The following is a 56,548-nucleotide window of genomic DNA, read 5'->3' as shown; positions in this document are numbered from 1 at the left end:
TGACCCCCGAGGACCATCGGGTGGCGCTGGCGGCCGACGACCCGGCGGTGAGACGCCGGCTGGCCTCGGTCGGCCGGCCGGTTCCCGGCATCGAGCTACAGATCCGCGGTGCCGACGGAGACGTCCTCGGCGCAGGTGAGGCCGGTGAACTACACGTGCGGGGCGAACAGGTCTCGGGGCGCTACACCGGGATCGGTTCGGTCCTCGACGCGCAGGGTTGGTTCCCCACCAAGGATGTGGCCACCCTCGACGAGGACGGATACCTGTTCATCGGTGGCCGCTCGGACGACACCATCATCCGCGGTGGCGAGAACATCGCCCCGGCCGAGATCGAGGATGTGCTGGTCGAACATCCCGCGGTGCGCGATTGCGCGGTGGTCGGCGCCGAGGATCCGCAATGGGGACAGATCATCGTGGCGGTCGTCGTGCCCACACCCGGCAGCGACGGTGGACCAGAGGAGCTACGCGAGTTCGTCCGAGCCCGGCTGCGCGGTTCACGCACCCCGGACCGTGTGGTGTTCCGCGCCGAACTGCCCACCAACGCCACCGGCAAAGTGCTGCGCCGGGAACTCGTCAGCGAACTCAACGATAAGGAGCCCGCATGATCAAGAACGGCACCCGCCTGCAGAGCCAGGTCTGCGACACCCAGGTCATCGTGGTCCGCAGCTCCGATGCGCTCGATGATCTGCGGGTCGGCGGCGCGCCGGTGATCCCGGTGGGCGGGGAAACCACCGCGGGCCTGTCACTGGACCCCGCGTTGTCGGACGGCAACCTGATGGGCAAGCGTTATGTCCATGACAGTGGCGCCGAGATTCTGGTGACGAAGGCCGGCACGGGCACGCTCAGCATCGGCGACGCGCCGCTGGCGATAAAAGAGGCAAAACCGCTGCCCGCCAGCGACTGACGGCGTCACTGTCGTCGTAGGCTCCGAGGATGACGACGATGATCGGCAAGACACGTTCGCTCGGACTGGTCAGCGCCGCCTATCTGGCCGCCATCGCGGTGGGTGCCCTGTGGCTCTGGTGGGGACCGACTACCGGACGGCTCTGGCTTGACACCCTGATCGCCGACATCCTGGCGACCCTGGTGATCTTCGTGTTCAGCCGTGTCTACCGGAATTCCAGCTTCTACGACGCCTTCTGGAGCGTCATACCGCCGTTGCTGCTCTTCTATTGGTGGTATCAGGCAGCTCCCGACGTGGATATGCTGCGCGCCTGGATGATCACCATTGTGGTCGTGCTGTGGGCGATCCGCCTGACGGCGAACTGGGTGTACGCGTTCCCGGGTCTGCACCACGAGGACTGGCGATACCCGATCTTCAAGGAGCGCGCCGGCCGCTTCGAACTCCTGGCCGATCTGGTGGCCATCCACCTCATCCCGACGCTGCAGGTGTTTCTGGCGATGGTGCCGGTGTACATCGCGATCACCCGGCCGGAGCCGGGTCTTGTGTGGTTGAGCTGGCTTGCGCTGGTTGTCGGACTTGCGGCAATCGCATTGGAACTCGTCGCCGATGTGCAGATGCACCGTTTCGTCGCCGAGCAACAGAGGGGTCAGGCGATGGACCGCGGCGTGTGGAGTTGGTCGAGGCACCCGAACTATTTCGGGGAGTTCAGCTTCTGGGTTGCGCTGGCATTGTTCGGCATCGCCGCGGCCCCGTCGTACTGGTGGTTGTCCAGTCTGGGTGCGGTGGCGATCCTGGCCATGTTCCTCGGCGCGAGCATCCCGATGATGGAGGAGCGCAGCCTGACCCGGCGGCCGGCGTATCAGGACGTCATCGACCGGGTCTCCCGCTTCGTGCCGAGGCCGCCACGGCGCGCAAACGCCTGATGGCTGCCCCCGACGTGTCAGGGGCAGCCATCAGACGGTCGGCAGGGATCAGTAGGTCGGCACGAAGACGCCGTTGATCCAGACGCCCCAATGGTTCCATCCGCTGTCCCACACCTGCGGGTTGCCCTGCGCCCAGGCCGGGTCGACCGGCTTCGGCGGTGCCCATGCCGGGGCCGTGCCGACGGACGGGCCGGCCGGCGGCGCGGGCGGCATCGGATGGGGCTCGGCGCTTGCCGTACCGGCGGCGGCCAGCGGACCGGCGATGAGGCCACCGGCAACGGCGGCACCTGCAATCAGTTTCTTGACATTCATGGTGCGTGATCCTGTTCTGTGAGCACTTGACCTGAACTCGATTCGATTACCGCGAGGGCGCGGACGGTAAACCCGCCGCTGTGTTGTGTGAGCTGTTTCATAGTCGAACGTTCACAGCGGTAATTGCGGCGCGGGTGTGCGGGCGTCGCGGTCCAGCCGTACACGGGCGTCCTATGCCGACGCCCTCTTCCTAGCCGGGCGGCTAGGCTGGCGGCGTGAGCACCGCAGGCAGACTGGCCCACACCCACTACAGCGCAGCGCAGAAGCGCATCATCGCGGCCTCATTGGACTTGTTCAACGCGCACGGTGTCAGCGACACGTCGCTACAGATGATCGCCGATGCCATCGGTGTCACCAAAGCTGCCGTCTACCACCAGTTCAAGAGCAAGGGCGAGGTTGTCATCGCGGTGGCCCAGACCGAACTCCTGGCGTTGCAGGACGCGGTGGACGCCGCCGAGGCCGAGATCGACCAGGTGACCGCGCGCGAGGTACTGCTCAGACGTGTGGTCGAGATGGCGGTCGCCCGTCGCCACCTCGCCGGCGCTCTGCAGTTCGACCCCGTGGTGGTGCGTCTGCTCGCCGAGCACCCACCGTTCGCCGAGTTCATCGAGCGGCTCTATGGGGTGTTGCTGGGCGGAACACTCAGTGTCGAGGCACGGGTGCACGCCGCCGTCATGTCCGGAGCCCTCGGCGCGGCCGGGACAAGCCCACTGGTCAGCGACGTGGATGACGATACGTTGCGCAGTCAGATACTCACGGTGGCCCGACGCATCCTGGACCTGCCGGCGGCATGAACGTGATCAGCAACTCCGCCTGAGGTTCGGCTTCGCGTGGCGCTTCGCCCGGACCACATCGTCATTGAAGCGATCCAGTAACACCGCCTGAGTCGCAGCGAGGTGTTGACGCGCGATGCGTTCGGCCGCCGCGGCGTCGCCTGCCGCGATCACCTCGACCATCCGGCGGTGGGTGCGCACTGCTTCCCGGGCCTGCGCCGGCGACGGGTACTCGCCTCGCTTGACGACCGCGTCGGCCCACTTCTCCTCCTGCACCGACCACAGCGCCACCAGGCTGCCGACCACATGGCGAACGGTGGCGTTCGGGGTGAATTCGACCATCAGATCGTGGAATTCGCGCGCGATGCGGGTGAATGCCGCGCCATCGGCGACCACTTCGGCGCACGCGTCGACATTACGGCTCAGCGCGGGGACCGCGGTGCGCAGTCGGTCGGGCCGGCGCGCCACCTCGGCCGCACACATCGGCTCGAGTAGCTGGAGGCCCTCGGCCAGGTCTCCGAGCGACACCGCGGAACCCTGCAGAGCCAATCCGAGGTGATATGCCGCCGACGACTCGTCGGGGCGGTGCACCTCGGCACCACCGACACTGCCCCGACGCACGGTCACCAGGCCCTCGGTCTCGAGGATGCGAAGGGCTTCGCGTACAGAGGGATAGCTGACCCCGAACTCGGCGACCAGTTGATCCTGTGTCGGCAGTCGATCGGCACCAGCCAGGATGCGGTCACGTAGCTCACCGGCCACCGTCTCGGCGATGCGCTGCTGCGGTATTCGCATGATTAATACTAGCAATCCTTATAAGGATTGCCCTACGATCCCGATGTGGACTTCGACATGGGGCCGGACGCCGTGACGTTGCGCGCCCAGTTGCGCGACCTGGTGGCAACCCACACTCCGGCGGATTATCTGGGCGCCTTCACCCATGACCCGCGCGACCTCGAGGTGGCACAGTCCTTTTGTCGCCTGCTCGCCGACCGAGGGCTGCTCTGCATGTCGTGGCCGCTGGAATTCGGTGGTCGCGCGTCATCGCCCTGGGAACAGACGGTGGTACGTGAGGAGATGTGGGCGCACCACGAGCCCCGCGGCGCACAGTACATGGGCGTCAACTGGGTCGGGCCGATCATCATGCGACACGGCACACCCGAACAGCAGGCCACCCACCTACCGCCCATCGCCGCTGGTGAAGTCATCTGGTGTCAAGGGTTTTCCGAGCCCGAGGCGGGTTCCGATCTGGCATCCCTACGCACCACCGCGGTGCGCGATGCTGACGGCTGGGTGATCAACGGGCAGAAGATCTGGACCTCCTACGCCACGATGGCACAGTGGTGCTTCCTGCTGGCGCGGACATCCAAGACCGGTGTGGGCCACATCCGCAAGAAGCAGCAAGGTCTGACGATCTTCCTCGTGCCCATGTCGGACCCGGCGATCACGGTGCGCCCGATTCAGACGATGATGGGTCCACACCACCTCAATGAGGTGTTCTTCGACGACCTGCGGGTCACCGACGCCGATGTATTGGGCACGGTCGACGACGGGTGGACCGTGGTGCAGAGCGTGCTGGCGTTCGAACGGGTCGGCATCGCCCGGTACGCGCGCTGCGAGCGGTTGCTGCACCTGGCCCCGAAAGCGTTGGGCCAGAGATGGTCCGATTTACCCGAGGAGTTGCGCGGCCGCTGGGCTCGGATGCTCACGCACTGCAGGCGGGCCCGACTGATGGCCTACCGCCTCGTCGCCCTGCAGGCCGAGGGGCAGGTCCGGCCAACCGATTCGGCCGCTTACCGGATCGCGGTGACCAGGCTGGATCAGGACAGTGCCGAGGTACTGATGGAGATTGCCGCGGCGCTGCCAGACGGTACGTCGCGGGTGTTCGCCGCGGAGGTCGAAGACCATTGGCGCTATTCGCAGCCGTCCACGGTGTCCTCCGGCAGCATCGAGATGCAGCGCATCCTGCTGGCCCGCACCCTGTTGGCGGCGTCGTGAACATCGACCTCAGCCCAGAAGCACGCGAGTACGGCGAACACGCCAGGCGGGCCTTCGCATCCGCGGGCGGCGACGCGCTGTTGCAGCGCGCCGAGGCAGATCCCGCCCGGCGTGAGTCCCTGGTTGCCGCCGTCCTGGAGGGACTGGGAGCCTGGGATCTGGAGCCGCGCGGTGATGCCGATTCCGCCGAGGCCGCGGCCGCACTGTGCCGGAGCGCCGGCTACTGGGGGTTGCCCTACCCGGTGGCCGAACGGCTGGCCCGCCCCACCGATACCGACGCCGACGGCCTGTTCGTGATCGCCGGGCCTGCCCCGGCCGCAACGATCGCAGGGATCGGCGGGAACTGGGTGACAACGACATTGGGCGGTCACCGCGACCGGGTGATCGGGACCCGGGATCCGCGTACCGCATTCGTCGCGTCCCTCGAGCTGGCTGCCCTCGACGATGCCGGCCTCGGCGATATCGCGCTCGCGCTCGTCCTACCCTGCTGGACATTGCTCGGAATGCTGGATCGTGCACTGGAATTGACCGTGGCCCACGTAAAACTGCGTCGACAATTCGGTCAACCGCTTTCGGACTTTCAAGGGGTGCAATTCCAGCTCACAGATGCCGAGGTCGAGCGCAGCGGCCTGGAGATGCTGGCACGCCATGCGCTGACGACCGCAACCGGCCCCGACGGACCGGCCGACGCTCTGGCCCTCCGGATGGCCGCCATCGAAGCGGCCGAGGTGGTCTTCCGGGTGTCCCACCAATTGCACGGCGCGGTCGGTTTCTGCGATGAGACAGTGCTGTCCTGGCTGTCCCGCCACAGCCAGCCGCTGCGCCGTCTGCCACTGGGCCTGTCCGCCACCCGCTCGCGACTCACCGTGCAGTTGGGTACCCGCGGACTGACCGGACTGTACAGCGACGCATCATGACCGGAGATCTGGACGGCTTTCGACGGCAGGTACGCGACTGGTGTGCCGCGCATGTGCCTGCCGACTGGCGGGCCGCACAGACCGGCGTCGGTGACGACGAGTACGTGCGGTTTCAAAAGGCATGGTTCAGCGAATTGCATTCGGCAGGTTTCGCGGTTCCGCACTGGCCTGCGGAGTGGGGCGGCGGCATGTCCGTGGCCGAACAGATCGTGCTGTACTCGGAATTGGCCGCGGCAGACGCACCGCGACTGGTGTTGGCGTTCGTCGGCATACACCATGCCGCATCGACGCTGTTGGCCGTCGGCACCGACGAACAGCGTCGTCGCCACCTTCCCGCCATCCTGGACGGTGAGATCTGGGTGCAGGGCTTCTCCGAACCCGAAGCCGGTTCCGACCTCGCCGCGTTGCGCACCTCGGCGCGCCGCGACGGCGACCATTTCGTGGTCAACGGCCAGAAGGTCTGGGCAAGCGGGGGGTTGCACGCCGACTGGTGCCTGCTTCTGGCGCGCACCGATCCAAATGCCCCTAAACGGCATGGCATCTCGTATTTCCTGATGGATATGGACAGCCCCGGCGTTGAAGTCCGGCCGATAAAACAGGCCACCGGTGAATCGCACTTCTGCGAGGTGTTCCTCAACGACGTGCGAGTTCCGGCGGCGAACCTGGTGGGCGCGGAGAACAAGGGTTGGCAGGTGGCGCAGGAGACGCTGGGCGCCGAGCGTGGAATGACCATGCTGGAACTGGCGGAGCGGCTGGGTAACGCGGGCTTCGGATGGCTTGTCGGCGAATGCCGCAGCGCGGGTGTAATCGATGACGATCTGGTGTCAGATCATCTGGCACAGTTCGAGATCGAGATCACCGGACTGCGGGGGCTGTGCCGTGACCTGGTCGAGGGCAGGACGAGCGGACCCGCCGACGCATCGGTGGTGAAATTGTTCTACAGCGAACTGCTGCAACGATTGACCGATTTCGGGACCCAGATCAGCGGATTGGCCGGGCACACCGTCCTGGCCAAACCGATCTCCAGCGGTTGGGAGTCGGGCGCCTGGGTGCTGGATTTCATCGGCTCCTGGGAGTGGACCATTCCCGGCGGCGCCAGCGAGATCCAACGCACCATCATCGGGGAGCGCGGCCTCGGCCTACCCCGAGAACCGGCGGGGGCCTGATGCCTCGAGAATTCGTCGAGCTGCACGCCCAGATGCGGTCGGTGGCACGGGACGTGTTGTCGACCGGCCGTCCGGACTGGACGCTGCTCACCCGGGCGGGTTGGCCAGGACTGGAGATCGCCGAGACGCTCGGCGGGTCGGGGGTTTCCTTCGCCGAAACCGCCTTGGTCGCCGAGGAACTGGGGCGTGCCGCGGCACTAGGCCCGCACCTGGGTGTGATGTTGGCTGTCGGTGCGCTGCTGACCATCGGCGATGACGCGGATCGCGATCGGTTGCTGGCCCGGACCGCCGAGGGCGGCGAGCGACCCGTGGCGGTGCTACCGACGGGTGAGAATCCTGGGTCAGCGTTCCGCCTTCACGATGACCAGAGTGTGGACGGAACGGCGGAGTTCGTGCCAGACGCCGGTCAGGCGACCCGGCTGTTGATTCCGGCCCGTGCGCCGAACGGCACAATGGTGCTCGCCGACTGCGCACCTTCCCAGCTCATCGTGACACCGCAACCCGTGCTCGACGAGACGCGCGCGCTGGCCACCGTGACCGCTGACAGGGCGCCTGCCGACCGGATCTGGCCGCTGCCCGCCTTGGCCTGCCTGATCGACCGCGGTGCCGTTGCCGTCGCCGCCGACAGCCTGGGGCTGGCCGAAGCAATGCTGAAAGGCACGGTCGACTACGTCGGGATGCGGCATCAGTTCGGCCGGCCGATCGGCTCATTCCAGGCCGTGAAACACGCCTGCGCCGACATGCTCGTGAAGATCCGGGTTGCCCGACAGCTCGTCGACGTCGCGGTGGACGCAATCGTCGACGGCGGTGACACGAGCGCGTCGGCTGCCATGGCCAAGGCATACGCGACCGAGACCGCCGTTTTCGTCGCAGGAACGGCAATGCAGTTGCACGGCGGGATCGGCTATACCTGGGAAAGCGGAATCCACGTCTACTTGAAACGGGCAGGCCTGAACAGGTCCCTGTTCGGTTCGCCGAGAGCCCACCGCCGCACACTGGCCGCGCGATACACCCGATGATCTCGATCGGCGGTCAGACACCTCGGCTTGTTAGCCTTCGACCATGGATCAACGGGTCGCAGGGCGTCGTGCCTGGCTGGGCGGGGTGCTCGTCCTCGTTCTGATCCTGTCCGGCTGCGCCTCGGCGGTGCTCGACGGCCGCCCGGTGTCCATGCTCTACGACCCGCAGCGCGCCGGCGGGCTGCCCGCCCGCGACGGACCGAGCGGGCCGCGGCCGGACGCTCCCCCGCCGGTGAGCGTCGCCGAGAACAGCGACGGTGGCCCGGTCGACGAGTTGGTGCTACGAGCCGTCGACGACCTTGAGGATTTCTGGTCACAGAACTGGGAGGGCGCCCTCACCGGCACCTACAGCCCGGTGTCTCGACTCGTGTCCTATGACGCGTCCGATCCCGCATCACCCACCGTCTGCGGCAACGATCTCTACGACCTGTCGAACGCCTTCTACTGCTTCGGCGAGGACGTGATGGCCTGGGACAGAGGCCAGTTCATTCCCGGCGCGGCACAGTACTTCGGCGATATGGGCGTGGTCGGGGTGATCGCCCATGAGTTCGGCCATGCCGTTCAGGCCAAGGCCCACCTGGTAGAGAAGTCGACCCCCGTGCTGGTCAAGGAGCAACAGGCCGATTGTTTTGCCGGCGTCTACCTGCACTGGGTGGCCGCGGGAAAGTCGCCACGATTCGACCTGAGCACCGGCGACGGGCTCAATCACGTTCTGGCCGGCGCGATCTACATCCGGGACCCGCTGATGACCCAGGAGGAAGCCATCCTGACCGGCGACGCACACGGGTCCGCCCTGGACCGGATCAGCGCCTTCCAGATCGGGTTTGCCGGCAATGCCGACCAATGTGCGGCAATCGACATGGCCGAGATCACCGAACGTCAGGGCGATCTGCCGAAGTTCCTGTCCTATGACTCCTACGGCGATCCATCGGCCAGCGACAGCCCGATCGACGAACAGTTGCTGTCCGGCCTGATGGATACCCTGACCCAGATCTACCAGCCGGCCAGCCCGCCGTCGCTGAACCTGGACATGGCGCCCTGTCCTGACGCGCAGACGGTTTCCCCGGCGTCCTACTGCCCCTCGACCAACACCGTGAACGTCAATCTCCCGACCCTGCAGGCGTTGGGAACTCCCAAGGCCGAGGACCAGGGCGTGCTGCTACAGGGCGACAACACCGCGCTGTCGATCGTGACATCCAGATACGCGCTGGCCCTGCAGAAGGAGCGTGGCGACCCACTGGATACGGCGATCACGGCGCTGCGCACCGCGTGTCTGACCGGCGTCGCGCAGGGCCGGATGGCCGAACCCGGCGGCACACTGACGTTGTCGGCCGGTGACACCGATGAGGCGATCTCGGGGCTGCTGACCAATGGCCTGGCCGCCAGCGATGTCAACGGTGTGACCGCGCCGGCCGGGTTCACCAGGATCCTGGCGTACCGGTCCGGTCTGGGCGGCGATGCCGAAACGTGCTACCAGCGGTTCGGTGCCTCGTGACGTACCCACCGAACCCGAATCAGCCGCCGGGACAAGCCCAACCGTGGTGGGCCAGGCCCGGCGGAGCGGCGCCGCCGGGGTCCCCGCCGCAGACACCCTCGCGGATACCCCGTCCGCACGACCAGGGCCCACCGCCGCAGCGACCCCAGCCCCGATATCAGCCGCCGCCCGCACCTGGGCAGCCACCATGGCCCAACCAGCCAGCGCAGCCACCGCCGAGAAAGCCGACACCTCCACCGGCGCAACGCCCGCCGGTCGACCCGAACCGCTACAAGCTTCGGCCGGAGCAGCAGGCCGTTGGACATCGACGGCAACAGCGCAGACCGGACCACCGGCGCACCGCCATCATTGCCGGCCTGGCGGGTGTCGCGCTCGTCGGGGTGGGTATCGGTATCTGGCAGTTCGGATTCGACGGCACTCCGGTTATCAGGGTCGAGACGGCCGAGACCGGCGTACGTGACATCCTGTCGGATCCGATCAACGGATACGGCGCCAACTCCATCAGCGCACTGCGCTGCAACAAAGGCAAGGATCCGTCGGCCGCCAAGGGCGACAGCTTCACCTGTGACGTCGAGATCGACGGGGCCATCCGCCAGGTGTACGCCGAGTTCACCGATGACGCCGGCACGTTCGCCGTGGACGGGCCGCGGTGATCAGGTACCGGGACGCTTGTGCTGCTGGCCGTGCACACCTTCGGCATACGCCGTTTCGGCGTGCTGGGTGAAGTCGATACCGGATAGTTCGTCTTCGCGAGTTACCCGGAATCCCATGGTCGCGTCGATCACCTTTCCCAGCACGAACGACACGGTGAACGCGAACGCGGCGACCACGACGATGCCCAGAGTCTGCTTGCCCACCTGGGTGATCCCGCCGCCGTAGAAAAGGCCCTCGGGACCGCCCGACACGGCCTCGGCAGCGAGCAGACCGATGAGGAAGGTTCCGACCACCCCGCCGACGAAGTGCACTCCCACCACGTCGAGCGAATCATCGTATCCAGCGGTGAATTTCCACCCGATCGCATACGAGCACACCACGCCCGCAACCAGACCGACCACTACGGCGCCCAGCGGCGAGACGAACCCGCATGACGGCGTGATGGCGACCAGGCCCGCTACGACGCCGGAGGCGGCGCCAAAGGTGGTCGGGTGTCCATCGCGGAAGCGTTCGACTGCGAGCCAGCCCAGCATCCCGAGGCATCCGGCGATCAGCGTGTTGAGAAAAATGACCGCGGCCTTGCCGTCCACCGCAAATGCCGAGCCTGCGTTGAAACCGAACCAGCCGAACCACAACAGGCCGACACCGAGCAGGACGAACGGGAGATTGTGCGGGCGCATGGCCTCGGATTTGAACCCGATACGCGGGCCGAGCACCAGCGCGAGCGCCAAAGCCGAGGCCCCCGAGACGATCTCGACAACCAATCCACCCGCGAAGTCGAGCGCGCCGAAGACGGAGAGCCACCCGCCAGGTCCCCAGACCCAGTGCGCGACGGGCGAATACACGGCCAACGTCCACAGCGCGACGAACAGCGTCCACGCCGAGAATTTCGCCCGGTCGGCGATCGCGCCGCTGACCAGCGCCGCGGTGAGAATGGCGAACGCCAACTGGAACGTCACGAACAGCAGCTCGGGCACATTGGAGCGCACCGCGGACACATCGATACCGGACAGTCCGAGGTGGCCGAGCCCGCCGATGATTCCGCCCCCGGCGTCCGTGCCGAACGCCAGGCTGTAGCCGGCCACGATCCAGGTGACCGTGACGACCGGGATGGCGATGAAGCTCATCATGATCATGTTCAGCACGCCGGTGGAGCGGACCATGCCGCCGTAGAAGATGGCCAGACCCGGGGTCATCAACAACACCATCGCGGTGCTGACGAGCAACCAGGCGGTGGCGGCGGGGTCGATCTGCACGCGGGCTCCTTCGTCAGGGCAAAACGCCCGGACGACTATGACACAGTGGGTGCGCCCGCGATCTCCGGATCGGCCTATTTCAGCTATTTGACAGCGGCGACGGCAGCCGGGCGTCACCGAGGCCGCCCGCAGGTGCCCTCCTCGCAACCGCAACACCCGTGCCCCGGTCGGTGGACTTAGCCATCGACGCACCCCGGGGTGGCAAATCTAGGTCATTCACTCGTCGAAGAACTTCCTGAGGTTTGCCACACTTGCACGACCACGTAAAAACCGTGATTGAACAGCGGATATAGCCCCGCGATGCGTATTGTTCGGTTCGCTCAGCAATTTTTACGTAGGCGTCAAACCAGGAGTGGGGGAGCAATCGATGACGGTGGACGGGACACAGGAAGCGCATCCGGACTGCGTGGGTGAACGCCGAGCCCAGCAAGCACGGCTGTGGCTCGGCGCGGGCGCGATGACCCTGGGTATGGGAGCCGCGATGCTCGGCGGCGCGGCCATCGCGGCCGCCGACTCGCCAGATGCACCCTCGGGTACCACCCGCACCGGTTCCTCCGACAGCTCCGATTCCTCGTCGTCCTCCGATGCGGGATCGACCACCGCGGGACCGGGGAAAGGCAGCGGCGGATCGTCGCGCGAGACTGTCGGCTCTTCACCGGACGATTCCGAAGACAGCTCCGGAACGCGCACCAAGGACGACGCGGAGCAGTCCGACGACTCCGACGACAGCTGGGGCGAAGGGTTACCCACCCGTGGTTCGGGTCTCGACGAGGACGATGCAACCGCCGAGGAGACCATCGGCGGCTCCGAGGAGACCGGCTCCGAAGAAGTCATCCCCGAGGAGACCGTGGCCGAGGCGGTCACCATCGTCGAGGAGAACAACCCGACCGGCACCTCGAACGAATCCACCGCCACACCGCAACCAGCCGCTGCCAATTCCCCGGTGATCTCGGACGGCTCATCGGCGTCCGCGCCACCCGAACCCGAAAGCACTCCCCTCCTCACGCCGGCGGTCAACGACAGTGGGCTGAGCACCATCACCGGATCCGCGGGCGCCAGTTTCTACACGCTGGCCTCCACCTCGAGCGCCGTGGGGCGCGCGGCGGCGCTGTCTCCGGCCGCTGTGCCTGCCGCTGCGGTAGCGCAGGCGAGCAACCCGTTCGGCCTGCCCACTCCCGAAGAATTGCTGCGCGGGCTGCAGGAACTCGGCACCAATCTGTACTTCGCCGTGATGAACCAGCTCTACGGGTTCCAACGCAGTCTGACGGCACTGCGCGACGATGTGATCGGCATCCTCGGGTTCACCCAGGAGGTGATCACCAGGTCGCTGCCGTTCGGTAATCCGACAGGCAATGCGCAGTACTTCGTGCAGGCCGACGACTACCTCTCCGCCGCGCTGGCCACGGTGGCCATGGCTTACGCGCAGTTGACTCAGGGCACGGTAGATCTGCAGGGCTTCCTGACCGCCGCGTCGAACACCGCAAGCCTGGTCAAACCCGGCACGATGGTCTACCTCGGTCCCGGCATGCGGATCGTCTACTGGACTGATAGCTATGAGGTGTTGCAGGACAAGGATGTTCGCATCATCATCCGAAACTACGGCACCGACCAGGCGAGCAAGGCGTACAACGACCTCACCAACGGCCTGACAGACCCGACCAAGGCCATGATCGTCGCGATCAACGGTCCGATATCGGTCGGCACGGGCGTCCGCCAGAAGACGGTCGTCGTCATCGGTGTCGACAATGTCAACGGAACGGTCACCATCAACGATCCCACCCGGGATGACGGGCAGGGCCTGGTCCTGAGTTACGACGAGTTCATGGACGCCTGGGGGCCGAACAATTATCAGCTGGTCACCACCCAGCTCACCAGTTCGCCGAACGTGGCACCGGACGCGTCCGAGACCAGGTGGGTCTGGTCGCTGCCCTCGATTCAGCAGATCGGCTCGCGAGTCGCCGCGGCGTTCGTGCACCAGGTTCAGGTTTTCCAGGAGAGCATCACCGACCTCAGCAACGATCTGTCGCTCACCTTCGGCATCACTCAGCCGGAGCCCATCGGCCCGCCATCGGCCGGTGATACCGAGTACGGGAATTACCTTGGCAACTATCAGTACTGGAAGTACCAGGGCAACTTCGGCACATGCGCGCTGATGGCCACCTCCGCCGTCATCGCCCAGTTGACCGCAAATGGCATGCCGGTCGACATGGATGCGATCGCGGCCGAGGTGCAGCAGCTGGCGGAGACGCTGCCCAGCGGTATAAGGGTCGGTATGCCGATCTACACCGAGGGAAAGGGTGGAACCTTCTCCGCAGACGTCATCACCCTGCTCAACAAATTCGGCATCAACGCCGACTACACCACGTATCTCAAGACCGAAGGATCGCTGGCACTGGATAATATGACCGCCGCCCTGGACCAGGGCCAGTCGGTGATCGTCAGCGTCAACAACAAAGTGATCTACGACGCGTGGAACAAACAGTTCTTGGGTGAGAACTGGGCGCGGTTCCGCGACGGTCTGGACGTATCCAATCACGCCGTAACCGTGCTCAGCGTCAACATGACCAAGGGCGTCGTCTATCTCAATGACAGCGCATTGCGTAACGGGCAAGGCCTGGCCGTGCCACTCGATCAGTTCATGAAGGCCTGGGAGACAGGAAACTTCTCGCTGACCACCGCCGAACGGGACAGCAGCGCCGCGGGCTGAGGTCGAGTATTTCGCTGGCGGGTGATGGGGCAATTCATGCCGCGTCACCCGCCTGATCTCGCAGCCAGCCGCACCGCATCCCGGTCACTCCACTCCAGTCAAGGATCCTCATGTCTTCCCGCACAGTCCGGCTCACCGCAGCCGCCGCGATCACCGCAACCGCAACCCTTTTCGCTGTCCCCGGTGTGGCGGTGGCAGACCCGTTCGACGATGACGACGGCACCGTGCAGGTCGACTCGCCGCCCGCGGAGGAGCCTGCAGAAGAACCACAGCCAGAGCCGGAACAGCAACCCGAGCCGGAGCCTGCCCCGGAGCCACAACCCGCACCGGAACCCGAGCGTGAGCCGCAACCGGAGCCTGCGCTGGGCTCGGCGCCGGATCCCGAGCCAGACCAGGCCGGTGAGACCGGCGCTCAGCAGGACGATCCGAGCACCCCCTCCGACGCCACCGGTGCAGACCCCGAAACATCGCCAGGTGCCGATGATCCGGCGCCCTCCGAGCAGGCGCCCGACGCTGACAACACCCCCGACACCAACCCCGACACCGCCTCCCCCGATATCGCCGATATCGATGCCGACGATCTGGAGACGGCAACACGTGCAGAACCCGAATTCAGCGAGGCCACCGAAGCATCGGTGACGCAGATCGAGCAGCTGCAAAGCCTCGTCGAGTCGGAATACCTTTCGGAATCCAGTTCGGTCGTCACTCAATGGGACTCGTCCTGGGTTCAGTACACCCAGTGGTATCAGCCGATGCTGATCAGTCCGTATCGCACCCCGGTGACGATCGCCTACGTCGCGGACGGGCGGCCGTACATCACTGAGCTCGCGCCGCTGCGGCCGACGGTTCTCACCGTGCCGCAGGCGGGCGTGCACAGCTTCACCGCGGTGGTCAACGATCCGGCCGGCCGGGTGACAAACGTGTCGGTGGGTAGCTTCTCCGGTGGCGGCTACGTACCCGCACCCGGTCAACCGCCTCCCCCCAAGCCCGCCGTGCCGACAACCTACGAAAACGTGCTGGTGTCCTTCAAACTCGGCGACGCGTCGTACAAGCCTGTGGTCGTCAAGAAGGTGGTCGACCTCGGTGACGATCCGGCTCGGTCGCTGACCAAGGTGCTGCTCGATGAGGAGACACCGGCCTGGGGCACCTGGGGACCCACCGACTCCGGGCGACGCAGTTTCACCGTCTCGCTGACCGACCGCCTCCCCGGATTGAGCACACCGGGAACCGACCTGCCGCCCGGCTACCGCCTGCAGCCCGCGGAACGCAGCACCGCGGAGAAGGCGGACTCGTCGACGCCGGTGCTCGCCTGGGTCGCTGCTGGACTCGGTGGCATCGCAGTGCTGGCCGTGATCGGCGCCGTGGTGAGCGCTCGGCGACGACGCCAGGGTTGATCGGAGGGCGTGCGAATTCGATTCACCAGCACCGAAAGGTAGTCCGTGTGGGGTGGAGCGATTCAGGGCGTTGACATGCAAGTGGCCGCTTGCATAACATTCGGTGGGTGGGTGATGTCTTCAAGGCACTGGCAGATCCCACACGCCGCACAATCCTCGACGAACTGACCGAACGCGACGGGCAGACCCTCTTCGAGATCTGCGCACGGCTGGCGTCCAAGCATGGACTCGGCTCGTCACGACAGGCGATTTCGCAGCATCTGGATGTCCTGGAAGAGGCCGGTCTGGTGAAGACCAGACGTGAAGGTCGTTACAAACTTCATGACCTCGACACAACTCCGCTCATAACGATCGTCGAGCGATGGCTCGACAAGCCCGATACCCGTTCGACAGCACGGAAAGGATCACCGTGAGAATCACATTGGCCAGCGTTTTCGTAGACGATCAGGACAAGGCGCTGCGGTTCTACACCGAAGTCCTCGGATTCCGACCGAAACATGATGTGCCGATGGGTGACCACCGGTGGATCACCGTGGTGTCGCCGGAGGATCAGGGCGGCACCGAACTCGTCCTCGAACCCGACGAACACCCTGCGGTTCGGCCGTTCAAGGAGGCGCTGGCCGCCGACGGCATCCCGTTCACGGCATTCGCCGTCGACGACGTCCATGCCGAGCACCACCGACTGAGCGAGATGGGCGTGTCGTTCACCCAAGAACCGGTGAGCATGGGGCCGGTCACCACGGCCGTGCTCGACGACACCTGCGGCAACCTCATCCAGATCCAGCAGACCGCCTGAACCCGTCACGGGCATACCCCTCAGTCGGGGAAATCGGCGCTACGAGAAAGCGTTTCGTTTCTGCGCAGCTCTGCCAAGGTCTGCTCCAGCGCATCGATCACAGCCTCATATCCACCGTTGCCCAGCACCAGACGCCGAGGCGGCGGGTCCTGAGCCATTGCGGCGATCACCACACGGGCACCGCGATGTGGATCACCTGGCTGAACACCGTCCATCTCGACGAAGGTCGCACGAACCTGCTGGAGCATGTCGTGATACTCCGAAATCGGTTCGGCGACCGGCTCGTTGGCGAATCCGGCGTAGGCGTTCGTGCGAAAGGCGCCCGGTTCCACCGCCAACACCGAGATGCCCTGCCCGGCGACCTCGGCACGCAGCGCGTCGGTGACCGCCTCGATGGCGAACTTCGTCGCGCTGTAGTAGCCGAACCCGACTGCCGACACCAGGCCTGCCACCGAGGAGACGTTGATGATCCATCCGTTTCCGCGGGCACGCATCCCCGGCAACACCGCACGCGTCACGGAAAGCACTGCGAAGAAGTTCAATTCGAACATCGCCCGCAATGCGGACTCGTCCATGCCCTCGATCGATCCGTACCAACCGCGGCCGGCATTGTTGACCAACACGTCGATACCGCCGAACCGCTCCTCGGCGGCTTGCACCGCGCGCTGCACCTGCGCGGCATCGGTGAGTTCCAGCGGGACCACGAGAACCCGATCCCCATACTGATCGGCCCAGTCCGACAATTCCTGCGGGCGCCGGGACGTGATCGTCACGCGGTCCCCCGCCTCCAGCGCCGCCTCGGCGAAGGCCATTCCGAAGTTGCCGGGCGTCCCGCCGGTGATGAACCACCGCCTGCTCATGGCTCACACACCAACCGGCTGATCGACTCGCCGTCGACGGTGAAGCGGAAGTGCAGGTCGACGACGCCACCGGGGAAGTCGCCCTCCAGATGCTGAGTCACGTCAACACCGGTGTCGGTCGTCCTCGCTCCGACGAACTCTGAGGTGTAGGTGAACTCACCGGCCGATGCGGTCAACCAGGCACCGATCTCATCGCGGCCCGTGTAATCGCGGCCCTCGTCGGTCACCACGGCGTCGGCGGTGAAGGTGTCGACCGCTCGGCCGTCCTCCGGGGTGGCGTGGGTGGTCATGAACGTCTTTACGGGGTCTGGGAGTGCATCCCATTCGGTTGTGGTCATGACACCACCGTCGGGCTTCCCGTTAGGGGAAAGTCAAGCCGTTGTCGATATCGCGCCGCGGCCTTGACCTTGCCCCACGGGCAACCATCAAGATGGCCTTGTCCGCCATGTGGGCGGCCGACGATAGAGGAGGACGCTGTGGGCGCACAGGTCTCGATCGGTGACTTCGCGGTGATGACGAGTCTGAGCAGGAAGGCACTGCGCCACTATCACGACATCGGCATCCTCGAACCCGCCCACATCGACCCCTACACCGGCTACCGCTTCTATGACACCAGCCAGGTCGATCACGCGCACATCATCCGCCGATTCCGATCCCTGGGCATGTCCATTCCCGATATCAAGGCACTGTTGAGCACCGAGGATGCCATCGCCCGCACCGAGATCATCACCACCCATCTCGAACAGATGGAAGCGCAACTGCAGCAGACCCGAGACACCGTCGGTGCGCTGCGTGAATTGCTCTCCCCCGTCAAGCCTCCGGCAGAGGTTGCCGTGCGTCAGGAATCACCGCTGACCGTGTGGTCGGTCGGCGGCACCATCGATGTCTCCGATATCGACGATTGGTTCTCGGCATCGCTGCAGCAACTGCGAACTGCCGTCGCGGCGGCCATGGGTACGCCGACCGCGGTGAGCCCGGGCGGCCTCTATGAACGAGCACTGTTCCTCGAACAGCGGGGCAGCGCAACGATGTTCGTGCCCGCACCGGCATCGGCGGAACCTCCCGAGGGAATCGATGCCACCACCCTGCCGAAGTCCGAATTCGCGGTACTCACCCATAAGGGGGGTCACGACGGCATCGACCGCAGTTACGCCGCGTTGGGGATCTATGTCAACGAGCACCTGATCAGTGGCCAGGGACCGATCCGCGAGCACTACATCGGCAGCACTCTGGCAGAACCGACAGCGTTCACGGCCACCGAGATATGTTGGCCGATCTTCAGCACCACTGCGGCGGTGGACTGACGGCGTCGTCTGTCGACACTCACGACCACGGGCTTTGGTGATGGGGAGCCCGAACGTTTCAGCCAGATTCTGACCGATATAAACGCAGGCACGGCTCCACGTAATCGACACTCCGACCAAGCGCGGCAAGTTCGGTACCGGTGCGCACCGCGGCCAGCTGGTCGAACTCGGGCTCGTCGCAGTTTGTGACGAAGTCGCGCACATCGGCCAACTCACGAACGTCCATATCGGCGGCCCGGAAGCACATGCCCACATTGTGATGGTCGCCGCGGCATACGGCCCACAACTTCAGGGTTCGGGGCTCCCGCCACAGCCCGGTTTCTTCCAGCAGTTCGCGCGAAGCCTCGGTCGCGAGATGGTCGATATCCAGTGGCGCGCCGGTCGGCGGCGGTGTCACGGAACCTCCGGGAAACTGCCAGAGCCCTGCCTTCGCCGTGAGCGGACCGGCTCGCCCGACAAGCACCTTTCCCCCGAATGTGGGCACGAGGACAGTCACGAACAGTGTGGAGATGCGATGCCCAAACCGTCTCAGCGCCAGCGTTCGGTAGGTGCTCGGCGACCACCACACGACCATCCGACTCGATATGGCTTCCAACGAGCAGCGCTCGACCAGCACCAGCGGACCGTCGAAGAGTCCTGGATTCCGGCGGGTGGCGGCATCGAATAATCGATCGGCTGCCTGCGCCTCTTCATGCGCTACGCGTGGCCCGTCACCCCTTTCGAACTGCAATTCAGAGGGCTGTCCGACCCAGACGCGATCATCGCCGATCAATCCAAACTCCTCCATCACACGCGTTCTCAGAAGCGGCGGGTACATACGACGACCTGAACGTCATCGTCGTACAGGATGAGCCCTGGATCGTCCGGCTGCCGCGCTCTCCACGCGACGTCGTAACGGTCGAGGAGTGCCAAGTATCCGTGGACTCGCTCAAGCACATCTCTTGCATCGGCCTTGAACCAGCAGGTGGTCAAGGGGGTTGAGGGTGCGGTCGAACAGCGTTGGATCGACTGTCGCCGGGTCTGGGTAGGCGGCATTGAGCCAGTCGTTGCTTTCCCGCCACCATGCTCGATCGCGCGGGCTGAGACGATGCGATTTCGCCAGTCCGAAAACCCCGGTGTGGTTGCCGCAACTGTTCGCCACCGCCGATTCATAGCGAAGGTAGAGCGACATCGCTTGGCTTCTCCTGCCGGTCGGTGCAGCCTGGCAAAGGTCCGAAAAGCTTTCGCATCGGCATCATTCGCTGAATCTTGTACAGCCATGCTAAGCCGAGATGACACCGATCACTATCGGTGATCCATACTGACCAAGCGATGCACCTAAGACCGAGCATTCCGAACGGCAACTACATCACCCCGCCGCGTCCCGTCGACGTCGCCCGATTCGTTCCTGAGCTCGCGCGGTTCGCTCGCTCCACCACCCGACTGCACCCCCGCCCGGCAGTGCCGGCGGCACAACAGAGTTCGATCGGCGGACCGATGCTGTGGCCACGCGCGGAACCATGGCCGACGTGTACCGCTCCCTACTTCCATTGGAATCTCGACACTCTCGGGTCCGAGCCCGAATATCAGCACTTGCACGCCGCTCCCAACTCACTGATTCCGGTACTGCAGTTGTTCGCGTCCGACGCACCGACCATTCGCTTTCCCGATGACGCCGATCTGTTGCAGCTGCTCTGGTGCCCGGTGATCCACGCACACGTACCCGGCCAGCCCGACGCCTATGCGCCCGCGATCACGCTCCTGTGGCGCAACTCGGCGGCGCTGTCCGCTGTCGCAGCCACCCCGGCACCACCCGTCGATTTCGAGCCAGAATGCATCCCTCGCCCGTGTGCACTCCATCCTGAGGTGGTGCCCGAGTATCCGCTGGACCTCCCAGACGCGCTGTGGGATCGAATAGGGACGATAGAGGACGCAGGATGGGGACTCGATCTGAACTATGCAGACGACTTGTCGGTGGCACCGGGTTGCAAGGTAGGGGGCTGGCCGAAGTGGCACGCCATGGATCCATATGCCATCCCGTGCCCGGACTGCGGCACCCCTCGTGAACTCCTCATCTGCCTCGACACCTACGAACGAGGACACGGCGCAAGGACATGGAGCGTTCAAGATGGTCTCGGATCGGACATCGACTCGGACCAACCGACGGGGCTGGTGGTCGGCCGTGGCGGGGATGTTCAGATCTTCAGCTGCCCCGAAGATCCCCGCCATCCGATTCACGTTCTCGTGCAGGGATGAGCGTGTCAACCGCTCTGGTTTGCGAGAACGCCCAGGGCCAACGACTTCAGTTCTGTGGTGCGCGAGGGGGGACTCGAACCCCCACGTCCGAAGACAATGGCACCTAAAGCCATCGCGTATGCCATTTCGCCACTCGCGCTCTACCGGTCAGACTACCGCCTCGCACCAGGGGAGTTTTGTCGGACGTCTGCCCTAGCGTCGTCATCAACGAGGGGGGCTTCGTTATGCGCACGCAGGACGACTTCATACAAGTCCGACGACTCGTCGATGCGGGGATGAACGACTGTGCGATATCGCGCGCAACCGGGGTGCCCCGGACCACTGTGCTGCAGTGGCGAAATCGGCCGCCGCGACGCTTTGTCGAGCCGTCCGACTGCACGGCACACGATTACTCAACTCTTCCCTCCGTCCATTACGCATACCTGCTCGGCCTCTACCTCGGGGATGGCTGCATCTCACGCATGGGCCGCGTGTGGCGCCTGCGCATTGCGCTGGATACGAGGTATCCCGACATCATCGAAAGCTGTCGGCTTGCCATTGACGCCCTTATGCCCGGTCAGCACGCGCACGTGGCGAAACAGAAGAGCAACTACGTGGTGGTCGGTCTGTACTCCAAGCACTGGCCGTGTGTGTTTCCGCAGCATGCTCCCGGCCGCAAGCACCTTCGTCCGATCGTCCTGGAGCCGTGGCAACAGGCCCATGTCGACGCCGCCACCGAGGAGTTCGTCCGTGGCCTCATCCACAGCGACGGGTGTCGGGTGGTCGCCAACGATCGCGGGGTCGCCAGCATCCGCTATCACTTCACCAACCACTCGACCGATATCCGCAATCTCTTCTGCGCGGCCCTCGATCGGCTCGGCATCCCGTGGACCCAGAACAGTCGCTACGTCATCGCCGTATATCGCAAGGCGGCGACCGCACGACTCGACCAGTTCATCGGGCCCAAGACCTGAGACCGGCGGGCGGTAAAGTTGACCCATGTCCACTACACGACGTAGGAGACCGGCGCTCATCGCGCTGGCCACCGTCGGTGCCACCGGCTGCATGCTGCTGGCCTGGTGGCAGTGGACCCGCTACGAATCGAACTCGGGCACGTTCCTGAACCTGGGATACGCCCTGCAATGGCCGATGTTCGCCGCCTTCTGCGTCTACGCCTACTACAAGTTCGTCAGGCTGGAGGACGCGCCACCGACCTACGAGGAGCCCGCGGACACCAGCCGCGCCACCGAGATCCCCGCCGGCCTGCTCCCCGAGCGTCCGGCCGCCGCGTCGACCGTCGATGACGACCCCACCCTGCGCGAATACAACGCCTACCTGGCCGAGTTGGCCAAAGCGGACACCCCCGAGGACAGGAACACCAGATGAGCACCCCCGAAAGCCAGGAAACCCGAACCCCCGCTGTTCCGCTGCCCTCCATCCAGAAGGCGCTGGCGAGCTACCGGGTACTCGCGTGGACGACCGGCCTGTGGCTGATCGCGTTGTGCTACGAGATGGTCATGAAGTACGGCTTCAACGACGACTCGCTGAGCTGGATCGCGGTCGTACACGGCTGGGTGTACTTCGCCTACCTGATCGCCACGGCGAACCTGGCCGTCAAGGTGCGCTGGCCGTTGGGCCGCACGCTGGGCACCCTGATCTCCGGCACCGTGCCCGTGTTGGGCCTCATCGTCGAGCACTTCCAGACCCAAGACGTGAAGAAGCGGTTCGCTCTGTAGCCACCGTCGGGCGCACCGCGGGTATCAGCAGCGCGCCCACCGCAGACACGGCCGAGACCGCGGCGGCGACGATCAGGGCAGCCCGGAAACCGTCGAGGGTCGGCACCTCGTGACCGCCGGCCGTCATCGTCATCCCCGCCAGGATCGCCCCGATCACCGCGCTGGAGATCGAGGTGCCCAGCGACCGCGCCAGTGCGTTGAGACCGTTCGCAGCGGCGGTCTCCGACAGCGGTACCGCGGCGTTGATCAAGGCAGGCATCGACGCGTAGGCGAAGCCGACCCCGATGCTGACCAGGACGTTGAGCACCAGCACTTGCGGACCACCGCCCAGGAGCCACAACCCGGCAAGGTACGAACCGGCGATCACCACGCACCCGACGCACAGCGTGAACCTCGGACCGCGGGCTCCGGCCACCCGCGCCGCGAACGGGGCCACGAGCATCATGGCGATCCCACCCGGGGCCATCCACAGCCCGGCTTCCAGCATCGACATGCCCAACCCATAGCCGGTCTCGGCAGGCAGTTCGAGCACCTGTGGTGCGATCAGCGAGAGCGCGAACATCGCGAACCCGACCCCGACCGAGGCGATGTTGGTGATCAGCACCGGCGGGCGCACCGAGGTGCGTAGGTCCACGACCGGCGAATCGAACCGCAGCTGCCAGGCGACGAAGATCGCACTGACCACGATCGAGGATCCGAACATCCCGATCGTCACACCGGACGTCCAGCCCCAATCACGCCCCTTGGTGATACCCAGCAGCAGAGTCACCAGTCCGGCCGCCAGCAGGAGCGCGCCTAGCGGGTCGAGGCGGTCCGTCGAACTGGCAGGCACCGCAGGCACCAGCGTGGCGAAGAGCACGAGCAGCACGACTCCGATGGCCGCGGCGAACCAGAACAGCGCATGCCAGGAGAGGTGTTGGGCAATGGCCGCCGATAGTGGAAGCCCGAGTGCGCCGCCCACCCCGAGCGACGAACTCATCAACCCCATGGCGCTGCCGACCCGCTCGGCGGGTACGGAAGCTCGCAGCACGCTGATGCCCAGCGGGATGATGGGGATGCCGAGGCCCTGCATGCCGCGACCGATCACGAACGGGATGAGGGTGGTGCTCGACGCGGCGATCACCGAGCCCGCGATCAACACAATCGCGCAGGCGATCAGGATCCGTTTCGGGCCGTACAGATCACCGAGCCTGCCGAACACCGGCGTGGCCACGGCCGCAGTGAGCAGGGTCGATGTGATCGCCCATGATGCGTCAGAAGCGCTGGTGTCGAGCAGCTTTGGCAATTCGGGTATCAGCGGGATGAGCAGTGTCTGCATCAGCGAGACGCTGATCCCGGCAGCACACAGCACCGCGATCAGCACACCTGGATGGGCCGCCGAGACTCTCCGGAATGGCCGCGGCCGATCGACTGACACCACGCCCGGGAGCATTACACGTTAGCTGCGCTATGCAAAATCCCGATGGTGGTCCGGCTCGGAACCGCCGGCGATCAGGCCAACGCGCGCAATTGCGGCACCAACAACGTCAACGCCCGGCCACGGTGCGAAGCGGCGTCCTTCTCAGCGGCCGACAGCTGCGCCGCCGAGCGTGAGGAGTCTGCGGGCACGAAGATCGGGTCATATCCGAAGCCCCCGTCACCACGCGGCTCTCGGGCAATCGTGCCCGCCCATTCACCGCGCACCACGGTCTCCCCCGCCGCGGAGACGAGCGCACATGCCGAGACGAAGGCCGCGCCGCGCCGGCCGTCGGGCACATCGCGCAACTGACCGAGCAACAGCTCGAGGTTGGCGCGGTCATCACCGTGTGCACCGGACCACCGCGCCGACAACACCCCGGGCATCCCGTTGAGTGCGTCGACGGCCAGCCCGGAATCGTCGGCGACCGAGGGCAATCCGGTCGCGGCGAACGCATCGCGGGCCTTGGCCAGCGCGTTCTCCTCGAAGGTGGCACCGGTCTCGGGTGCCTCGTCGAACTCGGGGACCTCGGACAGTGATACCAATTCCACGCCGTCGATTCCGGCCGCGTCGAGGACCCGGCGGAGCTCGGCCAGCTTCTTGGCGTTGCGAGAGGCAACCAGTAACCGGGTCAGCTTCCGAACACCTTCTTGGACGGGCCGCTGGGCTCGGGCAGCACGCCCGGATAGGGCAGCTCCAGTGCCGCCCGCTGGATGGCGAACAGCTCCTCGCAACCGGCGAGCGCCACGTCCAGCATCTTGTCCAGCGTCGTGCGCGGGAAGGTGGCGCCCTCACCGGTGCCCTGGATCTCGACCAGGGTTCCGGTGTCGGTGGCGACGACGTTCATGTCGACCTCGGCGCGGGAATCCTCGGTGTAGGGCAGGTCCAACCGGACCCGGCCGTCGACCACACCGACCGACACCGCGGCGATGGCACAGGACAACGGGCGCGGGTCCGACAACTTGTCGGCCGCGGCCAGGTAGGTCACGGCATCGGAGAGCGCGACATAGGCGCCGGTGATCGCGGCGGTGCGGGTACCGCCGTCGGCCTGCAGCACATCGCAGTCGATGGCGATGGTGTTCTCACCGAGCGCGCCGAGGTCGATACACGCCCGCAGCGACCGGCCGACGAGCCTGCTGATCTCCTGCGTGCGACCGCCGACCTTGCCCTTGACCGACTCGCGGCCCGAGCGCTCATGGGTGGCCGCCGGCAACATCGCGTACTCCGCGGTCAGCCAGCCCTGTCCGGACCCCTTGCGCCAACGGGGCACCCCCTCGGTCACCGAGGCCGTGCACATGACGCGGGTCTGGCCGAACTCGACCAATACCGAGCCCGCCGGATGGGAGGTGAAACCGCGGGTGATGACCACTGGCCTCAGCTCGTCGTCAAGCCGGCCGTCTTCTCGTCTGGACACCGTGCAACCCTAACGCGGAAGCCCGACGGGCAGCTCAGTGGCGGGTCACGTCGATGACTTCGCCACACACCACCGCGTGCACCGGGCCGTCGAACTCCGCCTTGGCCTCGCTGATGACGTCCTCCCGCGACGTCCACGGCGGGATATGGGTCAGCAGCAGTTTCCCGACTCCGGCACGCGCCGCGATCTGACCGGCCTCGGTGCCCGACAGGTGCAGATTGGGCGGCCGCTCCGGGGAATGCGTCCAGGACGCCTCGCACAGGAACACGTCGACACCGCGCGCCAGTTCGACCACCGCATCGCAGATGCCCGTGTCGCCGCTGTAGGCGAAGGTGACGCCATCGCGATCGGTGAAGCGCATGCCGTAGGACTCGGTGGGGTGACACACCAGCCGCGGTTCGACCGTCAGGGCCCCGAGCCGCACTGCCTGACCGTCGACCCAGGGCTGAACGTCGAAAATATCGGAGACATCGTCGATCTCGCCGCCCTCGGGCGAGGATGCCGCGCCGAGCCGCTCCCAGGTGTGCGACGGACCGAACAACATGGCCCGCCCCTTGGGCGGGGACGGGTGATACCGGCGCCACACGAACAGGCCGGGTAGATCCAGGCAGTGATCGGCATGCAGATGCGACAGCAGGACGTTCACCGAGCCGGGGTCGGCGTACCGCTGCAGGGCGCCGAGCACCCCGCCGCCGAAGTCCAGGACCATGGGCGCGGTGTCGGGCTCGGTCAGCAGATATCCGGACGCGGGCGAATCGGGGCCGACAACACTGCCGGAACAACCCAGTACGGTGATTCGCACAGCACTAGCTTGCCACGTCGGTCAGCGGCGCGACGAAAGCATGACCGCATTCAGCGACAAGATTCATTTTGTGTCCGCACCGTGATGCACGACATGGCTCACCGGTCGGCTCAGGATCGCAGCGCTGTCGGGCCGGTGCGCGCGGTACGGGCCTTGCGCTCGGGGCCGGACAGCACGTAGGCGGCGATCAGCCCGGCGACCGCCCCGGACAGATGTCCCTGCCAGGACACTCCCGGCGCACCGGGGAGCACCCCGAACAGGATGCCTCCGTACACCAGCGCGACGATCACCCCGACCACGATCTCCCAGGCCTTGCGACTGAAGAATCCGAACACGATGAGAAAGGTCAGCCAGCCGAAGATCAACCCGGACGCGCCGATGTGGTTGGTGGTGCACTGGATCCCCACATAGGGGCAGTGCGCGCCGATATTGCCGATCAGCCAGGTGCCGAACCCGCCGAGCAGCCAGATGATGGCGGTGGCCCCGAGGAAGCGCCCCATGCCGGCCAGCGTCATCAGGAAGCCGAGCACCAGCGCGGGCACGGTGTTGGCGATCAGATGGGGCCAGCCGCCGTGCAGCAGCGGCGCCCACAGGATGCCCCACAACCCGTCGGTCTGCAGCGGGCGAATCCCGTCCTGGTCGAGACGATGGCCGAGAACGGTGTCGATGATCTCCATGACGTAGAGCAGCGCCACGAAACCGACGATCGTGACACCGCCGACCACCCATGCCGGCCGATTCTTCGGTGACCGGGTGTCCGGGAGATTCATGCCCACTCGTTCATGCCCAGAGTTGCCCTTCCAGTGCGTCTTCCGCATCGTCCAGGCTACCGGCGTAGGCACCGGTGGACAGATACTTCCATCCGGCGTCACAGATCGTGAACGCGATATCGGCGCGCTCGCCGGCCTTGATGGCCTTGGCGCCCATACCGAGTGCGGCGTGCAGGATGGCGCCCGAGGAGATACCCGCGAAGATGCCCTCCACCTGGACCAGCTCACGGGTGCGCTTGACCGCGTCGAACGCGCCGACCGAGTAACGGGTCGTCAGGATCTCGGGGTCGTAGAGCTCGGGCACGAAACCCTCGTCGATATTGCGCAGCGCGTAGACACCTTCGCCGTAGCGCGGTTCGGCGGCCACGATCTGCACCCCGGGCACCTGCTCACGCAGGAAGCGGCCGGTGCCCATCAGGGTTCCGGTGGTGCCCAGACCACCGACGAAATGCGTGATCTCGGGCAGATCGGCCAGCAGCTCCGGACCGGTGGTCTCGTAGTGCGCGGCGGCATTGGCCGGGTTGCCGTACTGGTAGAGCATCACCCATGAGGGATTCTGTGCGGCAAGCTCTTTGGCGTGCGCGACAGCGGTGTTCGAACCGCCCTCGGCGGGCGAGAAGATGATCTTGGCACCGTAGAGCTCGAGGAGTTGACGTCGCTCGATCGAGGTGTTCTCCGGCATCACGCAGATCATCTGGTAACCCTTGAGCAGGGCCGCCATGGCCAGGGAGATACCGGTGTTGCCGCTGGTGGGTTCCAGCAACGTGTCCCCCGGCGTGATCAGTCCATCGCGCTCGGCCTGCTCGATCATCCGCAGCGCGGGCCGGTCCTTGATCGACCCGGTGGGGTTGCGGTCCTCCAGCTTGGCCCACAACCGCACATGCGGGCCGTCGGCGCCGTCCTCCCAGCGCGGTGACAGCCGCTGCAAGCCGACCAGCGGGGTGTTCCCCAGGGCTTGCAGCAGCGAGTCGTAACGCACGCCTAGCCGCCTGCGACGGCGGGCAGGATCGTGACCGAGTCGCCGTTGCCGATCGCGGTGTCCAGGCCACCGGAGAACCGGACGTCCTCGTCGTTGACATAGATGTTGACGAAGCGGTGCAGCTTGCCCGCATTGTCGGAGTCGATCAGACGCTCCGAAATCCCCGGATAGTTGGATTCCAGATCGGCGATGACGGCCTGCAGGGTCTCGCCGTCGGCTTCGACGCGCTTTTCCCCGCCGGTGTGGGTGCGCAGGATGGTCGGGATGGACACGGTTACGGACACGGTGGCCTCTCTCAGGATTCGTAGTTCTCGACGATGCTGACTGGTTCCTCGGTGACGACGCCGTCGAGGATGCGGTAGCTGCGCAGTTCGTGCGCTTGCGGATCACGCGTCGAGACCAGGACGTAGTGCGCGTCCGGTTCGGAGGCGAAGGAGATATCGGTACGGCTCGGGTAGGCCTCGGTCGCGGTGTGCGAGTGGTAGATGACGACCGGGACCTCGTCGTTGTCATCCATCTGGCGCCATACCTTGAGCTGTTCACCGGAATCGAACCGGTAGAAGGTCGGGGACCGCTCGGCGTTGACCATCTGGATGAAACGCTGCGGACGATCCGAACCCTCCGGACCGGCGATCACGCCGCAGGCTTCGTCGGGATGGTCGGCGCGCGCGTGGGCCACCATGGCGTCCACCAGGTCGGCGCGGATCACCAGCACGTCAGGACTCCGTCTCTCTTGCAGATGCGAACGCTCCGGGCAACAGGCCACGGTAGGTCGGTATTCCGGCGAGCGACTCGGCGGCCAGCACGCCGACGAGGACGGCACGGGCCAGACAGTCCGCGGCGGCCGCCCCCAATGCGGTGACCAGCGCGGTCTCCGGGGACATCGCGGCGGGCACCTTCTCCGAGGGCGGCACCTGCACCGCACCGGTGGCGAGGGCGAACACGGTGTCACCGTCGACCGGGGTGTGGGCCGGCCTGATGGCATGCGCCAGCCCGTCCTGGGCGGCGATGGCCAGCCGCCGGCATCCCGCGGGGCTCAGCTCGGCATCGGTGGCCACGACGGCGATGGTGGTGTTCAACGGGCTGCTCTTGGTGTTCAGCGCCGCGAACTCGGCGATCTGTTCTTCCGGCGGGGCACTCAGGCCGAAGAGCGCGGTCAGATCGGACATCCAGGGCAGACCGGTGGCCGGATCGATGACATTGCCACCGGAGTTGACCGCGACGATGGCCCCGACCGTCACGCCCAGATCGGGCAGCTCGATCGAGGCGGTGCCCAGTCCGCCCTTGAGCACGCCGGCACGCGCACCGGCGCCGGCGCCGACGTTTCCGACCGCGACACTGCCGTCGACCGCGGATTCCACAGCGGCATAACCGAATTCGGCGGTGGGACGGCACCCCCAACCACCGACCGGCAGGTCGAAGATAACCGCGCCCGGGACGATCGGCACCACGCCGCCGTCCATCGCGACACCGCGCCCCTGTTCCTCCAGCCAGGTCATCACACCATCGGCGGCGGCCAGCCCGTAGGCACTCCCGCCGGTGAGCACCACCGCGTCGACGTGACGCACGCTGTTGGCCGGGTCGAGCAGATCGGTCTCTCGGCTCCCTGGCGCGCCACCGCGACAATCGACCGCACCCACGGTGCCCGCCGGCGCCAGCACCACGGTGCTGCCCGCAGCCCAGCCCGACCCCAGGGTGACATCGTCGTCGATGCGGTGATGATGCCCGACGCGGATTCCTGCGATATCGGTGATGGCGCCGAACTCGGTCATCGGCTCTGCCCCAGGAGCCCGAGCACGAGATACTCCTGCAACACCGTCAGCCACTGGTACACGTCCAGATGCCCGGCCATCGGGTGCCCGACCGGCAATTGGTCCAACCCGCCGGGGCCGATCTCGAGCATGGAGCCCAGCGCCAACCGCACATCGTTGACCGCCGACGCCCACGCCTGAGCATCGTCCTCGGACAGCTCGAATTTGCCACCGCCCTCCGGCAATGTCTCAAGAAGACGTTGCGCGGCTTGGCGTTTCGCGTCGATGATGGTCGGCTCGTGCAAGCTGCGCAGCGCGCTGTTGAGACTGTCGGCTGCCGACGAGCCCGCCGGGTGCTCGGTGCGGGCCCGGTAGAAATCGGGCAGCAGCCGCTTCATCGTCTCGTCCTCGGGGGGCGCCGAGTGGCCGGTCTTGATGCCGGTGAGTTCGCTGAGTTCGTCGGTCGGAGCGGCGGATTCACGGTCGTCGAGCATCCCGGTGAGCGAGGCGACCAGATTACGCAGCAGATCCGCTTCGTGCGGGGCCAGCGATGACCGGAATCGCGGACCGTCGGCGCCCTCGAGGCGTTTCCATTTGCGCACGGGTCAGCGGTCCTGCTGCATGGTCGCCCACAGGCCCGCCGAATGCAGCTTGGTGACGTCGACCTCCATCGACTCCCGGCTGCCGGAGGACACCACGGCCTTGCCCTCGGTGTGCACCTGCATCATCAACTTGGTGGCATGTGGTTCGGAGTAGCCGAACAGCTTCTGGAACACGTAGGTCACATACGACATCAGGTTCACCGGGTCGTCCCACACGATCGTCACCCAGGGACTATCGGTCGCATCGCGACTCTCGGTGGCCTCGTCCTCACGGGTACCCGGCCGAGTCCGCGCTGGGGTAACCATGCCCGACAGACTACCGGGGTGGCACTTCCCGCCCGAATCGGAACCGGACCGATACGGTTGGGGACGTGAACGACCCCGTGAGCACCGCGCTGCTGACCGACAAGTACGAGCTCACCATGCTCGCCGCGGCACTGCGCGACGGATCGGCGCACCGGCGCTGCACGTTCGAGGTGTTCGGCCGTCGGCTGCCCGACGGGCGCCGCTACGGGGTCGTGGCGGGCACCGGACGCTTCGTGGATGCGCTGGCACACTTCACCTTCGATGCGAACACTTTGGACACCGTCGCCGATTTCCTCGACGAACAGACCCGCGAGTTCCTGACCGGTTTCCGATTCGGCGGCGATATCGACGGATACCCCGAGGGCGAGCTGTACTTCCCGAACTCGCCGGTGCTCTCTGTCCGCGGCAGCTTCGCCGAGTGCGTCATCCTGGAAACGTTGGCGCTGTCGGTGCTCAACCACGATTGCGCGATCGCCTCGGCCGCCGCCCGGATGGTCTCCGCCGCGGCCGGCCGCCAACTGATCGAGATGGGATCGCGACGCACCCACGAGCAGGCCGCGGTCGCCGCGGCACGGGCGGCGTGGATCGCCGGCTTCGACGGCAGCTCCAACCTGGCCGCTCAGCAACGCTACGGCGTGCCCGCGCTGGGCACCAGCGCTCATGCTTTCACCCTGCTGCACACCGGTCCGGACGGCACCGCCGACCGCGCCGCACAGGACGCATCGGAACGTATCGCCTTCGCCGCGCAGGTCGATGCTCTCGGCGTGGGCACCACCTTGCTGGTGGACACCTATGACATCACCGCAGGGGTGGCCAATGCCATCGCGGTCGCCGGACCCGAACTGGGAGCCGTGCGCATCGACTCCGGTGACCTCGGCGTGGTGGCCGGGCAGGTCCGGCGCCAGCTCGACGAGCTGGGTGCCCGCAACACCCGCATCGTGGTGTCCGGCGACCTCGACGAGTTCGCCATCGCGGCACTGCGCGCCGAGCCGGTCGACAGCTATGGCGTCGGGACCTCGCTGGTCACCGGCTCCGGCGCCCCCACCGCGGGGATGGTCTACAAGCTGGTCGAGGTCGACGGCATCCCGGTACAGAAGCGCAGCGCGCAGAAGGGGTCTCAGGGCGGGGCCAAGGAGTCCATGCGCGTGGCCAAACCGTCGGGAACCATCACCGAGGAGCTGGTCTTCCCGGCCGGGCACCCACCGGCGGTCGAATCCGGGCTCACCGCCAGACCGTTGAGCGTTGCGCTGGTGCGCGCCGGTGAGCCGGTCGACACGCCCGATCTCGACGCGGCCCGCACGCTGATGGCCGCCGGGCTCACCAGCCTGCCCTGGGACGGCCTGAAGCTCTCGCGGGGTGAACCCGCCGTCGCCACCCGCGTGGTTCCCGCCAGGTGACCGCCGTCGTCACCGTCACGGATCTCCTCGCCGCCGCGGTCGATGCCCTCGGCGGCACCCAGCGTGCCGGTCAGGTCGAGATGGCCCAGGCCGTCACCGAGGCCTTCGAAACGGGCAAGCACCTCGCCGTCCAGGCAGGCACCGGCACCGGCAAATCACTGGCCTATCTGGTGCCCTCGATCGCCCGGGCGGTATCGGCGGGGTCGCCGGTGGTGGTGTCGACCGCGACCATCGCCCTGCAGCGTCAGCTCGTCGACCGTGACCTGCCGAGGCTGGCCGACGCCCTGGCCCCGCGACTGCCCCGCAAACCGACCTTTGCGTTGCTCAAGGGCCGGGGAAATTACTTGTGTCTGAACAAGATCCACAACGGCGCCGCATCCGAGGGTGATGATCTGCCCCAGGAGGAACTGTTCGACGCGGTCGCCGCGACCGCGCTGGGCCGCGATGTGCAGCGGCTGACGGCATGGGCCTCGGACACCGAGACCGGTGACCGAGACGAGCTGGCCCCCGGTGTACCGGACCGATCCTGGAGTCAGGTCAGCGTGTCGGCCCGGGAATGCATCGGGGTGTCGCGCTGCCCCTACAGCGCCGACTGCTACTCGGAGAAGGCGCGCGCCAAGGCCGGTACCGCCGACATCGTTGTCACCAATCATGCGCTGCTGGCCATCGACGCCATCGCCGATGCCTCGGTGCTGCCCGAACACGAGATGCTCGTCGTCGACGAGGCACACGAGCTCGCCGACCGGGTGACCGGTGTGGCGACCGGCGAACTGTCGGCCACCGCGCTCGGTGCCGCCCAGCGCCGGATCGGGCGGCTGGTCGCCGATGAACTCGTCGAGCGCTTCGAGGCAGCCGGGGCCAATCTGGCAGCGATGATCCACGACGCCGAACCCGGTCGTATCGACCACCTCGACGACGAACTGGCCACCTACCTGACCGCTCTGCGCGATGCGGCATTCGTGATCCGCTCGGCGATCGACACCACCCCGTCGGACCCGCAGGCCGCCGCGGCGCGCACCGAGGCCGTCACCGCGGTCACCGAGATCGGCGATATCGCGGCGCGAATGTTGGATTCGTTCGGTCCCGCCATCCCCGACCGGGTGGATGTGGTGTGGCTGGATCACGAGGAGAACAGCCGCGCCGCGGCGGGCAAGCGTGCAGTGCTGCGGGTGGCCCCGCTATCGGTGTCGGGTCTGTTGCGCACCAGGCTTTTTGCTCGTGCCACCGCCGTACTGACCTCGGCCACCCTGACCCTTGGCGGCAGCTTCGACGGGATGGCGGCCGCCTGGGGTCTCTCCGGCGGCGACCAGCCCGACCGATGGCGCGGCCTCGACGTCGGCTCGCCGTTCGACCATGCAAAATCCGGAATCCTCTACGTGGCAAAGCATCTGCCACCTCCTGGCCGCGATGGCACCGGATCGCCGGCACAGCTCGACGAGATCGAAGCGCTCATCACCGCGGCCGGCGGCCGCACGCTCGGCCTGTTCTCGTCGATGCGCGCGGCCAAGGCCACCGCGGAGGTGATGGCCGAGCGGCTGTCCACCCCGGTGCTGTGCCAGGGCCAGGACACCACCGCGGCGTTGGTCAAACAATTCGCCGATGACGAGCAGACCTCACTGTTCGGCACGCTGTCGCTGTGGCAGGGCGTCGATGTCCCCGGCCCGACCCTCTCGCTGGTGCTGATCGACCGGATTCCCTTCCCCCGGCCCGACGATCCGCTGCTGACCGCCCGGCAGCGTGCGATCGGCGCCCGCGGTGGCAACGGATTCATGGCGGTGGCCGCCAGTCACGCGGCATTGCTGTTGTCCCAGGGGGCGGGCCGATTGTTGCGCCGGATCGATGATCGCGGTGTGGTCGCGATCCTGGACTCCCGGATGGCGACCGCTCGCTACGGCGGATTCCTGCGTGCCTCACTGCCACCGTTCTGGGCCACCACCGACCCGGAACGGGTTCGGGCCGCGCTGATTCGCCTGCGCAACGGCTGATTGTCACTATTCTGCTACCCAGAAACGTGCCCCGCCCGGGCGCACCGGAAAGGCGGGCAGATGCATTTCCCTACGACGGCGACAGGACGCCGACGTCTGCGATGGTTCCCGGCTGCGGCGCTGGCGCTGGGCACGGTGCTGATCGTCAGCGCATGCTCCGAACCGGTGCAGGGCAGCGCCGTTTCGGTGTTCGCCGACCCGTTCCGGGTGGCGGGGATGCCCGCCACCGACGGACCCACCGGGTTGCGCGATGACGCCACCGATCCCACCCGCGAGGTCAAGGACACCGATGGTGGTGACATCGACATGCTCGCCGCCAGTTCGATCAGCGATATCGAACAATTCTGGGAACAGACCTACGGTGAGACATTCGATGGTGAGTTCACTCCGGTGTCGGAGATCCTCTCCTGGGATTCAGACGGTTTCGACGGCGCCTTCTGCGGCGAGGACACCTACAACCTCGTCAATGCCGCGTATTGCGATGACGACCGCACCATCGGCTGGGACCGCGGGGTCCTGCTGCCCGCACTGCGCAGCGCCAACGGCGATATGGCCGTCACGATGGTGTTGGCCCACGAGTACGGTCACGCGATCCAGGCACAGGCGGGCATCGTCTCGGACGACACGCCGACGCTGGTCTCCGAGCAACAGGCCGATTGCCTTGCCGGCGTGTACATGCGGTGGGTTGCCGAGGACAATTCACCTCGTTTCACGCTGTCCACCGGTGACGGTCTGAACAGCCTGATGACGACGATGATCGGCTTCCGCGATCCGCTGATGACCGTCGACGACTCCGAGGCCGGTGAGGACGAACACGGTTCGGCATTCGAACGGGTTTCGGCATTCCAGTTCGGGTTCACCGACGGTGCCGGTTCCTGCGCGGCGATGGATCCCGCGGAGATCAAGCAACGCCGGGGCGACCTGCCGGTTCTGCTCCCTGAAGATCAATCCGGTGAACTACAGATCACCGCGGATTCGGTGCGTTCGGTCGTCGACGCGATGAACATCCTGTTCGATCCCGCCGAGCGCCCGACCCTCACCTTCGATCGCCCCGATTGCCCCGATGCCGATTCCGACGCACCGGCGACGTTCTGTCCGGCGACCAACACCATCTCGGTGGATCTGCCCGCCCTGGAGGTGCTGGGTGCCCAGCCCGCCGAGGAGGATGAGAATGCCGGATTGGCCACCGGTGACAACACCGCCTACTCGGTGGTGATCTCGCGCTACATGCAGTCGGTTCAGCAGCAGCACGGTGGCGTCGCGCTCAACACCGCGCAGGCGGCGCTGCGCACCGCCTGCCTGACCGGGGTCGCAACGGCCAAACTCGTCAAGGAGGTCAACACCCCCGACGGCGACACGATTGCGCTCACCGCAGGTGATGTCGACGAGGCGGTATCGGGAATCCTGCTCAACGGACTGGTCGCCAGCGACGTCAACGGTGAGTCGGTGCCCTCCGGGTTCTCCCGTATCGACGCATTCCGGGTCGGGGTGCTCGGTGATACCGACCGCTGTTTCAAACGATTCGCCTAAACCACTTTCGTCTCGCCGTAATAGGCCAACACTGCGTCGGACTCATCGGTGGAACGGGTGAGAAACGCATACGAACGGATGAAGGACTGCCCGACGCAACCATCGATCTTCACCCGGAAATTGCTGATCAACACCCAGGGGTTGGCACCGCGGAATTGCTTCTCCGTGACCGGAACGACGTTGACCACACCGGGTTTCAGTGCAACGGCGATGCCGCCGGTGACCGGCGTGGTCAACACCGGGACCAGCCCGTCGAGTGCTGGATCGGCCACGTCGACACCGGCCAGACCCAACGAGGGTGATACGCCGGCACTTCCGGTCAGGGTGACACCATTGGATGTGCTCATATCGATGCCGCAGCCGATCTGGTAACCGACCTCCATCACCCCTTCCGGAGTGATGGCGGGATCCGGGCCGATGATGTGTCCGTTGAACGTACCGCCGACGATGTAGCTACGCGAGGAGATCGCCGTCGTCAGTGGTGCATTGACCAATTGCGTCTCGTCGGTGGCCGATAGTGTCAGGGTCCAGCCGTCGGGGGTGTTGGTGCTGACGGCCGCCGCAGAGGGCACCCATCCGTGTAGTGCCGGGCCGACCGGAGACGCCTGCGGAGCGGCAACGGGCTGCATGACCGGGGTCGGTGAGGGCTCCAATGCGGGGTCGATCGCCGGCGGGGCAACCGGGTTGTACGGCGGCTCCCCACGATCCGGACCGGGATCGGCTGTGCCCACCGGTGCGCACAGCACCGTGACAGCCCACAGGACTGCGCCGACAGCCAACCTTCGCCGCACCGACACCCACTTTCCCGTGATCCGGCGCGAAACTTACCGGGTCCAGGTCACCGTCAGGGCACGACAACAACACATGCCGGGCCGATTCCGGCGTTCAGCTCAGCGGGATCCGCAATACGCTGCCCTGCTCCAGAGCGACCCACAGCGCGGTTCCGGCGGCTCCGCGGTCCTCGATCGCCAGTCCGTGCGGTTCGCTCCCCGCGGGCAGGTCGATGGTGTCGTACTCACCGTCGGCACCGACCCGCGCGATCTGGTCGGCGCCCCACAGGCTGACCCAGACACCGCCGGTCGGGTCGGCCAGGACCGCATGGGGCTTGCCGGGAAGGTCGAGTTCCTGGATCGCCTCATCGGTCGGAATCCGGCCGATCTTGTCGGCCAGGATCTCGGTGAACCAGACCGCATCATCATGGGTGGCGGTGATGCCCACCGGACCCGCGGCGCGGGTGGGCAATTCGCGGACGGTGAGCGCACCCGCAAGGTCCAGCCTGCCGATGGCGCTGCGCTGATTCAGGGTGAACCACAACGCTCCGTCGGGCCCTGCGGTGATCATGGCGGGCATCCCACCCACCGGATGCTCGTCGATCCGCCCGTCGACGGGATCGAGTCTGCCGATCGTGCCTGCGGTCATCGTGGTGAACCACAGCGCCCGATCAGGTCCCACACACAGCCCGAAAGGCGCACTCCCGGAGCCGAGTTCGACGGCGCTCTGGACACCGTCTGTGGTGATCCGGCCGATGCGATCGTCACCGCCGCGGGTGAACCACAGCGCGCCATCGGGACCGGCCACGATGATCTGGGGCCTGCTGTCGGCTCCGATGTCGAACATGGTGAGCTCACCGCCAGGGGTGATTCTGGCGATCTGGCCGGTGCGCGCACACGTCACCCACATCGCCCCGTCCGGTCCCGCCGCCAACGCATAGGGACCACCGTCGACCTCGACCTCACGGATCTTGCTCATGCCAGCGTGACGAGTCCCAGCTCGTTGGTCCCCGCCAGCAGCCGGTGCTGGGGCAGCACTCGCACCGTGTAACCGACCGGTCCGGCCACCGGCAACGGCGTGGTGGTCGAGAAGACCTGCCGGCCGCCCTCGGCACCGCCGGTGTGCACCATCGCAACGGTCACCGGGTCGCGCAGGTTGTCACTACCGTCGACACGCCCCAGAACCGCCTGCACCGTAACCTCGTTCGGTTCCAAGCCGGCCAGGTCCACGGTGGCGGTCAGGGTCAACTCGCTGCCGAGCAGCGGGGTATCGGGCAAACCATAACTGTCGACATCGGTGATCTGGACGTGCGGCCACTGCTGCTGCACGCGGGTGCGGTAGGCGGCGAGCTGCCGTGCCGCGCCGAAGGGCACATCGTCACTATCGGGTTCCAGGGTGGCGCGCAGCGATCGTGCCGCGGGGGCGTAGTACTTCTCGGTGTAATCACGCACCATCCGGGACGCCAGCACCTTGGGGCCGAGCGCCTGCAGGGTGTGGCGCACCATCTCGACCCAGCGCACCGGCACACCGTGCTCGTCGCGTTCGTAGAACCGCGGTGTCACGGAGCTCTCCAGCAGATCGTAGAGGGCACCTGCCTCGATATCGTCGCGGCGGGTCTCATCGGCCAAACCGTCCGCGGTGGGGATCTCCCAACCGTTCTCGCCGTCGTACCACTCGTCCCACCACCCGTCGCGGACGGACAGGTTCAGCCCACCGTTGAGCGCGCTCTTCATGCCCGACGTGCCGCATGCCTCCAACGGGCGCAGCGGATTGTTCAGCCACACATCGCAACCCCAGTACAAGAGCCGGGCCATCGACATGTCGTAGTCAGGCAGGAACGCGATCCGGTGGCGCACCTCATGCCGGTCGGCAAAGCGCACGATCTGCTGGATCAGCGACTTGCCACCGTCATCGGCGGGGTGGGATTTGCCCGCGACGATCAGCTGGACGGGCCGGTCGGCATCGAGCAGCAACCGCTCCAGGCGCTGCGGGTCGCGCAGCATCAGGGTGAGCCGTTTGTAGGTGGGCACCCGTCGGGCGAATCCGACGGTCAGCACGTCCGGATCGAATGCCGAAGCGATCCAACCCAATTCGGCCTCCGACGCCCCGCGCTCCAGCCACGATCGGCGCAGCCTGGCCCGGACATCGTCGATCAGCTGCGACCGCAGTTGCGAACGAATCCACCACAGGTGTCCGGGATCCACCTGCTGGAGCCGTTGCCAGGTTTCGGCCTCACTGAGCGACCCGAGGTCCTCCCCGATGAGTTCGCGCGCCAGGTCCACCCACTGCGGCGCCGCCCAGGTCGGCGCATGCACGCCGTTGGTGATGGAACCGATCGGCACCTCGGCCGGGTCGAACCCGGGCCACAGCCCGTTGAACATCGCCCGGCTGACCTCGCCGTGCAACAGGGAGACGCCATTGGCGCGCTGAGCCAGCCGCAGACCCATATGGGCCATGTTGAACTTCTCCGGATCCTCTTCGGCACCGAAGGCGATGATCCGCTCCAGCGGAACACCGGGAAGCAACCGGGAGTTCAGGTCCACTCCGCCGAAGTAGCGGCGCACCATCTCCACCGGGAACCGGTCGATCCCGGCCGGGACGGGCGTGTGGGTGGTGAACACCGTGGAGGACCGCACCACGGTCAGCGCGGTGTCGAAGTCCAGCCCCGCCTCGATCAGTTCCCGGATGCGCTCGACCCCGAGAAATCCGGCGTGCCCCTCGTTCATGTGGAACACCTCGGGTGCGGGCAGCCCCTCGACCTCGGTGTATGCCCGGATCGCGCGGACGCCACCGATACCGGCGAGCAGTTCCTGTTTGATCCGATGCTCCTGGTCACCGCCGTACAGGCGGTCGGTCACGCCGCGCAGGTCGTGCTCGTTCTCGCCGATATCCGAATCGAGCAGCAGCAGCGGAACCCGACCCACCTGGGCGATGAGCACCTGTGCGTACAGCCGGGCGCTGTCGGGCATCGCCAGATCGACCAGCACCGGTTGCCCGGCGTGGTCGGTCAGCAGCCGCAGCGGCAGGCCCTGCGGGTCCAGCGACGGATAATTCTCGTGCTGCCAGCCATCGGCGGTCAGCGACTGCCGGAAGTACCCGGACCGGTAGTACAGGCCCACCGCGATCAACGGAAGGCCTAGGTCCGACGCGGACTTGAGATGGTCGCCGGCCAGGATGCCCAGGCCACCGGAGTAGTTGGGCAGCACCTCGGCAACGCCGAACTCCATCGAGAAGTAGGCGATCCCGTTGGGAAACTCCCGGCCGTCGGTGATCTGATTCTGATACCACATCGGCTGGCTCAGATAGTTGTCCAGATCGTCGGCGCACGCGTCGACCTGCCGGGTGAACTCGTGGTCGGCGGCCAGTTCGTCGAGCCGCTGCGGGTTGACCTCACCGAGCAGTGCCACCGGGTCCGCACCGACCCGCTCCCACAGTGACGGGTCGATCTCGGCGAACAACTTCTGCGTCGGCGTGTGCCAAGACCACCTCAGATTGACCGACAACCGCTCCAGCGCCGAAAGCCGCTCCGGAAGGTGGGCTCGGACGGTGAATCGTCTCAGGGCTTTCACGTCGATTCACCTTACTGACAATCGGCACCGTGGCAGGCAGCTTGGCTGCGAGCGGCCACCCGACCGCACGACCCGGAGTTTCGCCATCACGCGCAGCGATGTGTTCCTGACACTAGGTTGGGTACTCAAGGGTCGGTAACGAGCACGTCGAATCAGATAGCGGATCGAGACGGATCGCGGTCACCGATACGGTCGACCGGGTCAGTGAGGAGTTGGTGGGTGGCCGGTCGGATCGAGATCGACGATGTCGCGCCCGTACTGTCCGGTGGCCGATTCCCCGCGAAGGCGGTGGTCGGCGAGGTCGTGCCGATCAAGGCAACCGTCTGGCGCGAGGGACATGATGCCGTGGCTGCCACGCTGGTGGTGCGGTACCACGGCACCACGTATCCCCGACTGGTCGACGACCCACCCGGCATTGCACCCGAGCCGCCCGCGCCGGTGACTCCGCCACGCATCAAGCCCCTGTTGCTGCCGATGAGCCCCGGACGCACACCCGATGTGCTGCACGGCCAGTTCACCCCCGATCAGGTCGGCATGTGGACCTTCCGCGTCGACGGCTGGGGAGATCCCATCGCGACATGGCGCAAGGGCATCATCGCCAAGCTCGACGCGGGACAGGGCGAGGCGGAGCTCTCCAACGATCTGATCGTCGGCGCCCAACTACTGGAACGCGCCGCTGCGGGTATGCCGCGTGAGCACCGGCAACCGCTGTTCGACGCGGCCGGCGCGCTGCGCCAACCCGGTGATCCGTTCGTCCGGGCCGGTGCTGCGCTGTCCCCCGGTATCGCAGACCTGCTGCGTCGCTTCCCGCTGCGCGAGCTGCTGACCCGCGGCCAGCAATACGGCATCTGGGTCGACCGGCCGCTGGCGCGGTTCGGCGCCTGGTACGAGTTGTTCCCGCGGTCCACGGGCGGCTGGGACGATCAGGGCAGACCGGTGCACGGAACCTTCGCCACCGCGACCCGCGAATTGCCTCGGGTGGCCAGGATGGGGTTCGACGTCGTCTACCTCCCGCCCATCCATCCGATCGGCACGGTGCACCGCAAGGGTCGCAACAACACGGTCACCGCGTCGGAGGGCGATGTCGGCTCGCCATGGGCGATCGGAAGTAGCGAGGGTGGGCACGATGCCGTGCACCCCGATCTGGGCACCGTTTCCGATTTCGACGAGTTCGTCGGTGCGGCAAGGGATCAGGGCTTGGAGGTGGCACTGGACCTGGCGTTGCAGTGCGCACCGGACCACCCGTGGGCCCAGGCTCATCCGGAATGGTTCACGGTGCTGCCCGACGGCACCATCGCCTATGCGGAGAACCCTCCCAAGAAGTACCAGGACATCTATCCGCTGAACTTCGACAACGATCCGGCTGGGTTGTACGCCGAGGTGCTGCGCGTGGTCCGTTATTGGGTGTCGCACGGGGTGAAGATCTTCCGGGTCGACAACCCACACACCAAGCCACCGAACTTCTGGGCATGGCTGATCGGCAAGGTGAAGAACGATGATCCCGACGTGCTGTTCCTGGCCGAGGCCTTCACCCGGCCGGCGCGACTGTACGGTCTGGCGAAATTGGGCTTCACCCAGTCCTATTCGTACTTCACGTGGCGGACCGCCAAGTGGGAGTTGATCGAGTACGGGCAGCAGATCGCCGAGTACGCCGATGTCGCACGGCCCAACCTGTTCGTCAACACCCCAGACATCCTGCATGAGAGCCTGCAGCATGGCGGTCCGGGTATGTTCGCCATCCGCGCGGTGCTGGCCTCGACCTTCAGTTCGGTGTGGGGTGTCTATTCGGGTTACGAACTCTACGAACACCAGGCGGTCCGCGAGGGCAGCGAGGAGTACCTGGACTCCGAGAAGTACGAGTTGCGGCCCCGCGACTACGAGGCGGCACTGGCGTCCGGCAACTCCCTGGAGCCGTTCCTGAGCCGTCTCAACGAGATCCGTCGCCTGCACCCGGCTCTGCAGCAACTACGCACCATCACGTTCCACCATGTGGACAACGATGCGCTATTGGCCTACAGCAAATTCGATCCCGTGACCGGTGACTGTGTGCTGGTGGTTGTGACGCTCAACCCGTTCGGCCCCGAGGACGGCACCGTGTGGTTAGACATGGCGGCGCTGGGTATGGAGGCCTACGACCGGTTCTGGGTACGCGACGAGATCACCGGCGAGGAGTACCACTGGGGACAGAGCAACTACGTCCGACTGGAACCCGGCCGCGCCGTCGCGCATGTGCTGAACATGCCGCTGATACCGCAGGACGCCCGACTGAACCTGCTGCGTAGGGAGTGAGAACACCGTGACCCGAACCAATCCCGTCTCCGACAGCCATCTGCGACCGTCCGATACGGATCTGGGCCGGCTCATCGCCGGAGAGCACCACGACCCGCATTCGATCCTCGGTGCCCACGAGTATGACGATCACACCGTCATCCGGGTGTTGCGCCCGCACGCCGAATCAGTGACCGCGCTCATCGGCGGACAGCGTTATCCACTGACCCACGTCGACGCGGGTCTGTTCGCGGTGGCGGTGCCGATCACCAAGCTGGTCGATTACCGCTTGGAGGTGCAGTACCCGAACGCGCCGGCGCTGACCGTCGCCGACGCCTACCGCTTCCTGCCGACGTTGGGTGAGATGGATCTGCACCTGTTCGCCGAGGGGCGCCACGAGCGGCTGTGGGAGGTCCTGGGTGCGCACCCGCGGACCTACGACACCCCGGATGGATCGGTCGAGGGTGTGTCGTTCGCCGTCTGGGCGCCAAATGCCAAGGGCGTGACGTTGATCGGCGAGTTCAACCTCTGGGGTGGCAACGAGGCGCCGCTGCGCAGTCTGGGCTCATCGGGGGTGTGGGAGGTCTTCTGGCCCGGTTTCCCCGCCGACGGTCTGTACAAGTTCCGGGTGCACGGGGCGGACGGATCGATCGTCGACCGCGCCGACCCGATGGCGTTCGCGGCCGAGGTGCCGCCGCAGACCGCATCCCGAGTGACGGTCAGCGAGTACGACTGGGGTGACCAGGACTGGATGTCCCAGCGTGCGCTGCAGAATCCGGTGTTCGAGCCGATGAGCACGCTGGAGGTGCACCTGCCGTCCTGGCGTCCCGGACTGAGCTATCGGGAACTGGCGGTCGAACTCGTCGACTATGTCGTGGAACAGGGTTTCACCCATGTCGAGATGCTGCCGGTGGCGGCGCATCCGTTCGGTGGGTCCTGGGGGTACCAGGTCACCTCGTACTACGCACCGATGCCCCGCCTGGGCACCCCGGATGACCTTCGGTACCTGATCGACACCCTGCATCAGGCCGGTATCGGGGTGATCGTCGACTGGGTTCCCGCCCACTTCCCGAAGGACGCCTGGGCCCTGGGCAGGTTCGACGGTACCCCGCTCTACGAGCACTCCGACCCCCGCCGCGGAGAGCAACTCGACTGGGGAACCTACGTTTTCGACTTCGGGCGCGCCGAGGTCCGCAACTTCCTGGTGGCCAATGCGCTCTATTGGCTGCAGGAGTTCCACGTCGACGGCCTGCGGGTCGACGCGGTGGCCTCGATGCTCTATCTGGACTACTCACGTCCGGCCGATGGGTGGACCCCCAACATCTATGGCGGACGCGAGAACCTGGAGGCGGTGCAGTTCCTGCAGGAGATGAACGCCACCGTGCACAAGGTCTCCCCCGGCATCGTCACCATCGCCGAGGAGTCCACCTCGTGGCCCGGTGTCACCCGCCCGACCAACCTTGGCGGCCTGGGCTTTTCGATGAAGTGGAACATGGGCTGGATGAACGACACGCTGGAGTTCATCAAGCGTGACCCGATCCACCGCAGTTACCACCACCACGAGATCACGTTCTCGATGCTCTACGCGTTCAGCGAGAACTATGTGCTGCCCATCAGCCACGACGAGGTGGTGCACGGTAAGGGCACGCTGTGGGGACGGATGCCCGGCAACGACCACAACAAGGCGGCCGGGTTGCGGAGCCTACTGGCTTATCAGTGGGCACACCCCGGTAAGCAGTTGCTGTTCATGGGCCAAGAATTCGGCCAGCGTGCGGAGTGGTCCGAGGAACGCGGTGTGGACTGGTATCAGTTGTCGGAGAACAGCTTCTCCACCGGCATCTCCCAGCTCGTCACCGATATCAATGCGCTCTACCGCGACCGCCGGGCGCTCTGGTCGCGCGACACCGTGCCGGAGGGGTACTCCTGGATCGACGCCAACGACTCGGCCAACAACGTGCTGAGCTTCCTACGCTTCGGCGACGACGGCTCGATGTTGGCGTGCGTCTTCAACTTCTCCGGTAACGAGCACGCGCAGTATCGGTTGGGTCTCCCGAAGGCGGGTACCTGGCGGGAGGTGCTCAACACCGACGCCACGGTCTACAACGGATCCGGGATCGGCAATCTGGGTGCGGTCGAGGCGACCGACGAGCCCTGGCATGGTCGGCCTGCCTCGGCGGTGATGGCACTGCCGCCGCTGTCGGCCCTGTGGTTCGAGCCCGAGAGCTGACCTGCCACGCGAGCAGACGGATGTGCCCCCGGTTTCCGCGGAAACCGGGGGCACATCCGTCTGCTCGGCTCGCTAGTAGAGCGCGTTGGCCAGCTTGCGGCGAGCGTCGATCACCTCGGGATCCGCCGCGTCGAAAAGGTCGAACAGCTCGATGAGCCGGGTGCGGGCCGCCGTGCGCTCATCACCGGCGGTGCGTTTGATCAGTGCGATCAGCCGGTCGAACGCCGCGGTGACGTTCTGCTGCAAGATCTCGACATCGGCGGCGGCAAACGCGGCCTCGACATCACCGGGCGCGGCGTCGGCGAGCGCGGGCGATTCCGGCGAGCGGGTGGTGGCGCGCTGCAGGAAGGTGATCTGGCGGACCGCACCGACGGCCTCGGGGTCCTGGGGCTTGGCGGCCAGGATGTCCTGGTAGGCCGCCAGCGCGGCGTCGAACTCGCCGGCGTCGAGGTACGCACGCGCCTGCTCCAACGCCGGGTCCACCTCCTCGGCCTGTTCGGGCACCCCGCTGAGCTTTCCTGCAGTGGCGCTGAGCAGGGAATCGATCCACTGCCGCAGTTGATCGGCGGGTTGCGGCCCCTGGAAGCTCGAGATCGGCTGGCCGCCGGCCAACGCCACCACCGTCGGCACCGCCTGCACGCCGAACATCTGCGCCACCCGAGGGGTGGTATCGACGTTGACCGTCGCCAGCGACCACTTGCCCCCGTCGGACTGGGCCAGCGCTGCCAGCGTGTCGGCGAGCTGCACGCTGGTATCGCTGCGCGGTGTCCACAGCAGCACGACTACCGGAATCTCGCCTGAGCGGACCAGCACCTCGGCTTCGAGATTGGCCTCGGTCACCTCGACCGCGCCGACCGGGGCGCCGGGGGCATCCTCGCGGCCCGGCGGGGGCGCCTTGAGTGCGGACAGATCGAATGCGCCGGCGAGTGCAGGTCCGATATTGGGGCGAGGTCGTGTCACGTCCCCAATTTTGTCACGCCGCCGAATGGGGCGTGACTGCACTGTCGGTGAGCTCGGTGGGGCCGCTGACGCTGCCGTCGAGACGGCCCAGCTTGTCGGCCCAGATGACGAAGATCACACTACCCAGCGGCACGATCGAGCCCAGCAACGCCAGCGCCCAGGTGATGACGTTCCACTTGCGGTTGATCCCGACCAGCACAGCCGCCGCGACGAACGCCACGAAGATGCCGCCGTGGATGGGCCCGAAGATCTTCACGCCGACCTCTGTGGTGGTCCCGGCCAGGTACTTGAAGTACATCCCGACCAGCAGGCCCGCCCAGCTGAGCGCTTCGGCGACGGCGACGATCCGGAACAGGCCCGCTGCGCTGCGGACGTCATACTTGTTTGCCATGCCCGCCATTCTGCCCGACCGGTAGGCCAGCTACTACGTAGCGTCGTTGATCACGCTGAGGGCATTCTCAGCGGTCAGGGCCTCCGCAGCACCAAGGCGTCGCCCTGCCCACCGGCGCCACAGAGCGCGGCCACGGCGTAGCCGGAGCCCTTGCGCGCGAGTTCGAGTGCGGCGTGCAGCGTGATCCGCGCCCCCGACGCACCGATCGGGTGACCGATCGCGATGGCCCCGCCGTTCACGTTCACCTTGGCCGGATCGATGCCCAATTCCTTCGTCGACGCCAGCGAGACCGCGGCGAAGGCCTCGTTGATCTCAACAACATCGAGGTCGTCGACCGTGATGCCTTCCCGGGCGATGGCCTTCTTGATGGCGTTGGCCGGCTGGCTCTGCAACGTCGAGTCCGGGCCGGCAACCACACCGTGCGCACCGATCTCCACCAGCCACTCCAGCCCGAGCTCCTCGGCCTTGGCCTTGCTCATCACGACCACCGCGGCCGCACCGTCGGAGATCTGCGAGGCGGATCCGGCGGTGATGGTGCCATCCTTGCGGAAGGCCGGCTTCAACCCGCCGAGGGACTCGGCGGTGGTGTTGGCGCGAATGCCCTCGTCTTCGGCGAACTCGATCGGGTCGCCCTTGCGCTGCGGAATCTGGACGGGCACAACCTCGTCGGCGAAGACGCCGTCCTTCCACGCCGCGGCAGCCTTCTGATGCGACTGCGCCGCGAGCTCATCCTGCTCGGCGCGGGTGAACTGGTCGACGTCATTGCGCTGCTCGGTCAGCGCACCCATCGGCTGATCGGTGAACACATCGTGCAGGCCGTCATAGGCCATGTGGTCGACCAGGGTGGTGTCGCCGTATTTGAAGCCTTCGCGGCTCTTGGGCAGCAGATGCGGAGCCTGGCTCATCGACTCCTGGCCGCCCGCGACGACGACCTCGAACTCACCGGCACGGATCAGCTGATCGGCCAGCGCGATGGCGTCGATACCCGACAGGCACATCTTGTTGATGGTCAGGGCGGGCACGTCCCAGCCGATCCCGGCCGCGACAGCGGACTGGCGGGCCGGCATCTGGCCGGCACCCGCGGTCAGCACCTGGCCCATGATCACGTAGTCGACGATCCCGGCATCGATCCCGGCCTTCTCCAGAGCGCCCTTGATGGCGAAGGCACCGAGGTCGCTACCCGAGAAATCCTTGAGCGACCCCATGAGCTTGCCTACCGGGGTGCGAGCTCCGGCAACGATCACCGAGGTCGTCATGTCATCCTCCAGGGTTGTGCAATAGATGTATGTGGCCTATCCCACAGGCTTAAAAGCCGCTGAATCAGGTTACCTTTACCCTATGACCACCGATCACGCCGATGCCCGTCCAGCGCTTGCCAGCGCACTGGTGACCGCCGTAGATCACGTGGGGATCGCCGTCCCGGATCTGGACGCGGCGGCCAAGTGGTACCACGACCACCTCGGCATGATCGTGCTTCACGAAGAGGTCAACGAGGAGCAGGGCGTGCGTGAGGCCATGCTCTCGGTGCGCGGTGCCCCCAAGGGCAGCGCGCAGATCCAGTTGCTCGCCCCGTTGGACGAGAAGTCCACCATCGCCAAGTTCATCGATCGCAACGGTCCGGGACTGCAGCAGTTGGCGTACCGCACCAGCGATATCGATGCGCTCTCGGAGCGGCTGCGCGCGGACGGCATCCGCCTGCTCTACGACGCACCGCGGCGCGGTACCGCCGACTCCCGGATCAATTTCATCCACCCCAAGGACGCCGGTGGCGTCCTCATCGAGTTGGTGGAGCCGAGCACCACCGCCGATCACTAGGACCAACGTCTGGTGGGGCCGCGGTTGGCCCGATTGGCCCAGCACGCCGTGTGCCAGTGTCTGCGGTCCTCCGCATCGTCGACCGGGATCGCCACCACATGCGCGGTACCCGGCCTGATCTCGTGATCGCAGCCCGGGCAACGGTAAGTCTTGTCGGCGCGCGCGGCCGGCACGGGGCGCACCTCATGATCCGTGCCGCCGGGCCCCGCCTCCACCCGCCGGGTCACCAGCGCGGGCGGGTGCCGGTCCGGATCGCGGCGGGACCGATTGCGGCGTCCCATTACAAGCAGCACGCCATCAGAACAGCCGGAACTCGTCGCTGTCGAGCCCGCGCATCTTGTCGTAATCCAGTATCACGCAGCGGATTCCACGATCCTCGGCCAGCGTGCGCGCCTGCGGCTTGATCTGTTGGGCGGCGAAAACACCGCTCACCGGGGCGATCAGGGTGTCGCGGTTGAGCAGGTCGAGATATCGGGTCAGCTGCTCGACACCGTCGATCTCACCCCGTCGTTTGATCTCGACGGCCACCGAACGGCCGGTCTCGTCCCGGCACATCAGATCCACCGGACCGATCGCGGTCATGTACTCACGGCGCACCAGGGTGAACCCGGCACCCAACAGCTCGACGTGCTCGGCCAACAACGCCTGCAGATGCGCCTCGACACCGTCCTTGACCAGACCCGGATCCACGCCGAGTTCATGGCTGGAATCGTGCTCGATCTCCTCGAGCGTGATGCGCAGCTGCTCACCGGCCTTGTTCTCGACCACCCACAGCGCGGCGCCGGTGTCATCGGACCGTTCCTCGGTCCAGCACGGCGGACTCATCCAGTTCAGCGGCTTGTAGGCACGGTCGTCGGCATGCACGCTGACCGAACCGTCGGCCTTGAACAACAGCAGCCGACGGGCCGATGGCAGATGGGCGGTGAGACGGCCGACGTAATCGACGGTGCACTGGGCGATGACGAGGCGCACCGAACCACCATAGATGCCTGCGGCAGTCACTAGGCTTGCGCCACGATGACGGCGAAGAAGAACCGTGCCCAGAAACTCGGCCAGGTGCTGGAAAAGGTCACCGAGCAGAGCGGCCGGGTACCGGACACCCCGGAATACGGCTCGTGGATCCTGGGCCGTGTCTCGGAGACCCAGCGCCGTCGACGGGTGCGGATCCAGGCGATCCTGACCACCTTCGCCCTCGGCGCCAACCTCATCGGCGTCGGCGTGGCCATCCTGGTCGTCACGGTGACCTTCCCGGTGCCCAGCGTGTTCGACGACAAGGTGCTGTGGATCACCTTCGCGGTCGCGCCGTCCTACATCGTGCTGGCCTTCGTCGTCGGCGTCGTCTGGGCGACCAACCGTGTCATCAGGACCGTCCGGTGGGCCATCGAAGAGCGGGTGCCCACGGCCGAGGACCAGAGCAACACGTTCTTCGCCCCGTGGCGACTGACCCGCGTGCTGCTCGCGCTATGGGGCGGCGGCACCGTGCTGCTGACGCTGCTCTACGGGCTCCAGGACTCCAACTACGTGCCCAAGGTGCTGCTCGGCATCAGTTTCCCCGGCATCGTCGTCTCGGCCAGCTGTTATCTGTTCACCGAATTCGCCCTGCGCCCGGTGGCCGCTCAAGCCCTCGAGGTCGGTCCGCCGCCGCGTCGTTTCGCCCCTGGCATCATGGGTCGCACCCTGACCGTCTGGGCGCTCGGTTCCGGGGTCCCGGTGCTCGGCATCCTGCTTGCCGCGATCATCACGCTCTCCATCCAGATCGTCTCGCCGACCCAGTTCGCCGTCGCGGTGATGATCCTGGCGTTGTTCGCGCTGGTGTTCGGCTTCATCCTGATGTGGATCCTGGCATGGCTCACGGCGACGCCGGTTCGGGTGGTGCGCTCGGCGCTCAACCGCGTCGAGCGTGGCGACCTGGAAACCAATCTCGTGGTATTCGACGGCACCGAGCTGGGACAGTTGCAGCGCGGGTTCAACTCGATGGTCGACGGACTGCGCGAACGCGAACGGGTACGCGATCTGTTCGGCAGGCATGTTGGGCGCGAGGTCGCCCTGCTCGCCGAGAAGGAACGGCCCGAGCTGGGTGGCGAGGAACGCCATGCCGCAGTCATTTTCATCGACATCATCGGCTCGACGAGGTTGGTCGCCAGCCGTCCCGCCGTCGAGGTCGTCGAGGTGCTCAACAGGTTCTTCGCCGTCGTGGTCGATGAGGTGGACCTCCATCACGGCCTGGTCAACAAGTTCGAGGGCGATGCCGTATTGGCGGTGTTCGGCGCGCCGGTCTCGCTGGACAATGCCGAGGACGAGGCGCTCGCGGCCGCCCGCGCGATGGCCGAGCGGTTACGCGCGGAGGTACCCGAGGTGGATGCGGGTATCGGCGTCGCCGCCGGTCAGGTGGTGGCCGGTAACGTCGGCGCCAAGCAGCGGTTCGAGTACACGGTGATCGGCGGGCCCGTCAACGAGGCCGCCCGACTGTGTGAATACTCCAAGTCGGTGCCCGGGCACCTGGTCGCCTCCTCGGCCACTGTCGAAGGCGCGTCCGAATCAGAGCGTGCGCATTGGGCATTGGGCGAGCAGATCACCCTGCGCGGTATGGAGGAGCCGACCCGTCTGGCCACCCCGCACCAGCATTCCGACTAGCGGGGACGCAGTCCCGCGGTGGCGGCCTCGACGGCTTCCTCGACCGTGCGGAAACGGATCGCCTCGTACTCCGTGCGGATCGCCGCGTCCTCGGGGGCCACGATGCCATCGGGATCGACGAGGTAGCTCAGCTTTCCCTGCGCCCGAAGCTCGGCAGCCATCCCCGCGAAGATGCGCCGTGCGGCTGAGTCGATATCGTCGATGCGCGAGACGTCCAGGATGGCGACGTCGAGATCGGTGCACGCCCGCTCGATGGTGCGCACCACCTGTTCGGCCCCCGGGAACAGCAGATCACCGTGGGTCTCGAAAACCCGTACGCCCGGACACGGTTCGTAACTGGCCCGCATGGTGGCCCGCGAGTCACGCGATACCGTCAAAAAGTGCAGGCCCAGCTCCTCGGAAAGCCTGCGGCACAACATCATCGAGCGAACACTGTTGCCCTTCGGGTCCAACAGTGGCGAATAGGTCCCGATGCCGAGTTGGCCGGGCAGGACGGCGAGCACACCGCCGCCGACGCCACTCTTGGCGGGCAGGCCCACCTCCGAGACCCAGTCCCCCGCCCCGTCATACATGCCACACGTCACCATCACCGACAGGGTTCGTCGCACCACCGTGGCATCGGTGACCCGACGCCCGGTCAGCGGGTTGACCCCGCTACGGGCCAGCGTGGCCGCCATCCGTGCCAGGTCGACCGCGGTGACCTTCAGCGAGCACTGCCGGTAGTAGACATCCAGCACCTGGTCAGGATCATCGTCGAGCACACCGAAACTGGCCAGCATGTAGGCGATCGCGCGGTTTCGGTTACCGGTCGCCTTCTCGGAGGTGTAGACGTCATGGTCGAGTTCGAGGCGACGCCCGGCAAACGCCGAATAGTATTCCTGGATCAGGGCGAATCGTTCCTCGGCCGAGGCAGCCGGGACCAGCGACACCGCGGCGATGGCACCGGCGTTGATCATCGGATTCTTCGGCCGCTTGGTGTCCGGGTCCACGCTGATTTGGTTGAACGCTTCCCCCGAAGGCTCCACACCTATCCTCGCGTCGACGGCCGCCGCTCCCGCCCGATCCAGCGCCAACGCGTAGGTGAAGGGCTTCGATATCGATTGGATGGTGAATTCCCTTGCCGCATCGCCAGATTGGTACACGTAGCCGTCGGCAGACGAGAGTGCAAGACCGAAACCGGTCGGATCCACCTGGGCGAGCTCAGGAATGTAGTCGGCCAGTTCACCATCGTCGACGCCCTGGTATTCGAGGCGGACGCGGTCGAGATAGTTCTGCACCAGGTGGGACACACCTGGATTCTAGGTGGACACTCTAGGGCTGCGGGTAGGGCGCGAAACGCAGGTCGTATGCCGCTTTGCGGGCGGCCAACTGGGCGGCGCGTTCATCCGCGGTGACCCACCTTGTGCCGGATGGCAATTCGGCGGGCAGATCCTCCAACCGCACCGATCGCGCGTCCACCTCGGGCAGGATCGCAGGGTCGGGGTCCAGGTCCTGGAAGCGGATGGAGATCGTTCCCTGATTCAGCCCACCGGTGGACACCCAGTTCGCCACGCCGGGATCGGTCGGTGACAGCACGAGGGTGTAGGTCGTCCCGTCCGCGTCGTCGGCCACGGCCTGGGCATTGTTCAGGCTGGTCTGCACATTCCAGTAATCGTCGGTGACGGTCCAGTCATCGGTGACCGGGACGACGAAATACCCTGCACCACCGGGCCGGACGGTGATCACCAGGGCTTGGTCATCGGCGAGTTGGAAGTACCCCGCGCTCTGCAACTGCGTTGCGAGGAACTCGGCGTTGCGGGCCGGATCCTTCAGGACATTGGGATCGATGCGCTCACCGGTACCCGGGTCGGTGGTGGCGACCCTCATGTAGGTCTCTTCCCGCTGCACGCCCAGCAACATGATCACCGCCGTGACGGTCCCGCGCAGCAGGGTGGGTACGTACGGAAGGGGCGGTATCAGCGACACCAGCGTCGTCAGCGCAGAGTTGCGCACCACCGCGGGGCCGATGCCAGGAATCGCGAATCCTCCGAGTTGGCTGAACAGACTGTTCGGCGGACCACCTACCCGGGTGATCTCCAGACTCATCGGAGCCTGACGCGCCCAGTCCGACAGGGTGTTCCGGGTGGCGATGAGGGTGGTGTCGGCGGTCAACTGCAGGTGGTTCGTGCGTCCGCCCGCCGGCGACGCATCGGCGGTGATGGTGAAGCTGCCGTCGGGTTCGATCACCAACTGGTCCTTGGTCAGTACCGCAGCGGTGTTACCGGTCAGGCCGGTGAGCACGCTGAAGCTGGTGTCGGCAGGCAGGTTGTCCAGGTCGGCGAACGTTCCTCGGATGACATAGGACGAGGCCCCGTTGACGCCCATGAAGCGGTAGATCGTGTCCGGGTTGTCGTACAGGATGCGGGATGCGCCGACGCTCTGGCCGTACCAGGTGTGCGGCGGCGCGACCTGCATGACCACACTCGACTCGGCGGAGTTCAGCAGTTGCTGCTGAAACGCCGCGCCCATGGCGTACGCGTCCACCGCTGCCTCCAGGCGGCGGAGATTCTCCGGGTCGGGCCCGCCGACACGGTCGAATTGGCGCTGCGCCGCTGAGTGGAAGCCGGCCTTGAGGAACAACCGCGCCAGCTGCACCGGAAACGATCCGACGATGCGCTGGGCCAGCTGTTCGGCGGCCAGTTGCTGCGGTGTGCCCAACGGGCTGGGTGCCGCGACGGGTGTCGCCTGCGGGGTGGACCGATCGGCCGTCTCCTGCACTGCCGGGGAGGCAACCGAGGGCGCCGACCCGACCTCGCGCCGGGCCGCACCGAGGGCCGTCAGCGCGGCCACGTCTGCCGGCGATGGTCCCGGATCGGGCTCGTCATCGGTATCGGCCACGGATAGCTCGCCACGATCGGCCGTGCGCACCGTGAGTGTGCGTGGCAGCCGCGCCGACGGGGTCCGGGCCCCGACCACGGCGTCGGAACCTGTCCGGGTGTCCGGTATGAAAGAGACATCGTTCTCAGTGCTTTCCAGGCCGGTGTCCCCCGCGTCCTGGTTCTGGTCCGTGCGATCGTCACCGCCGGACTCGGGCGCACCATCGGCCACTCCGGCCGCCGTCGATTCACGTTCCGGTCGGGAGTCGGTCTGCGCGCCACCACCCCCCGATTCGGTGGTCTCGGCAGCGGCAGTCCCCGCCGTACCGGCTATCGCCACCCCGACTCCCAGGGCCACCGCAAGGGCGCCGACCCGCCCGATCAGTACCGCGCTATCGGGCATCGCCGCACCTCCGTGGCCTCAGACCTCGGTTATAGCAGCGGGGGTTCGGTCGGCGGGTCCAAAACCCTCACCGCGATCCGGATGAGCCAGAATATGTCCATGCGCGTGGTCACGGCGGCTCTGTTGGCGACGGCACTCGTCGCGTCGGCATCGGGGTGTGCCCGCGGACTTCCGGAGGTGGGCAAGGTCGAGCCTGCGCCCATGCACGCACCGCCGACGGTGCTCTTGCCGCCCTCCTCGGCGACGTTCTCCCCGCCGTTGACCCAGCAGCCCGACGATCTGCGATCAGACCGTTGATTCGACCGAGAGCTCGCGACGGCTGCGCAGCCGCTTCCAGATGAACCAGCCGACCGCCGTGCAGGCGGCTCCGAGCACGATGTATTGCAGGGTCGCGGCATAGGGGTCGATCAGATGCCAGTTGGCCCCCAGCAGATAGCCCGCCAACACGAAGACCGAGTTCCAGATCAGGCTGCCCACTGCCGTCAGCATCGTGAACACGGCAAAATTCATCCGCTCGATACCCGCGGGGATAGAGATGAAGCTGCGGAACAACGGCAGCATGCGACCGAAGAACACCGCCTTGTGCCCGTGCTTGTCGAACCAGTCGCGCGTCTTGTCCACGTCCTGTGCGTCCATCAGCGGCATCCGCGCGACGATGCGACGGATTCGGTCATGTCCCAGCCAGGCCCCGAGGCCGTAGAGCATCCACGCCCCCAAAACCGAGCCAAGGGTGGTCCAGAAAATCGCCCCGGCTAGGGACAGTTCACCGAGCCGCGCGGCGAATCCCGCCATCGGCAGGATGACCTCGCTGGGAATGGGCGGGAACAGGTTCTCGACGAAGATGGCCAGGCCGGCGCCAGGACCACCGAGCGCCTCCATCATGTCCACCGACCACCCGGCCACGCCGTCGAGTTCAATGGCCTCTTCTGGGGAGGTCATGCGTGGGCTGCTCCTTGATCTGAGGCGATGGTGGCCGATGGACTTTCGTACCGATCCCGGGCGGTGGGCGGCGTCGACCGCGGCAACTGGACCAGTCCAGTGTGCCGACGAGGTGCTGAGGACCGGCTCAGGAAAGTCGGCGGCATCACCACTGCGATGTCGCTTTCCCGCCAGTGATGTCGGTGGCGAGGTGTAAGGCTGACGGGGTGCACGAGGATTTCGACAGCTGCTATCGGGCAGTGCAGTCCAAAGACGCCCGGTTCGACGGCTGGTTCGTGACCGCGGTGCGCTCAACGGGTATCTACTGCCGACCGAGTTGTCCCGCGCGCGCCCCGTTGGCCCGCAATCTGCAGTTCCATCCGACCGCGGCGGCCGCGCAGCGGGCCGGCTTCCGCGCCTGCAAGCGATGCCGGCCCGACGCCTCCCCTGGTTCGCCGGAGTGGAATGTGCGCGGCGACGTGGTCGCCCGCGCGATGCGCCTGATCGCCGACGGCACCGTCGATCGCGCCGGGGTTACCGGGCTGGCCGAGCGGCTGGGTTATACGACCCGGCAGCTGGAGAGGATGCTGCTCGCCGAGGTGGGCGCCAGCCCGCTGGCGCTGGCCCGTGCGCAGCGAACCCAGACCGCCCGCGTCCTGATCGAGACCACCGATCTGCCGTTCAGCGATGTCGCCTTCGCCGCCGGGTTCAGCAGCATCCGGCAGTTCAACGACACGATCCGGGAGATCTGCGCGCTGCCGCCCACCGCACTCCGCGCGCGTGCTCGGGTCCGCGACACCGGTGAATCCGCCGGTGGTCAGGCCTTGTCTCTACGGCTCCCGGTGCGCGCCCCGTTTGGCTACGAGGGCCTGTTCGGGCACCTGGCCGCAAGCGGGGTGACCGGCGTCGAGGAGGTACGCGACGGTGCCTACCGCCGCACCCTGCGGCTGCCGTCCGGCGCCGGCATCGTCGCGTTGACGCCGCACCCCGACCATGTGCAGTGCCGGCTCGTCGTCGACGACTTCCGCGACCTGTCCGCGGCGATCGCGCGCTGTCGCCGAATGCTCGACCTGGACGCCGATCCGGCCGCTGTCGTGGACGCGTTGAGCGCAGATCCGTCGCTCGCCGCGGTGGTGGCCAAGGCTCCGGGACAGCGGATTCCGCGCACCCCGGACGAGGAGGAACTGGCGGTTCGAGTGGTGCTCGGCCAGCAGGTGTCGGTGAAGGCCGCCCGCACGCATGCCGCGCGGTTGGTGCATGCACACGGAACGCCGGTGACCGACCCGGCGGGCGGACTCACCCATGTGTTCCCCACCACCAGCCAGCTGACGGAGATCGACTCCGAGTCTCTGGCGATGCCCATGTCCCGGCGCCACACCCTGACGACGCTCATCGCGGCGATGGCCGACGGCTCGGTCGTCCTCGACAGCGGTGCCGACTGGAACCGGGCACGAGCACAGCTGACGGCTTTGCCCGGTATCGGCCCGTGGACGACGGAGCTGATCGCCATGCGCGGCCTCGGCGATCCCGACGCCTTCCCGGCGACGGATCTGGGCATCAAGCTCGCGGCCAAGGCACTGGGCCTGCCCGAGAAACCGGACGCACTGACGACATTCAGTTCCCGATGGCGACCGTGGCGTGCTTACGCCATCCAACACCTGTGGACGACCCTGGACCACGCGGTGAACGTGTGGCCACCTCAGCAGCAGGAGAAGCGATGACAGTCATCCGCGCACGAGTGATCGACAGTCCGGTAGGACCGCTGACCCTGGCCGGGGTCGACGGTCGTCTTCGGCACCTGCGGATGCAGGACCAGACCTATGAACCGTCCAGGGAGGGGTGGGAGGTCGATGACGATGCCTTCGGAGACGCCGTCGCGCAATTGACCGCCTATTTCGCCGGCACGTTGACCGAATTCGATCTCGATCTCGACCTCGTCGGCACACCCTTCCAGCAACGTGTGTGGCAGGCGTTGTTGAGCATCCCTTACGGCCAGACCAGAACCTATGGCGAGATAGCGCGGCAGGTCGGTTCTCCGACTGCATTCCGGGCGGTCGGACTGGCCAATGGACACAATCCCATCGGCATCATCGTGCCATGTCATCGCGTCATCGGCGCGAATGGAAGTCTGACGGGTTACGGCGGCGGATTGGACCGGAAAAGATCGCTGCTCGATATGGAAAAGCGGCTATCAGAATTGTCATTGTTCGACTGAATGGTATTCGTATTCGACATGTATGCGAATGCACAAATGCCTCGGCCCTCCAACTGTGTTGGAGGGCCGAGGTTAATGTGTGTTCGGCGGTGTCCTACTTTT

The 56,548-nt window shown here is 66.4% G+C and carries 58 protein-coding genes, 1 tRNA gene and 1 pseudogene (1 of these 60 cut by a window edge); 30 read left to right on the top strand and 30 right to left on the bottom strand.

Annotated features, from left to right (window positions below; translation table 11 throughout):
• The 3 genes in view from IC40_RS0124505 to IC40_RS0124495 are tightly spaced (at most 29 nt apart) and all read left to right on the top strand, a layout consistent with a single transcriptional unit that may run on beyond the window.
• Window positions 1–605 carry the final stretch of a class I adenylate-forming enzyme family protein gene (locus IC40_RS0124505; protein ID WP_030137304.1) on the top strand. It extends 889 nt beyond the left edge of the window, so 605 of the gene's 1,494 nt are visible here — the last part of the coding sequence; its start codon lies off the left edge, out of view; the stop codon is at window positions 603–605.
• The gene (locus IC40_RS0124500; protein WP_030137303.1) at window positions 602–904 is read left to right on the top strand and encodes a hypothetical protein; all 303 of its coding nucleotides are present in this window, start codon (window positions 602–604) and stop codon (window positions 902–904) included. Before IC40_RS0124505 ends, IC40_RS0124500 begins: the two co-directional genes overlap by 4 nt.
• 29 nt (window positions 905–933) lie before the next feature.
• Window positions 934–1,827, top strand: a complete 894-nt coding sequence (locus tag IC40_RS0124495) for a DUF1295 domain-containing protein (RefSeq protein ID WP_030137302.1) — start codon at window positions 934–936, stop codon at window positions 1,825–1,827.
• Window positions 1,828–1,875: 48 nt separating this feature from the next.
• Here the strand turns inward: IC40_RS0124495 and IC40_RS0124490 are convergent, their stop codons facing one another.
• Window positions 1,876–2,139, bottom strand: a complete 264-nt coding sequence (locus tag IC40_RS0124490) for a hypothetical protein (RefSeq protein ID WP_030137301.1) — start codon at window positions 2,137–2,139, stop codon at window positions 1,876–1,878.
• Between the two features lie 215 nt (window positions 2,140–2,354).
• Here IC40_RS0124490 and IC40_RS0124485 point away from each other — a divergent pair, with 215 nt between their 5' ends.
• On the top strand, window positions 2,355–2,933 hold the full coding sequence (locus IC40_RS0124485) for a TetR/AcrR family transcriptional regulator (RefSeq protein ID WP_030137300.1): 579 nt from the start codon (window positions 2,355–2,357) through the stop codon (window positions 2,931–2,933).
• Window positions 2,934–2,939: 6 nt separating this feature from the next.
• Here IC40_RS0124485 and IC40_RS0124480 read toward each other — a convergent pair whose 3' ends face one another.
• Window positions 2,940–3,707 carry a FadR/GntR family transcriptional regulator gene (locus IC40_RS0124480; protein ID WP_030137299.1) on the bottom strand — a complete coding sequence of 256 codons (768 nt, stop codon included), beginning with the start codon at window positions 3,705–3,707 and terminating at the stop codon, window positions 2,940–2,942.
• Window positions 3,708–3,752: 45 nt separating this feature from the next.
• On the opposite strand from IC40_RS0124480, the gene IC40_RS0124475 reads away from it, so the two are divergent.
• The 6 genes from IC40_RS0124475 to IC40_RS27930 all read left to right on the top strand — a co-directional run bounded on the left by IC40_RS0124475 (window position 3,753) and on the right by IC40_RS27930 (window position 10,160).
• Entirely contained in the window at window positions 3,753–4,910 is a 1,158-nt protein-coding gene (locus IC40_RS0124475) for an acyl-CoA dehydrogenase family protein (RefSeq protein ID WP_030137298.1), read from the top strand.
• Window positions 4,907–5,827, top strand: coding sequence for an acyl-CoA dehydrogenase family protein (locus IC40_RS0124470; protein WP_030137297.1), 921 nt, complete (start codon window positions 4,907–4,909; stop codon window positions 5,825–5,827). Before IC40_RS0124475 ends, IC40_RS0124470 begins: the two co-directional genes overlap by 4 nt.
• Complete coding sequence (locus IC40_RS0124465) at window positions 5,824–6,993, top strand: acyl-CoA dehydrogenase family protein (protein WP_030137296.1); 1,170 nt, start codon at window positions 5,824–5,826, stop codon at window positions 6,991–6,993. Before IC40_RS0124470 ends, IC40_RS0124465 begins: the two co-directional genes overlap by 4 nt.
• Entirely contained in the window at window positions 6,993–8,012 is a 1,020-nt protein-coding gene (locus tag IC40_RS0124460) for an acyl-CoA dehydrogenase family protein (RefSeq protein ID WP_030137295.1), read from the top strand. The genes IC40_RS0124465 and IC40_RS0124460 overlap by 1 nt, the downstream gene beginning before the upstream one ends.
• Window positions 8,013–8,055: 43 nt before the next feature.
• Window positions 8,056–9,507, top strand: coding sequence for a neutral zinc metallopeptidase (locus IC40_RS0124455; RefSeq protein WP_030137294.1), 1,452 nt, complete (start codon window positions 8,056–8,058; stop codon window positions 9,505–9,507).
• A 380-nt stretch (window positions 9,508–9,887) separates the two neighbouring features.
• The gene (locus tag IC40_RS27930; RefSeq protein ID WP_042510012.1) at window positions 9,888–10,160 is read left to right on the top strand and encodes a DUF4333 domain-containing protein; all 273 of its coding nucleotides are present in this window, start codon (window positions 9,888–9,890) and stop codon (window positions 10,158–10,160) included.
• Here the strand turns inward: IC40_RS27930 and IC40_RS0124445 are convergent, their stop codons facing one another.
• Entirely contained in the window at window positions 10,161–11,417 is a 1,257-nt protein-coding gene (locus IC40_RS0124445; RefSeq protein WP_030137292.1) for an ammonium transporter, read from the bottom strand.
• A gap of 367 nt (window positions 11,418–11,784) precedes the next feature.
• On the opposite strand from IC40_RS0124445, the gene IC40_RS0124440 reads away from it, so the two are divergent.
• The 4 genes from IC40_RS0124440 (at window position 11,785) to IC40_RS0124425 (ending at window position 16,314) form a co-directional block, all read left to right on the top strand.
• Window positions 11,785–14,124 (top strand): C39 family peptidase, encoded by a 2,340-nt coding sequence (locus IC40_RS0124440; RefSeq protein ID WP_138158199.1) that lies wholly within the window; start codon window positions 11,785–11,787, stop codon window positions 14,122–14,124.
• A 110-nt stretch (window positions 14,125–14,234) separates the two neighbouring features.
• Window positions 14,235–15,518 (top strand): hypothetical protein, encoded by a 1,284-nt coding sequence (locus IC40_RS27925; RefSeq protein ID WP_051644433.1) that lies wholly within the window; start codon window positions 14,235–14,237, stop codon window positions 15,516–15,518.
• Between the two features lie 107 nt (window positions 15,519–15,625).
• A complete protein-coding gene (locus tag IC40_RS0124430; protein WP_030137289.1) occupies window positions 15,626–15,931 on the top strand; it encodes an ArsR/SmtB family transcription factor in 306 nt (101 codons plus the stop codon).
• The gene (locus IC40_RS0124425; protein WP_030137288.1) at window positions 15,928–16,314 is read left to right on the top strand and encodes a VOC family protein; all 387 of its coding nucleotides are present in this window, start codon (window positions 15,928–15,930) and stop codon (window positions 16,312–16,314) included. The genes IC40_RS0124430 and IC40_RS0124425 overlap by 4 nt, the downstream gene beginning before the upstream one ends.
• Window positions 16,315–16,334: 20 nt before the next feature.
• Here the strand turns inward: IC40_RS0124425 and IC40_RS0124420 are convergent, their stop codons facing one another.
• Together IC40_RS0124420 and IC40_RS0124415 are read right to left on the bottom strand one after the other, a co-directional pair.
• Entirely contained in the window at window positions 16,335–17,174 is an 840-nt protein-coding gene (locus IC40_RS0124420) for an SDR family NAD(P)-dependent oxidoreductase (protein ID WP_030137287.1), read from the bottom strand.
• Window positions 17,171–17,512 (bottom strand): nuclear transport factor 2 family protein, encoded by a 342-nt coding sequence (locus IC40_RS0124415; RefSeq protein ID WP_396868941.1) that lies wholly within the window; start codon window positions 17,510–17,512, stop codon window positions 17,171–17,173. The genes IC40_RS0124420 and IC40_RS0124415 overlap by 4 nt, the downstream gene beginning before the upstream one ends.
• 138 nt (window positions 17,513–17,650) lie before the next feature.
• Here IC40_RS0124415 and IC40_RS0124410 point away from each other — a divergent pair, with 138 nt between their 5' ends.
• The gene (locus tag IC40_RS0124410) at window positions 17,651–18,478 is read left to right on the top strand and encodes a MerR family transcriptional regulator (RefSeq protein WP_030137285.1); all 828 of its coding nucleotides are present in this window, start codon (window positions 17,651–17,653) and stop codon (window positions 18,476–18,478) included.
• Between the two features lie 58 nt (window positions 18,479–18,536).
• Here IC40_RS0124410 and IC40_RS0124405 read toward each other — a convergent pair whose 3' ends face one another.
• Together IC40_RS0124405 and IC40_RS26685 are read right to left on the bottom strand one after the other, a co-directional pair.
• Entirely contained in the window at window positions 18,537–19,265 is a 729-nt protein-coding gene (locus tag IC40_RS0124405) for an NUDIX hydrolase (protein WP_051644432.1), read from the bottom strand.
• A gap of 141 nt (window positions 19,266–19,406) precedes the next feature.
• Window positions 19,407–19,649: a hypothetical protein gene (locus tag IC40_RS26685; protein WP_234411684.1), complete on the bottom strand. Its 243-nt coding sequence runs from the start codon at window positions 19,647–19,649 to the stop codon at window positions 19,407–19,409.
• Between the two features lie 140 nt (window positions 19,650–19,789).
• On the opposite strand from IC40_RS26685, the gene IC40_RS0124395 reads away from it, so the two are divergent.
• Window positions 19,790–20,713 (top strand): hypothetical protein, encoded by a 924-nt coding sequence (locus IC40_RS0124395; protein ID WP_234411683.1) that lies wholly within the window; start codon window positions 19,790–19,792, stop codon window positions 20,711–20,713.
• Window positions 20,714–20,768: 55 nt separating this feature from the next.
• Here the strand turns inward: IC40_RS0124395 and IC40_RS0124390 are convergent.
• Window positions 20,769–20,852 (bottom strand) — tRNA-Leu (locus IC40_RS0124390).
• Window positions 20,853–21,282: 430 nt separating this feature from the next.
• On the opposite strand from IC40_RS0124390, the gene IC40_RS28385 reads away from it, so the two are divergent.
• Genes IC40_RS28385 through IC40_RS0124375 form a run of 3 tightly spaced genes read left to right on the top strand, consistent with a single transcriptional unit; the run spans window position 21,283 to window position 22,428 of the window.
• Window positions 21,283–21,666: a hypothetical protein gene (locus IC40_RS28385; RefSeq protein WP_234411682.1), complete on the top strand. Its 384-nt coding sequence runs from the start codon at window positions 21,283–21,285 to the stop codon at window positions 21,664–21,666.
• A 25-nt stretch (window positions 21,667–21,691) separates the two neighbouring features.
• A complete protein-coding gene (locus tag IC40_RS0124380) occupies window positions 21,692–22,078 on the top strand; it encodes a hypothetical protein (RefSeq protein ID WP_030137281.1) in 387 nt (128 codons plus the stop codon).
• Window positions 22,075–22,428: a DUF3817 domain-containing protein gene (locus IC40_RS0124375; RefSeq protein WP_030137280.1), complete on the top strand. Its 354-nt coding sequence runs from the start codon at window positions 22,075–22,077 to the stop codon at window positions 22,426–22,428. The genes IC40_RS0124380 and IC40_RS0124375 overlap by 4 nt, the downstream gene beginning before the upstream one ends.
• On the opposite strand, the gene IC40_RS0124370 is transcribed toward IC40_RS0124375, so the two are convergent.
• The 11 genes from IC40_RS0124370 to clpS form a co-directional block, all read right to left on the bottom strand.
• Complete coding sequence (locus tag IC40_RS0124370; RefSeq protein ID WP_051644431.1) at window positions 22,376–23,860, bottom strand: MFS transporter; 1,485 nt, start codon at window positions 23,858–23,860, stop codon at window positions 22,376–22,378. The two genes, IC40_RS0124375 and IC40_RS0124370, sit on opposite strands and share 53 nt — an antisense overlap.
• 59 nt (window positions 23,861–23,919) lie before the next feature.
• Window positions 23,920–24,519, bottom strand: coding sequence for an RdgB/HAM1 family non-canonical purine NTP pyrophosphatase (rdgB, locus tag IC40_RS0124365; protein WP_030137278.1), 600 nt, complete (start codon window positions 24,517–24,519; stop codon window positions 23,920–23,922).
• Window positions 24,516–25,298: a ribonuclease PH gene (gene rph, locus IC40_RS0124360; RefSeq protein ID WP_030137277.1), complete on the bottom strand. Its 783-nt coding sequence runs from the start codon at window positions 25,296–25,298 to the stop codon at window positions 24,516–24,518. The genes rdgB and rph overlap by 4 nt, the downstream gene beginning before the upstream one ends.
• 34 nt (window positions 25,299–25,332) lie before the next feature.
• Window positions 25,333–26,100 (bottom strand): cyclic nucleotide-degrading phosphodiesterase, encoded by a 768-nt coding sequence (locus tag IC40_RS0124355; protein ID WP_030137276.1) that lies wholly within the window; start codon window positions 26,098–26,100, stop codon window positions 25,333–25,335.
• Between the two features lie 110 nt (window positions 26,101–26,210).
• Window positions 26,211–26,870, bottom strand: a complete 660-nt coding sequence (locus tag IC40_RS0124350; protein WP_030137275.1) for a rhomboid family intramembrane serine protease — start codon at window positions 26,868–26,870, stop codon at window positions 26,211–26,213.
• Between the two features lie 10 nt (window positions 26,871–26,880).
• Window positions 26,881–27,849: a cysteine synthase gene (locus IC40_RS0124345; RefSeq protein ID WP_030137274.1), complete on the bottom strand. Its 969-nt coding sequence runs from the start codon at window positions 27,847–27,849 to the stop codon at window positions 26,881–26,883.
• Window positions 27,850–27,851: 2 nt separating this feature from the next.
• Window positions 27,852–28,133, bottom strand: a complete 282-nt coding sequence (locus IC40_RS0124340; protein ID WP_030137273.1) for a MoaD/ThiS family protein — start codon at window positions 28,131–28,133, stop codon at window positions 27,852–27,854.
• Between the two features lie 11 nt (window positions 28,134–28,144).
• Window positions 28,145–28,564 (bottom strand): M67 family metallopeptidase, encoded by a 420-nt coding sequence (locus IC40_RS0124335; protein ID WP_030137272.1) that lies wholly within the window; start codon window positions 28,562–28,564, stop codon window positions 28,145–28,147.
• 1 nt (window position 28,565) lies between these two features.
• A complete protein-coding gene (locus IC40_RS0124330; protein ID WP_030137271.1) occupies window positions 28,566–29,621 on the bottom strand; it encodes a P1 family peptidase in 1,056 nt (351 codons plus the stop codon).
• Window positions 29,618–30,202 carry an oxidative stress transcriptional regulator AosR gene (gene aosR / locus IC40_RS0124325; RefSeq protein WP_030137270.1) on the bottom strand — a complete coding sequence of 195 codons (585 nt, stop codon included), beginning with the start codon at window positions 30,200–30,202 and terminating at the stop codon, window positions 29,618–29,620. The genes IC40_RS0124330 and aosR overlap by 4 nt, the downstream gene beginning before the upstream one ends.
• A 3-nt stretch (window positions 30,203–30,205) precedes the next feature.
• On the bottom strand, window positions 30,206–30,508 hold the full coding sequence (clpS, locus tag IC40_RS0124320; protein ID WP_023986089.1) for an ATP-dependent Clp protease adapter ClpS: 303 nt from the start codon (window positions 30,506–30,508) through the stop codon (window positions 30,206–30,208).
• Between the two features lie 65 nt (window positions 30,509–30,573).
• On the opposite strand from clpS, the gene IC40_RS0124315 reads away from it, so the two are divergent.
• The 3 genes from IC40_RS0124315 to IC40_RS0124305 are packed head-to-tail and all read left to right on the top strand — an operon-like array spanning window position 30,574 to window position 35,420.
• Window positions 30,574–31,905 carry a nicotinate phosphoribosyltransferase gene (locus IC40_RS0124315; protein WP_030137269.1) on the top strand — a complete coding sequence of 444 codons (1,332 nt, stop codon included), beginning with the start codon at window positions 30,574–30,576 and terminating at the stop codon, window positions 31,903–31,905.
• Complete coding sequence (locus IC40_RS0124310) at window positions 31,902–33,890, top strand: ATP-dependent DNA helicase (RefSeq protein WP_030137268.1); 1,989 nt, start codon at window positions 31,902–31,904, stop codon at window positions 33,888–33,890. Before IC40_RS0124315 ends, IC40_RS0124310 begins: the two co-directional genes overlap by 4 nt.
• Before the next feature lie 60 nt (window positions 33,891–33,950).
• Complete coding sequence (locus IC40_RS0124305) at window positions 33,951–35,420, top strand: neutral zinc metallopeptidase (RefSeq protein WP_042510011.1); 1,470 nt, start codon at window positions 33,951–33,953, stop codon at window positions 35,418–35,420.
• Here the strand turns inward: IC40_RS0124305 and IC40_RS0124300 are convergent.
• From IC40_RS0124300 to IC40_RS0124290, 3 genes are all read right to left on the bottom strand, one after another.
• The gene (locus tag IC40_RS0124300) at window positions 35,417–36,211 is read right to left on the bottom strand and encodes an MspA family porin (protein WP_234411681.1); all 795 of its coding nucleotides are present in this window, start codon (window positions 36,209–36,211) and stop codon (window positions 35,417–35,419) included. The genes IC40_RS0124305 and IC40_RS0124300 overlap by 4 nt on opposite strands.
• A 94-nt stretch (window positions 36,212–36,305) precedes the next feature.
• Entirely contained in the window at window positions 36,306–37,169 is an 864-nt protein-coding gene (locus IC40_RS0124295) for a Vgb family protein (protein ID WP_030137265.1), read from the bottom strand.
• Window positions 37,166–39,760, bottom strand: coding sequence for a glycosyltransferase family 1 protein (locus IC40_RS0124290; protein ID WP_030137264.1), 2,595 nt, complete (start codon window positions 39,758–39,760; stop codon window positions 37,166–37,168). Before IC40_RS0124290 ends, IC40_RS0124295 begins: the two co-directional genes overlap by 4 nt.
• 219 nt (window positions 39,761–39,979) lie before the next feature.
• Between IC40_RS0124290 and IC40_RS0124285 the strand changes: the two genes are divergently transcribed.
• The 3 genes and pseudogenes from IC40_RS0124285 to glgB all read left to right on the top strand — a co-directional run bounded on the left by IC40_RS0124285 (window position 39,980) and on the right by glgB (window position 44,255).
• Window positions 39,980–42,049, top strand: coding sequence for an alpha-1,4-glucan--maltose-1-phosphate maltosyltransferase (locus tag IC40_RS0124285; protein ID WP_030137263.1), 2,070 nt, complete (start codon window positions 39,980–39,982; stop codon window positions 42,047–42,049).
• 7 nt (window positions 42,050–42,056) lie between these two features.
• Window positions 42,057–42,356 (top strand): annotated as a pseudogene (locus IC40_RS28590) (GlgB N-terminal domain-containing protein); the annotation flags it as partial.
• 36 nt (window positions 42,357–42,392) lie between these two features.
• On the top strand, window positions 42,393–44,255 hold the full coding sequence (gene glgB, locus IC40_RS0124280; RefSeq protein WP_372494052.1) for a 1,4-alpha-glucan branching protein GlgB: 1,863 nt from the start codon (window positions 42,393–42,395) through the stop codon (window positions 44,253–44,255).
• A 72-nt stretch (window positions 44,256–44,327) separates the two neighbouring features.
• On the opposite strand, the gene IC40_RS0124275 is transcribed toward glgB, so the two are convergent.
• The 3 genes from IC40_RS0124275 to IC40_RS0124265 form a co-directional block, all read right to left on the bottom strand.
• Window positions 44,328–45,215: a tetratricopeptide repeat protein gene (locus IC40_RS0124275; RefSeq protein WP_030137261.1), complete on the bottom strand. Its 888-nt coding sequence runs from the start codon at window positions 45,213–45,215 to the stop codon at window positions 44,328–44,330.
• Window positions 45,216–45,228: 13 nt separating this feature from the next.
• Window positions 45,229–45,615, bottom strand: a complete 387-nt coding sequence (locus IC40_RS0124270; protein ID WP_030137260.1) for a DUF3817 domain-containing protein — start codon at window positions 45,613–45,615, stop codon at window positions 45,229–45,231.
• 65 nt (window positions 45,616–45,680) lie between these two features.
• The gene (locus IC40_RS0124265; RefSeq protein ID WP_030137259.1) at window positions 45,681–46,862 is read right to left on the bottom strand and encodes an acetyl-CoA C-acetyltransferase; all 1,182 of its coding nucleotides are present in this window, start codon (window positions 46,860–46,862) and stop codon (window positions 45,681–45,683) included.
• An 82-nt stretch (window positions 46,863–46,944) separates the two neighbouring features.
• Here IC40_RS0124265 and mce point away from each other — a divergent pair, with 82 nt between their 5' ends.
• A complete protein-coding gene (gene mce, locus IC40_RS0124260; RefSeq protein ID WP_030137258.1) occupies window positions 46,945–47,421 on the top strand; it encodes a methylmalonyl-CoA epimerase in 477 nt (158 codons plus the stop codon).
• Here the strand turns inward: mce and IC40_RS0124255 are convergent.
• Window positions 47,418–47,702, bottom strand: coding sequence for an Rv1322 family protein (locus IC40_RS0124255; protein ID WP_030137257.1), 285 nt, complete (start codon window positions 47,700–47,702; stop codon window positions 47,418–47,420). The two genes, mce and IC40_RS0124255, sit on opposite strands and share 4 nt — an antisense overlap.
• A gap of 16 nt (window positions 47,703–47,718) precedes the next feature.
• Window positions 47,719–48,393, bottom strand: a complete 675-nt coding sequence (gene nucS / locus IC40_RS0124250; RefSeq protein ID WP_030137256.1) for an endonuclease NucS — start codon at window positions 48,391–48,393, stop codon at window positions 47,719–47,721.
• Between the two features lie 45 nt (window positions 48,394–48,438).
• Between nucS and IC40_RS0124245 the strand changes: the two genes are divergently transcribed.
• Complete coding sequence (locus IC40_RS0124245) at window positions 48,439–50,055, top strand: adenylate/guanylate cyclase domain-containing protein (protein ID WP_030137255.1); 1,617 nt, start codon at window positions 48,439–48,441, stop codon at window positions 50,053–50,055.
• Here the strand turns inward: IC40_RS0124245 and glsA are convergent.
• Window positions 50,052–51,344: a glutaminase A gene (gene glsA / locus IC40_RS0124240; protein ID WP_030137254.1), complete on the bottom strand. Its 1,293-nt coding sequence runs from the start codon at window positions 51,342–51,344 to the stop codon at window positions 50,052–50,054. The two genes, IC40_RS0124245 and glsA, sit on opposite strands and share 4 nt — an antisense overlap.
• A 22-nt stretch (window positions 51,345–51,366) precedes the next feature.
• On the bottom strand, window positions 51,367–53,313 hold the full coding sequence (locus tag IC40_RS0124235; protein WP_030137253.1) for a hypothetical protein: 1,947 nt from the start codon (window positions 53,311–53,313) through the stop codon (window positions 51,367–51,369).
• 99 nt (window positions 53,314–53,412) lie between these two features.
• Here IC40_RS0124235 and IC40_RS0124230 point away from each other — a divergent pair, with 99 nt between their 5' ends.
• Window positions 53,413–53,610: a hypothetical protein gene (locus IC40_RS0124230; RefSeq protein WP_138158200.1), complete on the top strand. Its 198-nt coding sequence runs from the start codon at window positions 53,413–53,415 to the stop codon at window positions 53,608–53,610.
• Here the strand turns inward: IC40_RS0124230 and IC40_RS0124225 are convergent.
• Window positions 53,599–54,252 (bottom strand): DedA family protein, encoded by a 654-nt coding sequence (locus IC40_RS0124225; RefSeq protein ID WP_030137251.1) that lies wholly within the window; start codon window positions 54,250–54,252, stop codon window positions 53,599–53,601. The genes IC40_RS0124230 and IC40_RS0124225 overlap by 12 nt on opposite strands.
• A gap of 206 nt (window positions 54,253–54,458) precedes the next feature.
• On the opposite strand from IC40_RS0124225, the gene IC40_RS0124220 reads away from it, so the two are divergent.
• Both IC40_RS0124220 and IC40_RS0124215 read left to right on the top strand, forming a co-directional pair.
• Window positions 54,459–55,952 (top strand): DNA-3-methyladenine glycosylase 2 family protein, encoded by a 1,494-nt coding sequence (locus IC40_RS0124220; RefSeq protein ID WP_030137250.1) that lies wholly within the window; start codon window positions 54,459–54,461, stop codon window positions 55,950–55,952.
• A complete protein-coding gene (locus IC40_RS0124215) occupies window positions 55,949–56,446 on the top strand; it encodes a methylated-DNA--[protein]-cysteine S-methyltransferase (protein ID WP_030137249.1) in 498 nt (165 codons plus the stop codon). Before IC40_RS0124220 ends, IC40_RS0124215 begins: the two co-directional genes overlap by 4 nt.
• Window positions 56,447–56,548 lie beyond the last annotated feature (102 nt).

Origin of the sequence: Mycolicibacterium neoaurum ATCC 25795, from assembly GCF_000691525.1 — a bacterium.
GTDB classification, from domain to species: Bacteria; Actinomycetota; Actinomycetes; order Mycobacteriales; family Mycobacteriaceae; genus Mycobacterium; species Mycobacterium neoaurum.
This window is presented reverse-complemented; position numbering and strand designations above follow the sequence as displayed.

Excerpts from the sequence above, each read along its gene's own strand:
- IC40_RS0124465 (WP_030137296.1), top strand. The coding sequence starts at position 5,824 with ATGACCGGAGATCTGGACGGCTTTCGACGGCAGGTACGCGACTGGTGT.
- IC40_RS0124245 (WP_030137255.1), top strand. The coding sequence starts at position 48,439 with ATGACGGCGAAGAAGAACCGTGCCCAGAAACTCGGCCAGGTGCTGGAA.
- IC40_RS0124330 (WP_030137271.1), bottom strand. The coding sequence starts at position 29,621 with ATGACCGAGTTCGGCGCCATCACCGATATCGCAGGAATCCGCGTCGGG.
- IC40_RS0124375 (WP_030137280.1), top strand. The coding sequence starts at position 22,075 with ATGAGCACCCCCGAAAGCCAGGAAACCCGAACCCCCGCTGTTCCGCTG.
- IC40_RS0124480 (WP_030137299.1), bottom strand. The coding sequence starts at position 3,707 with ATGCGAATACCGCAGCAGCGCATCGCCGAGACGGTGGCCGGTGAGCTA.
- IC40_RS0124420 (WP_030137287.1), bottom strand. The coding sequence starts at position 17,174 with ATGAGCAGGCGGTGGTTCATCACCGGCGGGACGCCCGGCAACTTCGGA.
- IC40_RS0124265 (WP_030137259.1), bottom strand. The coding sequence starts at position 46,862 with ATGACGACCTCGGTGATCGTTGCCGGAGCTCGCACCCCGGTAGGCAAG.
- IC40_RS0124305 (WP_042510011.1), top strand. The coding sequence starts at position 33,951 with ATGCATTTCCCTACGACGGCGACAGGACGCCGACGTCTGCGATGGTTC.
- glgB (WP_372494052.1), top strand. The coding sequence starts at position 42,393 with ATGGATCTGCACCTGTTCGCCGAGGGGCGCCACGAGCGGCTGTGGGAG.
- IC40_RS0124295 (WP_030137265.1), bottom strand. The coding sequence starts at position 37,169 with ATGAGCAAGATCCGTGAGGTCGAGGTCGACGGTGGTCCCTATGCGTTG.
- IC40_RS0124255 (WP_030137257.1), bottom strand. The coding sequence starts at position 47,702 with ATGGGACGCCGCAATCGGTCCCGCCGCGATCCGGACCGGCACCCGCCC.
- IC40_RS0124350 (WP_030137275.1), bottom strand. The coding sequence starts at position 26,870 with ATGAATCTCCCGGACACCCGGTCACCGAAGAATCGGCCGGCATGGGTG.
- IC40_RS0124270 (WP_030137260.1), bottom strand. The coding sequence starts at position 45,615 with ATGGCGGGCATGGCAAACAAGTATGACGTCCGCAGCGCAGCGGGCCTG.
- IC40_RS0124405 (WP_051644432.1), bottom strand. The coding sequence starts at position 19,265 with ATGGAGGAGTTTGGATTGATCGGCGATGATCGCGTCTGGGTCGGACAG.
- IC40_RS0124460 (WP_030137295.1), top strand. The coding sequence starts at position 6,993 with ATGCCTCGAGAATTCGTCGAGCTGCACGCCCAGATGCGGTCGGTGGCA.
- IC40_RS0124490 (WP_030137301.1), bottom strand. The coding sequence starts at position 2,139 with ATGAATGTCAAGAAACTGATTGCAGGTGCCGCCGTTGCCGGTGGCCTC.
- IC40_RS0124370 (WP_051644431.1), bottom strand. The coding sequence starts at position 23,860 with ATGCTCCCGGGCGTGGTGTCAGTCGATCGGCCGCGGCCATTCCGGAGA.
- IC40_RS0124235 (WP_030137253.1), bottom strand. The coding sequence starts at position 53,313 with ATGCCCGATAGCGCGGTACTGATCGGGCGGGTCGGCGCCCTTGCGGTG.
- IC40_RS0124495 (WP_030137302.1), top strand. The coding sequence starts at position 934 with ATGACGACGATGATCGGCAAGACACGTTCGCTCGGACTGGTCAGCGCC.
- mce (WP_030137258.1), top strand. The coding sequence starts at position 46,945 with ATGACCACCGATCACGCCGATGCCCGTCCAGCGCTTGCCAGCGCACTG.
- IC40_RS0124500 (WP_030137303.1), top strand. The coding sequence starts at position 602 with ATGATCAAGAACGGCACCCGCCTGCAGAGCCAGGTCTGCGACACCCAG.
- clpS (WP_023986089.1), bottom strand. The coding sequence starts at position 30,508 with ATGGTTACCCCAGCGCGGACTCGGCCGGGTACCCGTGAGGACGAGGCC.
- IC40_RS0124395 (WP_234411683.1), top strand. The coding sequence starts at position 19,790 with ATGCACCTAAGACCGAGCATTCCGAACGGCAACTACATCACCCCGCCG.
- IC40_RS0124455 (WP_030137294.1), top strand. The coding sequence starts at position 8,056 with ATGGATCAACGGGTCGCAGGGCGTCGTGCCTGGCTGGGCGGGGTGCTC.
- IC40_RS0124230 (WP_138158200.1), top strand. The coding sequence starts at position 53,413 with ATGCGCGTGGTCACGGCGGCTCTGTTGGCGACGGCACTCGTCGCGTCG.
- IC40_RS0124380 (WP_030137281.1), top strand. The coding sequence starts at position 21,692 with ATGTCCACTACACGACGTAGGAGACCGGCGCTCATCGCGCTGGCCACC.
- IC40_RS0124215 (WP_030137249.1), top strand. The coding sequence starts at position 55,949 with ATGACAGTCATCCGCGCACGAGTGATCGACAGTCCGGTAGGACCGCTG.
- IC40_RS26685 (WP_234411684.1), bottom strand. The coding sequence starts at position 19,649 with ATGTCGCTCTACCTTCGCTATGAATCGGCGGTGGCGAACAGTTGCGGC.
- IC40_RS0124415 (WP_396868941.1), bottom strand. The coding sequence starts at position 17,512 with ATGACCACAACCGAATGGGATGCACTCCCAGACCCCGTAAAGACGTTC.
- IC40_RS27925 (WP_051644433.1), top strand. The coding sequence starts at position 14,235 with ATGTCTTCCCGCACAGTCCGGCTCACCGCAGCCGCCGCGATCACCGCA.
- IC40_RS0124440 (WP_138158199.1), top strand. The coding sequence starts at position 11,785 with ATGACGGTGGACGGGACACAGGAAGCGCATCCGGACTGCGTGGGTGAA.
- IC40_RS0124225 (WP_030137251.1), bottom strand. The coding sequence starts at position 54,252 with ATGACCTCCCCAGAAGAGGCCATTGAACTCGACGGCGTGGCCGGGTGG.